Origin of the sequence: Pseudomonas sp. P42 (genome assembly GCF_017973755.1) — a bacterium.
Classification (GTDB): domain Bacteria; phylum Pseudomonadota; class Gammaproteobacteria; order Pseudomonadales; family Pseudomonadaceae; genus Aquipseudomonas; species Aquipseudomonas iridis.
On sequence record NZ_JACOPU010000005.1, the window covers coordinates 115344 to 170667 of the forward strand.

Annotated in this window: 56 protein-coding genes, 2 tRNA genes and 2 pseudogenes (2 of these 60 only partly in view); 25 read left to right on the plus strand and 35 right to left on the minus strand. The window is 58.5% G+C overall.

Annotated elements, in window-relative coordinates:
• Positions 1-1253: the 3' portion of an ATP-binding protein gene (locus tag H8B20_RS17315; RefSeq protein WP_042557135.1), read on the plus strand. It extends 61 nt beyond the left edge of the window; 1253 of the gene's 1314 nt are visible here — the last part of the coding sequence; the start codon falls outside the window, past its left edge; it ends in the stop codon at positions 1251-1253.
• Between the two features lie 89 nt (positions 1254-1342).
• Here H8B20_RS17315 and rimK read toward each other — a convergent pair whose 3' ends face one another.
• The 3 genes from rimK to rimA are packed head-to-tail and all read right to left on the minus strand — an operon-like array spanning position 1343 to position 3520.
• Positions 1343-2248: a 30S ribosomal protein S6--L-glutamate ligase gene (gene rimK, locus H8B20_RS17320; RefSeq protein WP_007952690.1), complete on the minus strand. Its 906-nt coding sequence runs from the start codon at positions 2246-2248 to the stop codon at positions 1343-1345.
• Positions 2245-2724 carry a retropepsin-like aspartic endopeptidase RimB gene (rimB, locus tag H8B20_RS17325; RefSeq protein WP_042557136.1) on the minus strand — a complete coding sequence of 160 codons (480 nt, stop codon included), beginning with the start codon at positions 2722-2724 and terminating at the stop codon, positions 2245-2247. The genes rimK and rimB overlap by 4 nt, the downstream gene beginning before the upstream one ends.
• 16 nt (positions 2725-2740) lie before the next feature.
• The gene (rimA, locus tag H8B20_RS17330) at positions 2741-3520 is read right to left on the minus strand and encodes a S6 modification regulatory phosphodiesterase RimA (RefSeq protein WP_210624001.1); all 780 of its coding nucleotides are present in this window, start codon (positions 3518-3520) and stop codon (positions 2741-2743) included.
• Between the two features lie 116 nt (positions 3521-3636).
• On the opposite strand from rimA, the gene H8B20_RS17335 reads away from it, so the two are divergent.
• Positions 3637-4044 (plus strand): RNA-binding S4 domain-containing protein, encoded by a 408-nt coding sequence (locus H8B20_RS17335; RefSeq protein ID WP_210624002.1) that lies wholly within the window; start codon positions 3637-3639, stop codon positions 4042-4044.
• Between the two features lie 135 nt (positions 4045-4179).
• Here H8B20_RS17335 and H8B20_RS17340 read toward each other — a convergent pair whose 3' ends face one another.
• Complete coding sequence (locus H8B20_RS17340) at positions 4180-4980, minus strand: phosphatase PAP2 family protein (RefSeq protein ID WP_042557139.1); 801 nt, start codon at positions 4978-4980, stop codon at positions 4180-4182.
• 103 nt (positions 4981-5083) lie between these two features.
• Between H8B20_RS17340 and hslO the strand changes: the two genes are divergently transcribed.
• Together hslO and H8B20_RS17350 are read left to right on the plus strand one after the other, a co-directional pair.
• Entirely contained in the window at positions 5084-5986 is a 903-nt protein-coding gene (gene hslO / locus H8B20_RS17345; protein ID WP_042557140.1) for an Hsp33 family molecular chaperone HslO, read from the plus strand.
• Positions 5987-6167: 181 nt separating this feature from the next.
• A complete protein-coding gene (locus H8B20_RS17350; protein WP_210624003.1) occupies positions 6168-7709 on the plus strand; it encodes a phosphoenolpyruvate carboxykinase in 1542 nt (513 codons plus the stop codon).
• Positions 7710-7960: 251 nt separating this feature from the next.
• On the opposite strand, the pseudogene H8B20_RS17355 reads toward H8B20_RS17350, so the two are convergent.
• From H8B20_RS17355 to H8B20_RS17375, 5 genes and pseudogenes are all read right to left on the minus strand, one after another.
• Positions 7961-8248, minus strand: a pseudogene (locus H8B20_RS17355) (helix-turn-helix domain-containing protein).
• A pseudogene (locus tag H8B20_RS17360) lies at positions 8245-8436 on the minus strand (type II toxin-antitoxin system RelE/ParE family toxin); the annotation flags it as partial. The pseudogenes H8B20_RS17360 and H8B20_RS17355, both read right to left, overlap by 4 nt.
• Positions 8437-8475: 39 nt before the next feature.
• A complete protein-coding gene (locus H8B20_RS27860; protein WP_210624005.1) occupies positions 8476-8775 on the minus strand; it encodes a hypothetical protein in 300 nt (99 codons plus the stop codon).
• Positions 8776-9136: 361 nt separating this feature from the next.
• Positions 9137-10279, minus strand: coding sequence for a hypothetical protein (locus H8B20_RS17370; protein ID WP_210624006.1), 1143 nt, complete (start codon positions 10277-10279; stop codon positions 9137-9139).
• A gap of 96 nt (positions 10280-10375) precedes the next feature.
• On the minus strand, positions 10376-10663 hold the full coding sequence (locus tag H8B20_RS17375; RefSeq protein ID WP_210624007.1) for a hypothetical protein: 288 nt from the start codon (positions 10661-10663) through the stop codon (positions 10376-10378).
• Positions 10664-10954: 291 nt separating this feature from the next.
• Between H8B20_RS17375 and H8B20_RS17380 the strand changes: the two genes are divergently transcribed.
• From H8B20_RS17380 to H8B20_RS17395, 4 genes are all read left to right on the plus strand, one after another.
• Positions 10955-11458, plus strand: a complete 504-nt coding sequence (locus H8B20_RS17380; RefSeq protein WP_042557146.1) for a hypothetical protein — start codon at positions 10955-10957, stop codon at positions 11456-11458.
• Between the two features lie 182 nt (positions 11459-11640).
• A complete protein-coding gene (locus H8B20_RS17385; protein WP_210624008.1) occupies positions 11641-13575 on the plus strand; it encodes a RecQ family ATP-dependent DNA helicase in 1935 nt (644 codons plus the stop codon).
• A 228-nt stretch (positions 13576-13803) separates the two neighbouring features.
• A complete protein-coding gene (locus tag H8B20_RS17390) occupies positions 13804-15030 on the plus strand; it encodes a 3-hydroxyacyl-CoA dehydrogenase (protein WP_210624009.1) in 1227 nt (408 codons plus the stop codon).
• Between the two features lie 139 nt (positions 15031-15169).
• Complete coding sequence (locus H8B20_RS17395; RefSeq protein ID WP_210624010.1) at positions 15170-15601, plus strand: acyl-CoA thioesterase; 432 nt, start codon at positions 15170-15172, stop codon at positions 15599-15601.
• 99 nt (positions 15602-15700) lie between these two features.
• Here the strand turns inward: H8B20_RS17395 and H8B20_RS17400 are convergent, their stop codons facing one another.
• The 4 genes from H8B20_RS17400 to H8B20_RS17415 form a co-directional block, all read right to left on the minus strand.
• A complete protein-coding gene (locus H8B20_RS17400) occupies positions 15701-16183 on the minus strand; it encodes a glycine zipper domain-containing protein (protein WP_200614135.1) in 483 nt (160 codons plus the stop codon).
• A 350-nt stretch (positions 16184-16533) separates the two neighbouring features.
• Positions 16534-18882: an FdhF/YdeP family oxidoreductase gene (locus tag H8B20_RS17405; protein ID WP_210624011.1), complete on the minus strand. Its 2349-nt coding sequence runs from the start codon at positions 18880-18882 to the stop codon at positions 16534-16536.
• The gene (gene fdhD, locus H8B20_RS17410) at positions 18879-19718 is read right to left on the minus strand and encodes a formate dehydrogenase accessory sulfurtransferase FdhD (protein ID WP_210624012.1); all 840 of its coding nucleotides are present in this window, start codon (positions 19716-19718) and stop codon (positions 18879-18881) included. The genes H8B20_RS17405 and fdhD overlap by 4 nt, the downstream gene beginning before the upstream one ends.
• 92 nt (positions 19719-19810) lie before the next feature.
• Positions 19811-20698, minus strand: coding sequence for a LysR family transcriptional regulator (locus tag H8B20_RS17415; protein WP_042557153.1), 888 nt, complete (start codon positions 20696-20698; stop codon positions 19811-19813).
• A gap of 139 nt (positions 20699-20837) precedes the next feature.
• Here H8B20_RS17415 and lysM point away from each other — a divergent pair, with 139 nt between their 5' ends.
• Positions 20838-21278, plus strand: a complete 441-nt coding sequence (gene lysM, locus H8B20_RS17420; protein WP_210624013.1) for a peptidoglycan-binding protein LysM — start codon at positions 20838-20840, stop codon at positions 21276-21278.
• A gap of 93 nt (positions 21279-21371) precedes the next feature.
• Here the strand turns inward: lysM and yrfG are convergent, their stop codons facing one another.
• Positions 21372-22034 (minus strand): GMP/IMP nucleotidase, encoded by a 663-nt coding sequence (yrfG, locus tag H8B20_RS17425; protein ID WP_210624014.1) that lies wholly within the window; start codon positions 22032-22034, stop codon positions 21372-21374.
• Positions 22035-22122: 88 nt separating this feature from the next.
• Between yrfG and nudE the strand changes: the two genes are divergently transcribed.
• Positions 22123-22689: an ADP compounds hydrolase NudE gene (gene nudE, locus H8B20_RS17430; protein ID WP_210624015.1), complete on the plus strand. Its 567-nt coding sequence runs from the start codon at positions 22123-22125 to the stop codon at positions 22687-22689.
• Positions 22690-22700: 11 nt separating this feature from the next.
• Positions 22701-23528, plus strand: a complete 828-nt coding sequence (cysQ, locus tag H8B20_RS17435) for a 3'(2'),5'-bisphosphate nucleotidase CysQ (RefSeq protein ID WP_210624016.1) — start codon at positions 22701-22703, stop codon at positions 23526-23528.
• Positions 23529-23600: 72 nt separating this feature from the next.
• Here the strand turns inward: cysQ and H8B20_RS17440 are convergent, their stop codons facing one another.
• The 4 genes from H8B20_RS17440 to rfbC are packed head-to-tail and all read right to left on the minus strand — an operon-like array spanning position 23601 to position 27828.
• Positions 23601-24056, minus strand: a complete 456-nt coding sequence (locus tag H8B20_RS17440) for a YiiD C-terminal domain-containing protein (RefSeq protein ID WP_210624017.1) — start codon at positions 24054-24056, stop codon at positions 23601-23603.
• A complete protein-coding gene (locus H8B20_RS17445; RefSeq protein WP_042557159.1) occupies positions 24053-25435 on the minus strand; it encodes a sigma-54-dependent transcriptional regulator in 1383 nt (460 codons plus the stop codon). Before H8B20_RS17445 ends, H8B20_RS17440 begins: the two co-directional genes overlap by 4 nt.
• Positions 25432-27240, minus strand: coding sequence for a sensor histidine kinase (locus H8B20_RS17450; RefSeq protein WP_210624018.1), 1809 nt, complete (start codon positions 27238-27240; stop codon positions 25432-25434). The genes H8B20_RS17445 and H8B20_RS17450 overlap by 4 nt, the downstream gene beginning before the upstream one ends.
• Positions 27241-27282: 42 nt before the next feature.
• Positions 27283-27828, minus strand: a complete 546-nt coding sequence (gene rfbC, locus H8B20_RS17455) for a dTDP-4-dehydrorhamnose 3,5-epimerase (RefSeq protein ID WP_210624019.1) — start codon at positions 27826-27828, stop codon at positions 27283-27285.
• A 350-nt stretch (positions 27829-28178) separates the two neighbouring features.
• Between rfbC and H8B20_RS17460 the strand changes: the two genes are divergently transcribed.
• The 4 genes from H8B20_RS17460 to H8B20_RS17475 all read left to right on the plus strand — a co-directional run bounded on the left by H8B20_RS17460 (position 28179) and on the right by H8B20_RS17475 (position 33844).
• Positions 28179-31091: an aminotransferase gene (locus tag H8B20_RS17460; protein ID WP_210624020.1), complete on the plus strand. Its 2913-nt coding sequence runs from the start codon at positions 28179-28181 to the stop codon at positions 31089-31091.
• Positions 31092-31395: 304 nt separating this feature from the next.
• Positions 31396-32274, plus strand: a complete 879-nt coding sequence (gene aguB / locus H8B20_RS17465; protein ID WP_210624021.1) for an N-carbamoylputrescine amidase — start codon at positions 31396-31398, stop codon at positions 32272-32274.
• A gap of 5 nt (positions 32275-32279) precedes the next feature.
• On the plus strand, positions 32280-33386 hold the full coding sequence (gene aguA / locus H8B20_RS17470; RefSeq protein WP_042557164.1) for an agmatine deiminase: 1107 nt from the start codon (positions 32280-32282) through the stop codon (positions 33384-33386).
• A 245-nt stretch (positions 33387-33631) separates the two neighbouring features.
• Positions 33632-33844 carry a hypothetical protein gene (locus H8B20_RS17475; RefSeq protein WP_042557165.1) on the plus strand — a complete coding sequence of 71 codons (213 nt, stop codon included), beginning with the start codon at positions 33632-33634 and terminating at the stop codon, positions 33842-33844.
• 171 nt (positions 33845-34015) lie between these two features.
• Here the strand turns inward: H8B20_RS17475 and H8B20_RS17480 are convergent, their stop codons facing one another.
• Entirely contained in the window at positions 34016-36109 is a 2094-nt protein-coding gene (locus tag H8B20_RS17480) for a TonB-dependent receptor (RefSeq protein ID WP_210624022.1), read from the minus strand.
• Positions 36110-36365: 256 nt separating this feature from the next.
• On the opposite strand from H8B20_RS17480, the gene H8B20_RS17485 reads away from it, so the two are divergent.
• The 6 genes from H8B20_RS17485 (at position 36366) to H8B20_RS17510 (ending at position 41063) form a co-directional block, all read left to right on the plus strand.
• Positions 36366-37034 (plus strand): DsbA family protein, encoded by a 669-nt coding sequence (locus H8B20_RS17485; RefSeq protein WP_210624023.1) that lies wholly within the window; start codon positions 36366-36368, stop codon positions 37032-37034.
• 297 nt (positions 37035-37331) lie between these two features.
• Positions 37332-38618 carry an OprD family porin gene (locus H8B20_RS17490; RefSeq protein WP_210624024.1) on the plus strand — a complete coding sequence of 429 codons (1287 nt, stop codon included), beginning with the start codon at positions 37332-37334 and terminating at the stop codon, positions 38616-38618.
• A gap of 232 nt (positions 38619-38850) precedes the next feature.
• Entirely contained in the window at positions 38851-39597 is a 747-nt protein-coding gene (locus tag H8B20_RS17495; protein ID WP_042557169.1) for a 2OG-Fe dioxygenase family protein, read from the plus strand.
• 79 nt (positions 39598-39676) lie between these two features.
• Positions 39677-40054 carry a GNAT family N-acetyltransferase gene (locus H8B20_RS17500; RefSeq protein ID WP_150594162.1) on the plus strand — a complete coding sequence of 126 codons (378 nt, stop codon included), beginning with the start codon at positions 39677-39679 and terminating at the stop codon, positions 40052-40054.
• Positions 40051-40767 carry an AzlC family ABC transporter permease gene (locus H8B20_RS17505; protein WP_042557171.1) on the plus strand — a complete coding sequence of 239 codons (717 nt, stop codon included), beginning with the start codon at positions 40051-40053 and terminating at the stop codon, positions 40765-40767. Before H8B20_RS17500 ends, H8B20_RS17505 begins: the two co-directional genes overlap by 4 nt.
• Positions 40746-41063: an AzlD domain-containing protein gene (locus H8B20_RS17510; RefSeq protein ID WP_047299318.1), complete on the plus strand. Its 318-nt coding sequence runs from the start codon at positions 40746-40748 to the stop codon at positions 41061-41063. The genes H8B20_RS17505 and H8B20_RS17510 overlap by 22 nt, the downstream gene beginning before the upstream one ends.
• On the opposite strand, the gene H8B20_RS17515 is transcribed toward H8B20_RS17510, so the two are convergent.
• The gene (locus tag H8B20_RS17515; RefSeq protein ID WP_210624025.1) at positions 40980-41906 is read right to left on the minus strand and encodes a LysR family transcriptional regulator; all 927 of its coding nucleotides are present in this window, start codon (positions 41904-41906) and stop codon (positions 40980-40982) included. The genes H8B20_RS17510 and H8B20_RS17515 overlap by 84 nt on opposite strands.
• A gap of 332 nt (positions 41907-42238) precedes the next feature.
• Here H8B20_RS17515 and H8B20_RS17520 point away from each other — a divergent pair, with 332 nt between their 5' ends.
• Together H8B20_RS17520 and H8B20_RS17525 are read left to right on the plus strand one after the other, a co-directional pair.
• The gene (locus H8B20_RS17520) at positions 42239-42649 is read left to right on the plus strand and encodes an MbcA/ParS/Xre antitoxin family protein (protein WP_210624026.1); all 411 of its coding nucleotides are present in this window, start codon (positions 42239-42241) and stop codon (positions 42647-42649) included.
• Entirely contained in the window at positions 42646-43326 is a 681-nt protein-coding gene (locus H8B20_RS17525; protein ID WP_150593867.1) for an RES family NAD+ phosphorylase, read from the plus strand. Before H8B20_RS17520 ends, H8B20_RS17525 begins: the two co-directional genes overlap by 4 nt.
• 49 nt (positions 43327-43375) lie before the next feature.
• On the opposite strand, the gene H8B20_RS28140 is transcribed toward H8B20_RS17525, so the two are convergent.
• From H8B20_RS28140 to H8B20_RS17560, 7 genes are all read right to left on the minus strand, one after another.
• Positions 43376-43501 (minus strand): DUF3077 domain-containing protein, encoded by a 126-nt coding sequence (locus H8B20_RS28140; RefSeq protein WP_342345711.1) that lies wholly within the window; start codon positions 43499-43501, stop codon positions 43376-43378.
• Positions 43502-43598: 97 nt separating this feature from the next.
• Positions 43599-43674: transfer RNA gene (locus tag H8B20_RS17535), tRNA-Thr, on the minus strand.
• Between the two features lie 418 nt (positions 43675-44092).
• Positions 44093-45328, minus strand: coding sequence for a methyltransferase (locus tag H8B20_RS17540; protein ID WP_210624027.1), 1236 nt, complete (start codon positions 45326-45328; stop codon positions 44093-44095).
• A complete protein-coding gene (locus tag H8B20_RS17545) occupies positions 45309-45998 on the minus strand; it encodes an ABC transporter permease (protein ID WP_047299330.1) in 690 nt (229 codons plus the stop codon). The genes H8B20_RS17540 and H8B20_RS17545 overlap by 20 nt, the downstream gene beginning before the upstream one ends.
• Positions 45995-46690, minus strand: a complete 696-nt coding sequence (locus H8B20_RS17550) for an ABC transporter permease (RefSeq protein WP_210624028.1) — start codon at positions 46688-46690, stop codon at positions 45995-45997. Before H8B20_RS17550 ends, H8B20_RS17545 begins: the two co-directional genes overlap by 4 nt.
• 78 nt (positions 46691-46768) lie before the next feature.
• Positions 46769-47518, minus strand: a complete 750-nt coding sequence (locus H8B20_RS17555) for an ABC transporter substrate-binding protein (RefSeq protein ID WP_210624029.1) — start codon at positions 47516-47518, stop codon at positions 46769-46771.
• Positions 47519-47531: 13 nt separating this feature from the next.
• Positions 47532-48305 (minus strand): ABC transporter ATP-binding protein, encoded by a 774-nt coding sequence (locus H8B20_RS17560; protein WP_042557182.1) that lies wholly within the window; start codon positions 48303-48305, stop codon positions 47532-47534.
• 553 nt (positions 48306-48858) lie between these two features.
• Here H8B20_RS17560 and gabP point away from each other — a divergent pair.
• Entirely contained in the window at positions 48859-50250 is a 1392-nt protein-coding gene (gene gabP / locus H8B20_RS17565; protein WP_042557183.1) for a GABA permease, read from the plus strand.
• Positions 50251-50320: 70 nt separating this feature from the next.
• Here the strand turns inward: gabP and H8B20_RS17570 are convergent, their stop codons facing one another.
• The 4 genes from H8B20_RS17570 to H8B20_RS17585 all read right to left on the minus strand — a co-directional run bounded on the left by H8B20_RS17570 (position 50321) and on the right by H8B20_RS17585 (position 53323).
• The gene (locus H8B20_RS17570) at positions 50321-50773 is read right to left on the minus strand and encodes a hypothetical protein (protein WP_042557186.1); all 453 of its coding nucleotides are present in this window, start codon (positions 50771-50773) and stop codon (positions 50321-50323) included.
• 6 nt (positions 50774-50779) lie between these two features.
• Positions 50780-51193, minus strand: a complete 414-nt coding sequence (locus H8B20_RS17575; protein WP_042557187.1) for a hypothetical protein — start codon at positions 51191-51193, stop codon at positions 50780-50782.
• Between the two features lie 29 nt (positions 51194-51222).
• Entirely contained in the window at positions 51223-52197 is a 975-nt protein-coding gene (locus tag H8B20_RS17580) for an alpha/beta hydrolase family protein (RefSeq protein WP_210624030.1), read from the minus strand.
• A gap of 67 nt (positions 52198-52264) precedes the next feature.
• Complete coding sequence (locus H8B20_RS17585) at positions 52265-53323, minus strand: PDDEXK nuclease domain-containing protein (RefSeq protein ID WP_042557189.1); 1059 nt, start codon at positions 53321-53323, stop codon at positions 52265-52267.
• Between the two features lie 375 nt (positions 53324-53698).
• Here H8B20_RS17585 and H8B20_RS17590 point away from each other — a divergent pair, with 375 nt between their 5' ends.
• A complete protein-coding gene (locus H8B20_RS17590) occupies positions 53699-53980 on the plus strand; it encodes a YceK/YidQ family lipoprotein (protein ID WP_042557190.1) in 282 nt (93 codons plus the stop codon).
• 13 nt (positions 53981-53993) lie between these two features.
• Here the strand turns inward: H8B20_RS17590 and H8B20_RS17595 are convergent, their stop codons facing one another.
• The 4 genes from H8B20_RS17595 to mutY form a co-directional block, all read right to left on the minus strand.
• Entirely contained in the window at positions 53994-54341 is a 348-nt protein-coding gene (locus tag H8B20_RS17595; RefSeq protein ID WP_042557191.1) for a hypothetical protein, read from the minus strand.
• 125 nt (positions 54342-54466) lie between these two features.
• Positions 54467-54542, minus strand: a tRNA-Phe gene (locus tag H8B20_RS17600).
• A 103-nt stretch (positions 54543-54645) separates the two neighbouring features.
• The gene (locus H8B20_RS17605) at positions 54646-54918 is read right to left on the minus strand and encodes an oxidative damage protection protein (protein WP_008024947.1); all 273 of its coding nucleotides are present in this window, start codon (positions 54916-54918) and stop codon (positions 54646-54648) included.
• Positions 54915-55324: the 3' end of an A/G-specific adenine glycosylase gene (gene mutY, locus H8B20_RS17610; RefSeq protein ID WP_210624031.1), read on the minus strand. Its footprint extends 658 nt past the window's final position; 410 of the gene's 1068 nt are visible here — the last part of the coding sequence; its start codon lies beyond the right edge, outside the window; the stop codon is at positions 54915-54917. Before mutY ends, H8B20_RS17605 begins: the two co-directional genes overlap by 4 nt.

Here is a 55324-nt window from a genome sequence, read left to right on the forward strand (position 1 = left end):
TCGTCGTGCTGTTTTCCAAGGCGCTGACCCTGGTTTATCTGTTGATGAACGAGGACGTGCTGGTGGATCGTCAATACAGCCACGGCGTCGCCCTGACGCTGCGCGCCTATTGGGCCGCTGACGAAGAAAATCGCGCGAAGATCGCCGATGCCGCGACCCTGATCAGGGTGGTGGGTGCCGGTGTACCGGAAGGCGAACAGCACTGGCCGTACAGCGAGATCTATCAACGACAGATGCAGGCAGAACTCGGCGCCGACACCGAAGTGCGATTACGCATGCATTCGCCGCCGGCCCTGTGGGTTCGCGCCCCGAGCCTGGGCGATGGCTGGCTGAAAGTGCCGTTGTATCCGCATCCGTTGCGTGGCCAGAAAATCTGGAACGTGCTGGGCTGGTTCCTCGCGATCGGTTTGCTGTCGACGGCCTCGGCGTGGATTTTTGTCAGCCAGCTCAACCAACCCTTGAAGCGTTTGGTATACGCCGCCCGACAACTCGGCCAGGGTCGAAGCGTGCGTCTGCCGATCAGCGACACGCCGAGCGAGATGACCGAGGTCTATCGCGCCTTCAATCAGATGGCCGAAGACGTCGAACAGGCCGGACGTGAGCGTGAGCTGATGCTGGCCGGCGTCTCCCATGACTTGCGTACGCCGTTGACGCGCTTGCGTCTGTCGCTGGAGTTGATGGGCGACCACAACGACCTGACCGACGACATGGTGCGCGACATCGAAGACATGGACGCGATTCTCGACCAGTTCCTCGCGTTCATTCGCGATGGTCGTGACGAGTCGGTGGAGGAGGTCGACCTCAGCGATCTGGTGCGTGAAGTAGCGGCGCCGTACAACCAGACTGAAGAGAAAGTTCGTCTGCGTCTGGAGCCGATCCAGCCGTTCCCGTTGCGTCGGGTATCGATGAAACGTCTGCTCAACAACCTGATCGGCAACGCTTTGAACCATGCCGGCAGCGGCGTTGAAGTGGCGGCTTATGTGTCCGGCGACACCAGTGCGCCGTATGTGGTGCTGAGTGTGATGGACCGTGGTGCGGGGATTGATCCGTCGGAGCTTGAGGCGATTTTCAACCCGTTCACCCGTGGCGACCGTGCGCGCGGCGGCAAGGGTACGGGGTTGGGGTTGGCGATCGTGAAGCGGATTGCTTCGATGCATGGCGGCAATGTTGAACTGCGTAACCGGTCCGGGGGTGGACTGGAGGCGCGGGTTCGGTTGCCGTTGGGGTTGATGCTGCCACGGGATGCGGTATAGAAGCAGCTGCAAGCTGCAAGCTGCAAGCGGCAAGCGGCAAGCAAGAGCGACTTTACTTGTCGCTTGGGGCTTGCCGCTTGAAGCTGGCTTTAGCCTTTGCCTTTGGTCCGGGTCATATTCGGCCCGCCATTCTTCTCAAGATGCTCAATGATGATCCCCGCCACGTTCTTTCCGGTGGTGGTCTCGATCCCTTCCAGTCCCGGCGACGAATTCACTTCCATCACCAGCGGCCCGTGATTGGAGCGCAGAATATCCACGCCCGCCACCGACAGGCCCATGACCTTGGCTGCACGCAACGCTGTCATGCGTTCTTCCGGGGTGATCTTGATCAGGCTGGCGCTGCCGCCGCGATGCAGGTTGGAACGGAATTCACCCGGTTTTGCCTGACGCTTCATTGCCGCGATTACCTTGTCGCCGACCACGAAGCAGCGGATGTCTGCACCGCCAGCCTCCTTGATGTATTCCTGAACCATGATGTTCTGCTTCAGGCCCATGAACGCCTCGATCACCGACTCGGCGGCGGTGGCGGTTTCGCACAACACCACGCCGATGCCCTGGGTGCCTTCCAGCACTTTGATCACCAGTGGCGCACCGTTGACCATGTCGATCAGGTCGGGAATATCGTCCGGCGAGTGAGCAAACCCGGTCACCGGCAAACCAATGCCACGGCGCGACAGCAGTTGCAGCGAGCGCAGCTTGTCCCGCGAACGGGCAATGGCCACCGACTCATTGAGGGGGAACACGCCCATCATTTCGAACTGGCGCAACACCGCGCAGCCATAGAACGTCACCGACGCGCCGATCCGCGGGATCACCGCGTCGAAGCCTTCCAGCGGTTTGCCGCGATAGTGGATCTGCGGCTTGTGGCTGGCGATGTTCATGTAGGCGCGCAAGGTGTCGATCACTACCATTTCATGCCCGCGTTCAGTGCCGGCCTCAACCAGACGACGGGTGGAATACAGACGCGGGTTCCGCGACAGCACAGCGATCTTCATGCAACACCTGTGGAGGAGGTAGATACCGGGAACACCGGCTTGTCTTGTACATATTTGATGCCCGGATTGACCACCAGCTGGCCATCAATCAGGGCTTTGGAGCCAAGCAACAGGCGATAGCGCATGGACTTGCGGCAGGCCAGAGTGAACTCGATTGGCCAGACCCGATCACCCAGAGCGAGGGTGGTGCTGATCACGTAGCGCTCCTGGGCATGTCCGTTGGAGCTCTTGATGGTTTTGCGTGTCACCAGTGGTGCTTCGCAACGCCGGTGACGCAACTGCACCACCGTGCCCAGGTGCGCGGTAAAACGCACCCATTTCTCGCCGTCACGTTCGAACGGTTCGATGTCGGTGGCATGCAGGCTGGAGGTACTGGCACCGGTGTCGATTTTTGCGCGCAGGCCCGCAACTCCCAAATCCGGGAGCGCCACCCACTCGCGCAGACCGACAACGGTCAAATGGTCAAATGTCTTCAATATAAAAAACCAACGATTAACGCGCCCAGGCGTCAGGTGATATCTGAGCCAAGGCTTTGAACGCAGGTTTGGCGAACCAGTATCCCTGCATCAGAAATATTCCACAGTCCGCCAGGAAATCCCGTTCTCCGGCGCTCTCGATGCCTTCGGCAATGACTGTAACGTGCAACTCCGCACAGATTGTGACAATCCCCCGCACGATTGCCTGACGGACACGGTCTTGATCGACATCGCGGATCAACGCCATGTCGAGTTTGATCAGGTCCGGTTGGAAATCAGCCAGCAGATTGAGCCCCGAATAACCGGCACCGAAATCGTCGATGGCGGTCTTGAAGCCGAATTCGCGGTATTCACGCAGAATATTGGTCAAATGGCGATAGTTATCTACGTGCTGGCTTTCCAGTGTTTCAAAAATCAGCCGGTCGACCGGGAAATTGTGTTTTTTTGCCGCCTCCAGGGTGCTGCGAATACATAACTCTGGACGATAGACAGCGTTGGGCATGAAGTTGATCGACAAGTGTGTCTGCATATTAAGATTGGCCGCGCCTTCGATGGCGCGCATCCGGCAGAGCTGGTCGAAACGGTAGCGGTTTTCTTCTGTAACCTGATCTAACACCGTCAATGCCCCTTCGCCGGTTACACCGCGGACCAGCGCTTCATGAGCGAAAACCGACTGGTCGCGCAGATCGACGATAGGTTGGTAGGCGAAGGCAAAATCGAAGTCCAGCGGTTCGCTTTGCTGGCATCCCTGGCAACCCGTCTTGGGCGAAGTCAATGAAGGCGGAAATTTAGTCACTCGATCACTCCTTGCCGCTGAAACGGTCAAGATCACAGTCTATCTGGAGGGCCGAGTTCTTGCGCCCGACAGAAACGGTAGTACAGTTCCGACTACTGGCTGAGCGAGGAATTCATATGGCACAAAAACAGGAAGAGGACGACAAGGTCCGTCTCGATAAATGGTTGTGGGCGGCGCGCTTTTATAAAACCCGTGCCTTGGCCAAAGCCGCCATCGAGAGTGGCAAGGTGCATTGTCGAGGTGAGCGCTGCAAGCCCGGCAAAGAGCCACGCGTCGGCGACGAGTTTGAGATACGTACCGGTTTCGAAGTGCGCATCGTGAGGGTCGAAGCCTTGTCGGTCGTGCGTCGTGGGGCCCCCGAGGCGCAGGCTTTGTACGCGGAAACCGACGCGAGTATTGCCAAGCGCGAAGCGGCCGCAGCAATGCGCAAGGCTGGCGCGTTGGGCATGAGCACCGACGGCAAGCCGAGCAAGAAGCAGCGGCGGGATCTGTTTAAATTCCGTGGGAACAGTAACGACGATTAAGGCTGATGTTTCAGTGTTGTCTGTGCCGACCTCATCGCCCGCAGGCTGGCTCCCACGGTTTGAAATGCAATCCGACTGTGAGAGCCAGGCTACTGGCGATTCGAGTGCGCAGCACTCGCCGGGGGTGACGCGGTATCAGGCGCTACGCACAACGCTCATCCGCGAAACCAGCGGCAGCTTGCCCAGCAGATTGAAAATCGGCGCCGTCACCTTCAGCCAGAAATTCGCCGCGTGATAGGCAAACGGCGTGTAGTAACCCCAGCCCAATGCCCACACCGCCAGCAACATCCCGCCGATGTAATCGTCCTGACCCCAATGCGCGCCAGCCACCAGTCGCGGCAGCATGAACAGCAGCGTCAGGCTCCAGATCGTCACGAACTGCCCGACCGTACGGCTGAAAACACCCATGAACAGGGCCCATATCAGCAACACCGACGCATGGTCACCGGGGAAGCTCTGGCCCGAGCGATCCTTCAGCTCCCAGGCCTTTTCCAGATGCGGGAAGTAGTCGCTGAGGTGTACCGCGCCTTCCAGCACCATCGACGGACTGCTGTGCTGCCAGCCCATGTGGTCGGCGAACTTGGAAAACAGTGCGCGAATCACCACCATCAACAGCAGGATCGAGAAAAAACCGAAAAACGCGCGACGCACGTCAATCGCCTTGAACACCCAGTCGCCCTTGATCAACAGCATCAGCAGAATCAGTCCGACGACGATGTCGAACGGGCGCAGACTTGCAATTGCCCAGATGTGGAGCCATATCGGGTTGCTGGCCAGTGGTGCATTGAGCGAGCGAAACAGCCACTCGTCGAAAATCACACACAGCATGTTGCCCGTAGGCCATAACCAGAAAGCCAGCAGCGCCAATGGCACGACGTTGCACAGAACCAGCCGGCCGAGGTTCCACCTTGATTGGAACAAACCCGGATTGTTCATAAAATGCCTCCCGTGGCTGAACGATCGCACCAAACAGGTGCAGAGAAGCGCGGCATTTTCATATTTTGTAACCAATTTGTCATCAATTCAGATACCCAAACCTATGACCGATCTCCCGGATACCGATTACACCCAACGCTTCATTTTCGATGACAGCGATACTCGCGGCGAACTGGTAGCGCTCGAGCGCAGCTACGCCGAAGTCCTCGCCAAGCACCCGTACCCGGAACCGGTTGCGCAACTGCTGGGCGAATTGATGGCGGCGGCCTCGTTGCTGGTGGGCACCCTGAAGTTCGACGGTTTGCTGATTCTGCAGGCGCGTTCCGAAGGCCCGATCCCGATGTTGATGATCGAGTGCTCCAGCGACCGTGAGATTCGTGGTCTGGCGCGTTATCACGCCGATCAGGTCTCGGCGGATGCGACCCTCAGCGACTTGATGCCCAACGGCGTCCTGGCCCTGACCGTCGACCCGACCGTTGGCCAGCGCTATCAGGGCATCGTCGACCTCGATGGCGAAACCCTGTCCGATTGCTTCACCAACTATTTCGTCATGTCGCAGCAGGTGGGCACCCGCTTCAAGCTGTTCGCCGACGGTCGTCGTGCCCGTGGCATGTTGTTGCAACAACTGCCGGCCGATCGCCTGAAAGACGAAGAAGATCGCGCCGCCAGCTGGCAGCACATCACCGCGTTGGCCAGCACCCTGAGCGCCGATGAGCTGTTGAGCCTGGACAACGAAACCGTGCTGCATCGCCTTTATCATGAAGAGCAAGTGCGCCTGTTCGATGTGCAACATTTGCGATTCCACTGCAGCTGCTCGCGTGAACGCTCGGGCAATGCGCTGGTCAGTCTGGGTCTGGAAGATGCGCAGGCACTGGTGGCCGAGCAGGGCGGTACCGTCGAGATCGATTGCCAGTTCTGCAACGAGCGCTACCTGTTTGATGCGGCCGATATCGCTCAATTGTTCGCAGGTGCGGGCGTCGACACGCCGTCAGATACCCGGCACTAAAACGGTTCAGCGCAGGTAAATTCACTGCTCAACGACGGAATTACGCCGTTACGACGGGAGGGCCCTACTCTTTTTGGGCTTTTCTGGCATAATCCGGCCCACTTTTTTCGCGGTAGTAGTGCACGACTTTCTACTACAAAACGTTTGGAGCACACTCGGCCACTGGCCGACGGGGAACCTCATGACGCAAGCCAATAACGCCGTGTACACCGATCTGAGTGTTGATGATCTGGTAAAAGAAGCCCTGAACCGCGGTGAAGGCGAGCTTGCCGATACCGGCGCTCTGGTTGTTCGCACCGGTCATCGCACCGGCCGTTCGCCAGTCGACCGTTTCATCGTTGAAGAGCCTTCCACTCAGGCCGCTATCGCCTGGGGCCCGATCAACCGCAAGTTCCCGGCCGATAAGTTCGATGCCTTGTGGGCTCGCGTAGAAGCCTTCAACAACGCGCAAGAGCACTTCGTTTCCCACGTGCATGTAGGCGCGGCTGAAGATCACTACCTTGCCGTGAAAATGACCACCCAGACTGCTTGGCAGAATCTGTTCGGTCGTTGCCTGTTCATCAACCCGGCCCAGTACAATCCGGCTGGCCGTGATGAGTGGCAAGTGCTCAACGTCGCCAATTTCGAGTGCGTGCCTGAGCGTGACGGCACCAACTCCGACGGTTGCGTGATCATCAACTTCGCACAGAAAAAAGTGCTGATCGCTGGCATGCGTTACGCCGGCGAGATGAAGAAAGCCATGTTCTCCGTGCAGAACTTCCTGCTGCCGGCCGCTGACGTGCTGCCAATGCACTGCGCTGCCAACATCGGCGAAGAAGGCGACGTGACCCTGTTCTTCGGTCTGTCCGGCACCGGCAAGACCACCCTGTCCGCCGACGAAAGCCGTTACCTGATCGGTGACGACGAACACGGCTGGGGCGAAGGCGTTGTCTTCAACATCGAAGGCGGCTGCTACGCCAAGTGCATCGACTTGTCCGAGAAGAACGAGCCGGTCATCTGGAAAGCCATCAAGCACGGCGCTGTGCTGGAAAACGTCGTCATCGACGATGCCAAGCACGCTGACTATGCCGATGTCAGCCTGACCCAGAACAGCCGCGCTGCGTACCCGCTGGAACACGTTGCCAAGCGTTCCGAGCACAACCTCGGTGGCGAGCCGAACGCTGTGATCTTCCTGACCTGCGACCTGACCGGCGTCCTGCCACCAGTGTCGATCCTCAACGAAGAACAAGCGGCCTACCACTTCCTGTCTGGTTACACCGCACTGGTGGGCTCGACTGAAATGGGTTCGGGCAGCGGCATCAAGTCGACCTTCTCCACTTGCTTCGGCGCACCGTTCTTCCCGCGCCCGGCCGGCGAATACGCAGAGCTGCTGATCAAGCGCATCCGCGGCTTCGGCTCCAAGGTCTACCTGGTCAACACCGGCTGGAGCGGCGGTGGCTACGGCGTGGGCAAACGCTTCAACATCCCGACCACCCGCGCGGTGATCGCAGCGATCCAGAGCGGCGCCCTGATCGGCACCGAAACCGAACACCTGGACACCATCAACCTCGACGTGCCACTGGCCGTACCGGGCGTTGAAACCGGCCTGTTGAACCCACGCAACACCTGGGCTGACAAGGCTGCATACGACGAAGCCGCAAAAGCACTGGCCGGTCTGTTCATCGAGAACTTCAAGAAGTTCGAAGTGAGCGACGCGATCAAGGCTGCCGGGCCGAAGTTGTAAGGATCGGTTTGTAGTGAATGAAAAAGCCGCCCTTTAGGGGCGGCTTTTTTGTGGGCGATTGGAAAGCATTCCACAAACTTAACTGCCATTATTCCCGCAGAAAAGAGCTTTAACTAGCAGAATACTGCCACTTATCAGCTTCGCTTCCCCCGCCTCAGCGCAGCTGTGACGCTGATTGAGAGTTTTGCGTCCGTCTGCAAACGTTGCAGAGCAACCTTTCATGGCACTAGTACTTCGTTTTGCGCAATTGCTCAATGAGCCAAAGCATTCAGTACATGAACAGGGTCGTTGTGCATAGCTTTGAGTAGCGCTTTAGCCGGCCCAGTTGGTACCCGACGACCTTGCTCCCAATTACGCAGCGTTCCAAACTGGACATCGATCTACGCCGCAAATTTTGCTTGCGTCATGCCGGTGGCTTTACGAATTTCTTTGACCTGTAATGCATCAACATAAAATTCGCGGGAGGGTTTCCGTTCACCCCGCAGAATTTCATCCATCTCCTGCACGCTTTCCATCAGCTCATCAAAAAACCTGCTCATGGTTGTCTCCAGTTTCCGATCATGGCTTTCAATGCTTTCCGTTCATCATGGATCAGGTCGTGTTGTTCATTTTTTGGATAAATCATCAACAAAGCGATTTGTGACGCCGAAACGAAGTGGTAGTAGATCACTCGGGCACCACTGCGTTTACCGTGGCCCTTAGAGTCAACTCGAGCTTTACGAACCCCCGCTCCCACGAAAAGTGAGAGCGATCTGCCCACTCAGCCTTAGGCTGGAGCCTTCCAATTGAGCATCTGCTGCTGCGCGACTTGCAGCAGGTCACAGCCATCCTGCGTCAGCAGGTAGAGGGCGTGGGTGATGTGGGGGATGTCTTCAACGTCGGCTTGTTTGAAGCTGAGGCAGTAGAGGGTTTTTAGCAGGTCGGCGGAGGCGCGCAGGCGCTGGACGGCGCATTCGAGAGTGTCTTGCGGGTTGGCCTCTGTGTCGATGATCAGGGGCTTGGTGTCGGTGAGGTTGGATTCGAGTGGGCGGTAGCGATCGGGGGTGAATTGATTCCAAGTTGTCATTTTTTAATCCTCAATTGCTTCGAAAGAAGCCACCGCATCGTGACCAAGCGACAGGAGGCGACTGTGTTCGGGTTGGTCAACCGGTGAGGATCGTGCACATACCCGGCACACCCGAGGGTGTCCCAAACACAGTCACCATAACTGCAGGCAAGTGAGTGCCGGCAGCATACAGCGCGTGCGTATACACGATCCAATCGGGTGACCAAGCCCGAGCCGCTGATTTGGCAGCGACAGTCACGACTATAGATTTGACTTATCAAGCCGCGATAGGCGGCAAGGGAGTCTGGGTTTGTAGGAATGGGACGAATACCGGATAGGGCATTGCTGTAGGTTCTTTCGCTCGTTCACGCGCCCACTGTCTTCAACCAATAACGCGATACGCCGCCACATCCAGCACACTCGTCGTCAGCCCCGTCGCAGGCTTGTAGATCGGGCCTTTCACCGCCGAGAACGGCGCGCCTTTGCTGCCCAGAGACACGTAGCGTTCGCCTTTATCCAGTTCGGTGAAGTAGGTGTAGGAGATGTTGTGCATCCGTTTGTACCGAGCTTCATCGCGAACAATGCCATTGGTGAGGTTCTGCAGGTCGGTCTGGGTCAGGTTGAGGGTTTTGTTCAGTTGTACGCCCCAGCGCTTGAGGCAGGTTTCGGCGTAGTGACGGACGACGCGGCCAGGTTCCACCAGGGTTTTCAGGTCGCTTGCGCTGGCAGACACGCCACCGTCGGCGGTGGCGTTGCCCACCATGGTCGCGTGGCGGCCGGCCATGGGGTAGACGCTGGTTTTGGCGCCGGTGGCGGTTTGCGGGATTACGCAACTGAAGCCTTTGGAGCGTTCATCGCGGGCGTAGAAGGCGACGTACTCTTTGACGTTGCTGCCAAGTTTGACCCGCTCTTCCTGGAAGTTACCGATGCCCGGTACGGGGTCCAGCGCAAAGATATTCACTGGAATATTTTTCAGTTGGCTGTCCTTTAACATCGCATTGGCTAACATGTGGCAACTTATACCGCCTCGGCTCCAACCCACCAGATTGACGCGGGTGGGAATAATTCCATCTTTGCGGAAAGTCTTGATAATCCCTTCCTGTAACTTCTGTTGCGTAATGCTACGGTCTCCGTAGTTGTACTTTCGCCACATCCACGAGCCTTCGACTTTGACATCGTCAATGGGAATGCCAGCGGCTTTGAGGCGGTTGTATTCGACTTCGGTCAGTTGCTCGCGTTGCCAGTCACATTTGCCCTTGATGATATTCATTGCGTGCTGCACGTTTTCTTCCCAACCCTTGCCGAACAACGTGCCGCTTAGGCCGTATTCCTTGGTTTTGGTGAACAGGTCATCGGCTTGCAGGTTACCGCTGCCGGGGCCGTCGACGACGATCCATTCGGCAAACTCGCGACCGGAATGGTTTGCAGCCAGTGTAGAAATCAGTTCGCCGTTCCAGAAGTTTTCATGGGTGACATCAAACTTGTTGGAGCCGGTGCCGCAAAAGAAAACAGTTAATACAGTCATGCTTGTTGCTCTTGTTTAGTGGAAGAGCAATTAACGTAGTGCGAATTTTTTGAATGGTATATGTGTTGGTTGTTTCCAGATTTTTTGTTTTTGGTTTTAATTGTTGTGTGTGGCTTTAAATTTTGCAACTTCCAGCAGTTCACAGCCGTCTTGGGTCAATAAATAAAGCGCGTTGATGATGTTTGGAATGTCTTTGACGTCTGCTTGTTGAAAGCACATGCAGTAAAGAGTTTCCAGCAGATTATTGGCGGCGCATAGACGTTGTTGAGCGGCATCCAGCAAGTCTTCATGGCAGGCGTCTGTATCGATGACCAGCACCGGATTGTCGCTGTAGCTGGATTTTAAACGGCGGTAGCGGGTGCTGGGCGGGGGCGGTGAATTCATGGTTGAAACCTGTCTTGTGAGAAATCGCTACGGCGGGTTTAGTCGCGCTAGCCACTATAGGAGGGCGTCGCTCGGTGAAACAAGACAGCCAGTATGGACAGCGTTTGTAGGGGGTTTACCGGGGTTCGGGTATTTGCCCTACATGTTTTCCAGGGCTTTTCAGGGCAAAACCCTTAGATAGGATTTTTCCTACAGGTTTGTCAGGCGTTTCGCGGTAAACCGCTGTATCGTGCGCGCCAGAATCTGTGGGACGTTTCCAAACGTCCGATACGCGCTTAAAGGGAATTAGGTATGCAGTGGCTACGAATGGCCTCGATCGTATTGCTGTGGACCAGTGGTTGTCGTTTGGCAATGTCCGCCGACGTTGGCAATCCGCTGGTACTCGATCATTTGAATCGCACCGGATGGCCGGATGCGCTCACCAGCCAAGCGAATGTCGACACGGCGTCGCGCGCCGAGGTGTTGATGTTCGGCAAAGCCTTGCTCGCCAGCGAGGCGTTGGACGAGTCGGGTTTGAAGCAGAAGCTGGGTGTGCCGAAAGTGCAGTTGAAGTCGATCAGACAACTGCGTGATGGTTTGTGGGATCACTTGCTGAGCACTTATCGCAACGCCAGTCAGGACTGTGCTGAACAACCGTTTTGTCCACAGGTACGCAGTGTTGCCGATCTGCGTCAATTGGCGGCAGCGTTCACCGGCGACATCAGCCCGGCCCATGCGTTGTGGGCGAGCAAAAGCCTGGGTGTGCACGAGCAGATGTTGAATGAGCAACTGCGGGTGGCAGTGTTGCGGCCATGAACGTTTAGATTTTGTGTAGTCAGTGCCGGCCTCTTCGCGGGCAAGCCCGCTCCCACAGGGACCGTGGCGTTCAGGTGAATCGCTGTATCATTCCGTATCGATTTGGCCCCCGACCTTTTCTCGACTCGCTGCGATCGCCCGCTAGGCTGTTGGCATGGCAGCAGTCAAAGGAGTGACAGCGAATGCACAACACCCTGGAACAGGTTTTTGGTTATCCACAGTTCCGACCCGGACAAGAGGCCGCGATCAGCGCGGTGTTGGCCGGACGCTCGGCAGCGGCGATTTTTCCCACAGGTTCCGGCAAGTCCCTTTGCTATCAATTGTCGGCACTGATGCTGCCGAATCTGACGCTGGTGGTCTCGCCGCTGCTGGCGTTGATGCAGGATCAATTGGCGTTCCTGCAACGCCATGGCATTGCGGCGGGCAGTATCGATTCGGCGCAAAGCCGCGATGATGCCAATGACGTGATGGCCCGCGCCCGATCAGGTGAATTGAAGATCCTGATGATCTCCGTGGAGCGGCTGAAAAACGAACGCTTCCGCAACTTTTTGCAGCAGGTGCCGATCTCGCTGCTGGTCGTGGATGAGGCGCATTGCATCTCCGAGTGGGGACACAATTTCCGCCCGGACTACCTCAAGCTGCCGGACTACCAACGGCAGTTCAACATCCCGCAAACCTTACTGCTGACTGCCACGGCAACGCCCAAAGTCATCACCGACATGCAGGCTAAATTTGCCATCGCCGCCGAAGACGTTGTGACCACCGGTTTCTATCGGCCCAACCTCAATCTGCTGGTGGAACCGGTGCGCGGCCAGGACAAGCGTCGGCGCTTGGTGGAGTGGATGGCTGAGCGTCCGGGTCAGCCGAGCATTGTCTACGTCACCTTGCAGAAAACCGCCGAACACATTGCCGAGCACCTGGAGCGTAACGGCATCCAGGCTGAGGCTTACCACGCCGGTTTACCCCACGATAAGCGCGAGGCGATTCAGAAACGCTTCATGGCCGGGCAGTCCAATTGCATCGTCGCGACCATCGCTTTCGGCATGGGCATCGACAAGAGCGACATCCGTAATGTGGTGCACTTCGACCTGCCCAAATCCATCGAAAACTACAGCCAGGAAATAGGCCGCGCGGGGCGTGACGGGCAGCCGTCGGATTGTCTGGTGCTGGCCAATCGCGACAGCCTCAACGTGCTGGAAAACTTCGTCTACGGCGACACACCGGAGCGCGAGGGCATTCGCTATGTGCTCGACGAGTTGAAAGCCTCGGTGCCGGAAGGTCAGTGGGAGTTTCTGCTCGGTCCGCTCGCCGATCAAAGCAATATCCGCGCGTTGCCGCTCAAGACATTGCTGGTGCAATTGGAGTTGCGCGGCCTTATCGCACCGCGCTACGCGTACTACGCCGAATACCGTTTCAAGTACTTGCTGGAGCCGGACGCGCTGCTCGAACGTTTCGAGGGCGAACGCAGGGAGTTCGTCGCGGCGATCATCCAGACGTCGAGCCGTGCGCGAACCTGGGCAACCGTGAATTTCGAGGCGATGTACACGCAATATTCGGCAGAGCGAAATCGGGTGGTGAAGGCGCTGGATTATTTCCAGGAGAAGGGCTGGGTCGAGCTTGAGAGCAAGCAGATGACCGAGGTCTACAGCGTGCTGCAGAGCGACTTTGACAGCGGCGTGTTGAGCGCTGAACTGCATGAATACTTCACCCGCCACGAGCAGGCCGAAGTCGCGCGGATTCACGCCATGCTCGATGTGTTCGCCACTGAGCGCTGCCTGGGTTATCGCCTGGCCGAGTATTTCGGCGACCGCAATGCGCCAGAGCGCTGTGGGCATTGTTCGGTGTGTCATGGGCATGTCGCGCGGTTGCCGGAACCCCCGCAATTGCCGCCGCTTGTGGATAAAAACTTTGCAGCGCTGTGCGGCGATTTTATCCACAAGCACGAGCAGCACACCGGCAACGTACCCACGGCGGAACGACTGACGCGGTTTCTGTGCGGGATCAGCGTGCCGCTGTTTACCAAGCTCAAGGCGCGGACGATTTCCGGGTATGCGGCGTTGGAAGACTATCCCTACGCCGAGGTGCGCCATTGGGCTGACAACCATTTGCTCGACTGAACCGGGAATCCTGTGGGAGCGAACCTGCTCGCGAAGGCGTCAGGTCATTCGGTATCGCGTTGCATGGCACACCGCTTTCGCGAGCGGGCTCGCTCCCACAGGGATTGCGGTGATCTATGAGAGCTGCATCCATCCGCTGAATGTCGATCATCACGGTAATAAACTTCAAAAAGCGTCGTTGGCTGACTATGGTGAGACCAGTCTTTGGATCGCCAACAAGAGAACAACATGAGCCAGACATCTTTCGATATTCAGCAGGCAGCGGTGATTGGTGCGGGCACGATGGGGCGTGGCATTGTCATGTGTCTGGCCAATGCCGGTGTGTCGGTGCAATGGGTGGACACCAATCCACAGATGCTCGAACAGGCGCTCGCAACCGTGGCCGAGACTTATGCACATAACGTGCGTCAGGGCCGGATTGATCAGGCCGAGGCTGATGCGCGTTTGGCCCGGGTCAGCGCTGCGGCGGATTACGCAGAGATCCGCAATGCCGATCTGGTGATCGAGGCGGTGTACGAAAACCTCGAACTCAAGCAGAAGATCTTTCGTGAACTGGATGGCTTGCTCAAGCCGCAAGCGCTGTTGGCGAGTAACACGTCGGCACTGGATATCGATGCAATAGCTGCGGCGACCAAGCGGCCTGAGCAAGTGTTGGGTCTGCATTTCTTCAGCCCCGCGCACATCATGAAACTGCTGGAAATCGTTCGCGGTGCACAGACCTCGCAGGCAGCACTGGATGCTGCGCTGATACTGGGCAAGCGCATGGGCAAGGTCAGTGTGGTATCGGGCAACTGCCACGGTTTCATCGGTAACCGCATGCTGCATCCGTATGTCCTGGAGGCCCGCAAGATACTGCTTGAAGGCGCTTATCCACAGCAGGTCGATGCGGCGCTACAGGCATTCGGTTTCGCCATGGGGCCGTTCCGTATGTACGACGTGGTCGGCATCGATCTGGAATGGCGCGCTCGTGAGCTGGCCGGCAAGGGCCAGGATGCCCCGGAGATTCAGGTTGATAACCGCCTGTGCGAAATGGGCCGGTTCGGTCAGAAGTCTGGTAATGGTTATTACCACTACGAGCCGGGCAGTCGTCAGGCAGAGCATGACCCGGAGGTCGATGCGCTGGTGTTGCGTGTCAGTGAGGGTTTAGGTTTCCAGCGCCGTGAAATTGGCCCGGAGGAGATTCTGGAGCGCTGCCTGCTGGCACTGGTCAACGAAGGCGCGAAGATTCTGCAGGAAGGCATTGCCGAGTCGGCGCATGACATCGATCTGGTGTACCTGAACGGTTATGGCTTTGCGGCGGACAAGGGCGGGCCGATGGCCTGGGCGGATCAGCAGGGGCTTGCAGATATTCATCAGCGGCTGCTGGCGCTGGAGACGCGGCAGGGTGATCAGTGGAAACCGGCAAGGCTGATTGGTGAGTTGGCGGCGCAAGGGAAGGGGTTTGCTGACCGTTGAATGACGTGGCGCCTTCGCGAGCAGGCTCGCTCCCACAGGGGAATTGAGTGGTTCGCAGGTCCCGACCTCACTGAAGAACCTTGTGGGAGCGATATGCTTTTAAATCAGACTGGCCACTTACCTTCAGGAATCGAAATTGATGTCCAACCCGACCCCTCAACACACCGACTACCCGCATTTCCAGCCAATCACCACGCGCTGGCATGACAACGACGCCTACGGTCACGTCAATAACGTCACCTATTACAGCTACTTCGACACGGCCGTGAATACCTACCTGATCCAGGTCGGTGGTCTGGATATCCATGACGGTGAGGTGGTGGGGTTCGTGGTCAGTTCGGCGTGTGACTACTTCGCCTCGATTGCTTTCCCGGACTTGATCGAGATTGGCTTGCGGGTTGGCAAGTTGGGCAACAGTTCGGTGCAGTACGAATTGGCGGTGTTCAAGGTCGGCGAGAGCGAAGCGTGTGCAGCGGGTCGCTTCGTTCATGTGTTTGTCGATCGTACGACCAACCAGCCCACACCAATTCCCGCCGGATTGCGCCAGGCGCTGGAACGAATAGCAGTTTAAAAAAACGCAAAAAAAATCGCAGACTGCGGCAACTCCTGTAAATCCATGCAGGAGCTGCCCAGGCTGCGATCTTTCGATCTTCCTGCCGCCAATCAGCGATTAACGATGGCGAGAGTACTTGTGGTGCTTGCGATGGCCATAGGCATGGCCGCGACCACGGTGGTCGTCGCGATAGTAGCGACGGTCGTCGTGACGGCGATCATAGCGACGATCATCGTCATCGCTCTTGTTGCCCATGTAGTTACCCAGCGCGCCGCCGGCGCCGCCACCTGCTGCCGAACCGATCAGGCTGCCGGTAGTCCCGCCCATGCTGCGGCCAACCACGTTACCGCCGGCTGCGCCCAATGCACCGCCAATGGCGGCTTCGCCACGGCTGCGTTTGTCTGCGCCGACCGCGCTACCACCCGCGCCGCCCAAGGCTGCGCCGATGGTGGAACCTGTATTGCCGCCTAAAGACTGACCGACGACCGAGCCAAGAACCCCGCCCAATGCGCCGCCCACACCTGCTTCGGTGGTGCCGCCTGCGGACGCAAAACCACTGACCAGGCCAAGGGACAACAAGAGAATCGAGGAGAACTTCATAGAGGAGCCTCAAAGGGATGACGGCGCCGATCCTGAGGCTGTGTAACACGCGTGACAATCGAAATCCGACGAATAACACGACTTGTATACAATTACGCAAGTTACTGTTTTGACTACGGAACTTAAGCGATTTTCGCCGGTCTTTAACTACTTCGGACAGGCCGCTTTTGTGAAAAAGCGGCCTTTTTTGTGGGCGATCGGAAAGTGCAGGGGCGTCGAAATGCGATAAGTGTCCGACCGCTTTCGCGAGCAGCTTACTCCCACATTTGAGCGCATTCCTGCATAAGAAACGCGACCCAATGTGGGAGCGAACCTGCCCGCGAAGGGAGCAGTCCAGTCACTCTTTAGGCTTAAGCAGACTTGGCCATGATCAACCCGGTCTCGCTCGCCGCTTCCAAGCGGATCGCGATGAACTTCGAGGTCGGCGTATGGCTGCCGTCGCCAGTGCTTTCCAGCGGCACCAGTGGATTCACTTCCGGGTAATACGCAGCGGCCTGGCCGGCAGGGATATCAAACGCCAGCAGTGTGAAGCCCTTCACCCGACGCTCGCGCCCATCGTCCCAGATCGAAACGATGTCAGCCTTCTGCCCCGGACGGAAGCCCAGGCGAATAATGTCGGCCTCGTTGGCGAACAGCACATCGCGCTGGCCTTTCACCCCGCGATAACGGTCGTCGAGGCCATAAATCGTGGTGTTGTACTGATCGTGCGAGCGCATCGATTGCATTATCAGATCCGGCAACTGACCGGTGGCGCGGGTACGTTCGTGGACCAGGTCTTTGGGCAGCAGGTTCGCGCGGAAATTGGCGCGGCCCGACGGCGTGTTCCACTTGCGTGCACCGGCGCTGTTGCCGAGGTAGAAACCACCCGGATTCTTGATCTTTTCGTTGAATTCCTTGAAACCCGGGATGGTGTCGGCGATCAGCTCGCGGATACGCCCGTAATCGGCCACCAGCCAGTTCCAGTCCACCGGTTTGCTGCCCAGGGTCGCGGCAGCGATGCCAGCGATGATCGACGGCTCTGAACGCATCTGGTTCGAAAGCGGCTGCAACTGACCGTTGGAGGCGTGAACCATGCTGAACGAGTCTTCCACGGTGACCGCTTGCGGGCCTTCAGTCTGGATGTCGATGTCGGTGCGACCGAAGCACGGCAGGATCAAGGCGTCTTTACCGTGAGCCAGGTGGCTACGGTTGAGTTTGGTGCTGATCTGCACGGTCAGGTCACAATTGCTCAGAGCCTCGAACGTGCGCGGGCTGTCCGGTGTGGCTTGGGCAAAGTTGCCGCCCAGACCGATAAACACCTTGGCGCGGCCCTCGGCCATGGCGTGGATCGCCTCGACCACGTTGTGCCCGTTGTGACGTGGCACCTTGAATTGGAAGCGACGCTCCAGCGAATCAAGGAACGCCACGGGTGGACGCTCGTTGATACCCATCGTGCGGTCGCCCTGCACGTTACTGTGACCGCGCACCGGGCACAGACCGGCGCCGGGTTTGCCGATGTTGCCGCGCAGCAGCATCAGGTTGGCGATTTCCTGGATGGTCGGCACCGAATGGCGATGCTGGGTGATGCCCATCGCCCAACACATGATCACGTTTTTGCCTTTGGCGTACATGCGCGCCGCTTGTTCGATCTCGATCAGGGTCAGGCCGGATTGCTCGACGATCTGCTCCCACGGCGTGTCGTCGACGACACCGAGATACTCCAGCACATTGGCACTGTGTGCATTGAGGAAGTCGTGATCGAACACCGCTGGCTCACCAGCCTTCTGCGCGTCGCGTTCCCATTGCAGAAGGAACTTGGCCATGCCGCGCAGCAGCGACATGTCGCCACCCAATGCCGGGCGGAAGTACGCGGTGTTGGTCGGTTTGTCGCCGTTGGTGAGCATTTCGATCGGGTGCTGCGGGTGCTGGAAACGTTCCAGACCACGCTCTTTGAGCGGGTTGACGCACACCACCTGAGCGCCACGCTTCACGGCTTCACGCAGGGGTTCGAGCATCCGTGGATGGTTGGTGCCGGGGTTCTGGCCCCAGACGAAAATCGCGTCGGCGTGTTCGAAGTCATCGAACGTGACGGTGCCTTTGCCGACACCGACACTCTGCGCCAACGCCACGCCGCTGGCCTCGTGGCACATGTTCGAGCAATCGGGAAAGTTGTTGGTACCGAAGGCGCGCACGAACAACTGATAAAGATACGCCGCTTCGTTGCTGGCGCGACCTGAGGTGTAGAACTCGGCTTGATCCGGGCTCGACAAGCCTTGCAGGTGTTTGGCGATCAGCGCGTAGGCATCGTCCCAGGCAATCGGTTTGTAGCGGTCGGTCTCGGCGTCGTAGGCCATTGGCTCGGTCAGACGACCCTGATATTCAAGCCAGTAGTCGCTCTGCTCCAGCAACGCGGTAACACTGTGTTTGGCGAAGAATTTTGCATCCACCCGACGCTTGGTCGCTTCCCAATTCACCGCTTTGGCGCCGTTCTCGCAGAACTTGACCATGCCGCTTTCCGGGGAATCGCCCCACGCGCAACCCGGGCAGTCGAAGCCGCCGTTCTGGTTGGTCTTGAGCATCATGCGCAGGTTTTTCAGCGCGTTGTCGCTGGTCAACCAGGCCTGGGCCACGCTGATCAGGGCACCCCAACCGCCGGCTGCGCCTTTGTAGGGCTTGTAGCGCGGGACAGGTTTCTGGTCGGCTTGATGATGTTGGCTCACGCTTGATTCTCCATCGCGGGGCTATACACCCGCGGCGCATTTTTCTGCGGCAGGTGGATGAGATTGAGGTTGTGCCTACGGGCCCATTGCACGGCAAGGCCCGTAGGCGCGGACAGGCTGACCAGGGTCTGGATGCCGGCGCGCAAAACTTTCTGGATCAATTCGAGACTGCAACGGCTGGTGACAATCGCCAGGCCGCCATCCGTGGATATTTTCTGGCGGATCAGCCCGCCGATCAGTTTGTCGAGAGCGTTGTGGCGGCCTATGTCTTCGCGCCCGAGCAGCAATTCGCCGCTGGCATTCATGAAAACCGCGGCGTGTACCGCACCGCAATGCTGGCCCAGTGGCTGGAAGGCGCCGATGCGTTGGCGCAGACCGTCGAGCCATACACTGGGTGGCAACGGCGCACCGGGCAACACCTTGAGATCGGGTAGCGCCTGTTCCACCGCTTCAACGCCGCACAGCCCGCACCCGCTAGTGCCGGCCAGTTGCCGACGCTGGGTCTTGAGATTCCAGAACGCACGATTGGCGATGGTCACTTGCGCGTATTGCGCCGAACCTGCGCCAGTCAGCTGCAGGTCATAGATATCATTGGCGTCTTCGATGATGCCGCTGCCGAGGCTGAAACCGACGATGAAGTCTTCGAGGTCGGTCGGGGTCACCAGCATGACGGCCTGGCTGATGCCGTTGTAGGCGATCGCCAACGCAACTTCCTCGGCCAGCGCGGTGCTGGCCGACTCCTCAAGAGGCAGATCGCTGTAACTGTATGTCTGGCTGGCAGCAGGCGCGGGCGTTTCGCGTGCAGGCGTCGCGCAGGCTGGGCGCTTGGCGTCCATGGCATCACCAACGGTTTGATCAACGTTAAGACTAGGCGCGGCAAGATGTCGCGTCTAATCGCTAATGTTGATCTACCGATAGATGCTGTCGATCAAGACTCGCCTGGCGATTTTTGATACAGCGCAAAACAGGCCTCGGCCAGCGCTGAACGCGGGGCGCCCCGGCGCATGATGAACCCCAATCGGGCGAGGGTCTGGGCGCTTTCAATCGGTTGCAGACGCAGATCATCGGTGAGATTTTCCAGTCCGCCGTCCAACGGCATCACCGCGCAACAGAACCCGCCATGCACAGCTTGTAATAATTGATGCACGGCATCGGTTTGCAGCAGTGTTTGGGGCGTCAGGCCACGGCTGTGGAAATTGTGGTCGATCGACTGGCGAAAGTGCATGCCGCTGGTGAGCATGCCCAGTGGCAGTTCGATCAGCGATTCCCAGGTCAACGGTGCTTCGCCGAAGGAGAAGAAACGCTGGTCATACAGCAATCCCATGCGGGTTTCGCTGAACGCCAGGGATTCGAAGCGCTCACTGTCCAGCCGATCAAGATAGGACACACCGATATCGATGCGGTTGTTCGCCAGTTGTTCGAGAATCTGTTCGGAACTCAGCGCCGACAATTCAAAGCGCAGGTTCGGGTGCTGCCCGTGCAGACGCTGCATCAGCGGCAACGCATCGAAACTTGACAGCGGCACCACGCCCAGGCGCAACGTACCGACCAGATTGCCGCGGCACGCTGCCGCTTCTGCCTGCAAGCCGTCATACGCCGCCAACACTGTGCGTGCCCACGCCAGCACCCGTTCGCCCGGGGCGGTGAACCCTTCGAACCGCTGACCGCGGTTGACCAGCGGCAGGTCGAGTTCTTCTTCGAGGCTTCGCAGGCGCATCGACAGTGTCGGTTGCGTAATGTGACAACGCGCAGCGGCCTGGCCGAAGTGACGGGTTTCGTCGAGGGCGATGAGGAATTTCAGCTGCTTGATGTCCATCTTCGCTCCGAAGGGTGTTGGCGGGGGTGGGCGATTCTAACGCTTGTGGGGTGACAGGGTCATTGGTCGGCTTGGAACCGGGGTTGTCATTGGTGGTCTAGGCTTTGACGTCTGGAACCCAAATCAAGGAGTGTGCGCTATGAGTCTTTTTAGCTTTGTGAAAGAAGCCGGTGAGAAACTGATCGATCTGCTGACCCCGGGCAATGCCAATGCCGGTGAGCAATTGAAGGAACACATCAGCAAGATCGGGCTGGGCAATCCGAATGTTCAAGCGACGGTCGACGGTGACAAGGTCACGGTTACCGGCGAAGTGGCGAGTCAGGAAGAGAAAGAGAAAATTCTGCTGGCCGTGGGCAATATCGAAGGCGTGGGCAGTGTTGATGACCAGATCACTGTGACCGGCCCGGTAGTAACTGCTGCGCAGTTTGTGGTGGTCAAGTCGGGTGACACGCTGAGTGCAATTTCCCTGCGTGTTTACGGCGATGCCAACAAGTATCAAAAAATCTTCGAAGCCAACAAACCGATGCTCAAGGATGTGAACAAGATCTATCCGGGGCAGACGCTGCGTATTCCTGAGTAATTGCGGATAACGCTTTCGCGAGCAGGCTCGCTCCCACATTGGATTGCGTTTCAATGTGGGAGCGAGCCTGCTCGCGGATAGGGCAACTGGGTATCAGAGGCCTGTGATCAGGTCGCGGTAGTCTTCAACTGCGGCAAACTCGGCGGTGTCCTTCGGGCCTTTGCGGCTGTCCGGTTCCTTGATGGCCAACAGGTGCGCCACGCCAAAATCCCGCGCACTGCGCAGAATGGGCAAGGTGTCGTCAATAAACAGACTGCGCGCCGGATCAAAATCTATATCGGCCTGCAACGCATCCCAGAATTGCGGATTTTCCTTCGGAAAACCGTAGTCATGCGAGCTGATCAATCGCTCGAAATAGGGCGCCAGTTCAATCCGCTCCAGCTTCAACGACAGCGACTCACGGTGCGCATTGGTGATCATGATCACCCGTTTGCCGGCGCGTTTTATCGCTTCAAGAAAGGTGTCGGCGTCGGTGCGCAAGGCGATCAGGTGCGCGGTCTCTTGCTTCAATTCACGCACTGACAATTTCAGTTCGCTGCTCCAGAAATCCAGGCAGTACCACTGCAATTGACCGGCATGGCGCTCGAACAACGGCTGCAACTCCATCTCGGCCATGGCGCGGCTGACCCCGTGCAGTTCGGCGTAGCGCTGGGGCAGGTGTTCCATCCAGAAATGGTTGTCGAAGTGCAAATCCAGCAGCGTGCCGTCCATGTCCAGAAGAACGGTATCAATGTCGGACCAGGGTAATGAAGGCATGGCAACGTCTCGAGCGGTAGAAAGATATCCGACGTAAACAATCGGGAAAGCCGCGTTATAGTAGCGCGTTCACGCCAAGGAGCTTTGCATGCGCCAGAAACCCACCGTACTTGCCCGCGAGATCGTCGCCACCAGTCGCCTGTTTTGCGTCGAAGAGCTCAAGCTGCGTTTTTCCAACGGTGTGGAACGCACCTACGAGCGTCTGGTGGGCAAGGGTGCCGGATATGGCGCTGTGATGATCGTGGCAATGCTCGATGCCGAGCACGCTGTGTTGGTCGAAGAATATTGCGGCGGTACTGACGAGTACGAATTGTCCCTGCCCAAAGGCCTTATCGAACCCGGTGAAGACGTGCTGGCGGCGGCCGAGCGTGAGCTTAAGGAAGAGGCCGGTTTTGGCGCGCGGCAACTGGAGCATCTGACTGAACTGTCGCTGTCTCCCGGTTACATGAGCCAGAAGATTCAGGTGGTGCTGGCCACCGAGCTGTACGCAGAAAGTCTGGAGGGCGACGAGCCTGAGCCGATGCGGGTCGACAAGGTCAACCTGCATGAACTGTCGGCGCTGGCGTTGAATCCGCAATTCACCGAAGGGCGTGCCTTGGCGGCGTTGTACCTGGCGCGTGATTTGCTGAGCCAGCGCGGTGCCTTTCAACTATGAGTGAGCAATTGATGAACTTTCCCCATCCGTTGATGGCGCCAGTAATTGCGCTGGCATTGAAGGCTGGCGAGGTAATTTTGCCGTTCTGGCGGTCAGGCGTTGAAGTCACCGCCAAGTCAGATGAATCACCTGTGACCGCTGCAGATCTGGCCGCGCACCATGTGATCGTGGATGGATTGATCGCGCTGGATCCGAGTATTCCGGTGCTGTCCGAAGAGGACGCGAGTATCGCGCAAAGCATACGTGCTGGCTGGCAGCGTTGGTGGCTGGTAGATCCGCTGGATGGCACCAAGGAGTTCATCAGCGGCAGTGAGGAATTCACCGTCAATATTGCGTTGATCGAAAACGGTCACGTGGTATTCGGTGTCGTGTCGATGCCGACCAACGGTCGTTACTACGTTGGGGGGGCCGGGCTCGGTACCTGGCGCTGTGACGAGGGCGGTACTCCGGTTGCGATTCAGGTGCGTGACGTGCCGGGGCCGGGCGAAGCGTTCACCGTAGTAGCCAGTCGTCGGCATTCCAGTCCCGAGCAGGAGCGCCTGCTGGCCGGGTTGAGCGCGAGCCTGGGTGAGCTTCAATTGGCCAATATTGGCAGTTCGTTGAAGTTTTGCCTGTTGGCCGAAGGGGCGGCGGATTGCTATCCGCGACTGGCGCCGACTTCGCAGTGGGACACGGCGGCCGCCCAAGGCGTGCTGGAAGGGGCGGGCGGTGAGGTGCTGGATTTGCAGGGCGAAGCGTTCTGTTATCCGGCGCGGGAATCGTTGCTGAATGAGTTCTTTCTGGCGCTGCCAGCGAAGGCGGCGTGGCGGACGAGGTTGTTGGAGTTGGCCCGAGGTTAGAGCCAGCCCCGGAAAAGCCCTCCCCCAGCCCTCTCCCCCCGGAAGAGGGTTAGGGTGAGGGGCTCTTGACCTTCAGCGGTGCAAAACATACTGCCCGCTAAACGTCACCGCATCCTCATCACTCCCGGCATTGACGATCCGCGTACTGAGGGTCAACCGCGCCCGCCCGTAACGCTGATACATCGCCAGAAATTTCTTCCACACTGCCGCATCCGGCGCCGGGCAAATGGCTGTTGCATCTCCCGTCACTGGCAGCGGATAACTGATCTGCCCTTCCTGAATCACGATGTGGCCGTCGATGATCCCTTCTTCCTTCAAGCGCAAATGCAACCAGCCCCAACCCGCCAGCACCGCGCCGCAATAGAGGCTGCCGCCGAACATGGTGCTTTTGTGATTGACGTTGGGCTCCAAAGGCAAATGCAGACTCAACTGCTGTGCCTGCCAGTCGAGTACCTTGATGCCCATGTCCCGGGTCAGGGGAATATCGCGATGCAGCACCGACTCCAGATAGTGAGTGTCCGGGTTCATTCGTTCTCCTCCCCATGGCTGTTGTCGCCGAAGTTGAGGCCGTGTTTGCGCAGTTTGTCGTGCAGGGTCTTGCGCGGTATGCCCAGTGCTTCGGCAAGACTGCGTACCGAGCCGTGGGTGCGCGCCAGTTCGGCGGCGATCAACGATTTCTCGAAGTTTTCCACCTGCTCGCTGAGCCCGCCGCCAGTGATTTGGACTGTGGCGCCGCCGCCCTCGACGCCGCTGTTATCCAGCGCCAGTTCAAGACCCAGCGCAAAGCGTTCGGCCGCGTTTTGCAACTCTCGCACGTTACCCGGCCAGGTATGGCGCAGTAGCAGGGCGCGCTGTGCCGGTTGCAGTTCGTGGGGGGGCAAGCCGTGGCGGGCGCTGGCTTCATCGGCGTAATACTGGAACAGCATCAACGCATCTTCGCCACGCTCGCGTAGCGGTGGAATGCGCAGCGGCGCGACGTTGAGGCGGTAATACAAATCGGCACGGAAACGGCCCTGATCGGCAGCCTGGCGCAGGTCTTCCTTGGTGGCGGCGATGACGCGGATATCCAGCGGGATCAGTTGATTACCGCCCAGGCGTTCGACGACTCGTTCCTGCAGCATGCGCAGCAGTTTCACTTGCACATCCAGGCTCATGCTTTCGATTTCATCGAGGAACAAGGTGCCGCCGTTGGCGAATTCGAACTTGCCGATACGGCGTTTTTGCGCGCCGGTGAACGCGCCCGGCTCATGGCCGAACAGCTCGCTTTCCACCACCGATTCGGCCAGCGCGCCGGCATTGATCGCCACAAACGGCCCGTTGCGACGGCTCGACAGGTCATGCAGCGCACGGGCCACAACCTCTTTGCCAGCACCGGTTTCGCCGAGGATCAGCACGTCAGCCCTGGTAGCCGCCAGCGCGCCGATCTGCTCGCGCAGGCGCAGCATCGGCTGCGAATGGCCGACCAGTCGCGTGCTCAATTCGTTGCGATCGCTGAGAGCCAGACGCAGGCTGCGGTTGTCCAGCACCAGGCGGCGCAGGGCCAGCGCGCGGCGCACGCTGTCGAGCAGGGCGTCGCTGGCGAAGGGTTTCTCAAGGAAGTCATACGCTCCGGCGCGCATCGCCTGCACGGCAAGCGGCACATCGCCGTGGCCGGTGATCAGCAGCACCGGCAGCTCGGGGTCCTGAGCGTGCAGTTCGCTCAATAATTCCAGACCATCCATGCCCGGCATGCGGATGTCACTGACCACCACACCCGGCCAGTCGCGTTCCAGTTGTCCGGCCAGGCCCTTGGCTTCGGACAGCGGCAGGATTTTCAGCCCGGCCAGATCCAGTGTCTGGCCCAAGGCCTGACGCAGGTGCGGATCGTCGTCGATCAACACCACCTGAATGCGATTGTCGATGGTCATGCACTTCGATCCTCGGACGGTTGCAGGCTGACCCCGGGCGCACCGGCACGCAGCCGCAGGGTTATCAAGGCGCCACCTTGCTTGTGGTTGGCGAACGACAGTTCACCACCGAAGGCGCGCATCAGGGTTTCACAAATCGCCAGGCCCAGGCCCAGACCCTGGGTGCGCGTCTTGGTCGTGTAGAAAGGCTCGCTGGCGCGGCCGAGGGCTTCCATGCAGAAACCCGGACCGTTGTCGCGAATGTACAGGTTGACGCCATCGGCCGTGGATTCGGCACTCAGCCACAGTTTGCGCGGCGGGCCTTTTTCGGTGAGGGCGTCGAGGGCGTTGGCCAGCAGATTGCCGAGCACTTGGCGCAGGCGGGTTTCCCCGGCCTCGACCCACAAGGTGGCGGCGGGCAGGTCGCGGATCAACTCGACTTCCATGCTCCGTCGACGTTTGGCCAGCAAGGCCAGCGCATCATCCAGCGCCGGTTGCAGGGCAACGCTTTCCGGGGCGTGCCGATCGCGGCGGGCGAAGGCACGCAGATGCGCGATGATCGAGGCCATGCGCCCGGTCAATTCGCTGATCAGCTTGAGGTTGCCGCGCGCCTCTTCGGTGCGTTGATGATCAAGCAACACTTCGGCGTTTTCCGCGTAGCTGCGGATCGCCGCGAGAGGCTGATTGAGTTCATGGCTGATGCTCGCCGACATCGTGCCCAGCGCCGACAATTTGCCGGCTTGTACCAGATCGTCCTGAGCGCGCACCAATTCCTGCTGCGCCTGTTCACGCTCCAGCACTTCCTGCTTCAGACGACGGTTGAGGCCTTCGAGGTCGCTGGTGCGTTCGGCGACCCGGCCTTCCAGTTCCCGCCGCGCCTTGGCTTCGAAGGCGATGCGTTCCAGATAGTGGCGGCGGCGCTGCATCATCAGACCCACCAGCAACATCACCACCAACAGCGTGGCGCCGCCGATGGCGACCACCGTGCGCACCGGCCGATCGATCAGCGTGCGCGGCGCGAGGATGCTGACGCTCCAGCCGGTTTCGGCGATGTCGTGGGTTTGTGTCAGCCAGGCGTCGGTGTTGAGGTTCAGCGGCCGGGGGTCGCGGGTCGGGTAGGGCTGAATCGCCGTGATCGCCAAGCGCTCGGCATCGCTCAAGACGCGGGTCGAGCGAAAGCGCCATTCCGGGCGTGACGTGAGGATGACCACGCCATTGTTGTCGGTCACCAGCAGTTGTTCCGGCGTTTTGCCCCACAGGCTTTCGGTGTGATCAAGATCGACCTTGATCACCAGAACGCCGATGATTTTTTCACCGTTGCGCACGGCAGCGGCGAAGAAGTAACCGCGCTTGGCCGACGTGGTGCCGAGACCGAAGAACCGTCCAAGACGCCCGGCCATGGCTTCGCTGAAATACGGGCGGAAGGAGAAATTACGGCCGACGAAGCTGTCGTGTTTGTCCCAATTCGACGCCGCCAGTGTTTGCCCGGAGGTGTCCATCAGGTACATCACTTCGGCACCGGTTTGGGCCGAGATGTTTTTCAACAGACGATTGGCATTGCCTTGGGTGACGCCATCGTCCGGCGCTCCGAGCACGGCGCGCAGGGCTGGCAGGTCGCCGAGGATCTGCGGCAATACTTCATAGCGGTGCAGGGTGCCCAGCAGGTTGGCGACGTACAGGTCGAGGGTCTGGCGGTTCTGTCCGGCCAGTTCGCTGCGGTAATAGCGCTCGGCCAGATGTTCCAGCGGCCACAGCAGCGGCGCCAGACACAATGCCAGCAGGGCGAGGCTGCGCCAGCGGGGTCTGCGGGGGAGAGGTGGTTTCATATGCCGGATGCGCCTGTAGTGACAGGCGCATTATGCCCGGCCTCAGGAAAAGACGTCAGCGTCCTTGAACAACACTGCCGCCTGATCTTTCGCTGACAACTTTGGTGCTGCGTCCAATTGCCAGTCGATGCCAAGATCAGGATCGTCCCAACGAATGCTGCGCTCCGCCGAAGGGGTGTAGTAGTCAGTGGTTTTGTAGAGGAACTCGGCAAACTCGCTCAGCACCACAAAACCGTGGGCGAAACCTTCCGGTATCCAGAGTTGACGATGGTTTGCGGCCGACAGGCGCATGGCCACCCATTTACCGAAGTGCGGCGAGCTGCGACGGATGTCCACGGCCACATCGAGTACTTCACCGGCCGTCACGCGGACCAGTTTGCCTTGGGTGTTTTGCAGCTGGTAATGCAGGCCGCGCAGCACGCCTTTTTGCGAGCGCGAATGGTTGTCTTGCACGAATTGGGTATCAAGGCCGGTTGCGTCCTTGAAAGCCTTGGCGTTGAAACTCTCATAGAAGAAACCTCGCTCGTCACCGAACACCTTGGGTTCGATGATCAGAACACCGGGTAAGTTGGTGGTGATTACATTCATGCGGATTTCCAGAAATGTTGAGTGGATGGCTGACATTCTTGCGCAAAGTGCTGTTTGGTGCGAGTGCTGCCAGCGTAGTCCATACAACGTAAGGCACGCGCAATGTTGCGCAGCTTTCGTTGGAGGGTGCGATGCGGCGCAGAGACATTTTACTGAGGTTTATCCTGAGGGGGTACAGGTTGAAGAGGCATGCAGCGAAACGCAATCTGAAAACACTGTAGGAAAATTCAATAATGGCGCTCTCGGTAATGCGCTGTCCTCTTTGTCGGATCGGGAATCGGTATAAGGGGTTGCGTCTTGCCAGAAGCAATGGCGATATAAGCGCCTAATAAAATTTCAGGGGTCGTTTCATGTCGCTCGACACGTTGATTCATCGCGCCAGTCTGCCCAGCCCGCAAGTCAGCGAGGCGCAGGCCCTGCAATGGCTGGCCGAGCATTACGGGCTCAGCGGCACGTTGCAGGCCCTTGGCAGCCAGCAGGATCTCAACTACCGCGTTGACAGTGCTCGCGGTCGGTTTGTGCTGAAAATCTGTCGGGGCGACTACGCCCTTTTAGAGCTGCAGGCCCAACACGCCGGCCTCAAGTATCTGGCCGAGCATTCTGATGTGCGTGTGCCGCGGGTGATTGCGGCCAATAGCGGTGAGGATTTGCTGTCGCTTGAGGTCGACGGTGAGGCCGTCCATGTGCGGCTACTGGATTACATCGAAGGCCAGCCGCTGACGCACCTCGATCACCTGGGCCACGCAGTGGTCGCCGGATTTGGTCGGCTTTGCGGTGAGATGGACCTGGCCTTGGCCGGGTTCGATCATGCAGGTCTGGAGCGTACGTTGCAGTGGGATGCGCGCCACGCCAGCGCATTGATCGCCCACTTGCTACCGGTGATCAAGGACGAGCAGCAACGCATGTTGATCGCCGACGTCGCCAGGCAGGCCGAGCGCCGTTTGCAGCCGTTGCTGGAAAAACTGCCGGTGCAGGCGATCCACATGGACATCACCGATGACAACGTGGTCTGGCAGCGTGACGCGCAGCGCCACTGGCAACTGCAGGGTGTCATCGACTTCGGCGATCTGGTGCGCACCTGGCGTATCACCGATCTGTCAGTGACCTGCGCGGCGTTGCTGCACCATGCCGGTGGCGATCCGTTTGTGATTCTGCCGGCGGTTCAGGCCTATCACGCGGTCAATCCGCTGCAACATGAAGAGCTGCAAGCGTTATGGCCGCTGATCGTCGCCCGTGCAGCGGTGCTGGTGCTCAGCGGCGAACAACAAGTCAGTATCGATCCGGATAACACCTACAGCCGCGACAACCTCAGTCACGAGTGGGAGATTTTCCGCGTCGCCACATCAGTGCCGTTGGCGTTGATGGAGGCGGCGATTCTCAGTGCGGTGGGTCAGACATTGCCGGCAATCAACAGCGAAGGTTTCGCGCCGTTGTTGCCAGAGCTGGTCGGGCGCGAATTTGCGCTGATCGATCTCGGTGTACTCAGCCCGCATTTCGAGGCCGGCAACTGGGAGCAGGAGGGCATTGACCGACGCCTGCTGAACGAAGCCGCCGCCGCTCATGGTCTGGCGGCGAGTCGTTATGGTCAGTATCGTTTGTCACGCACCCGTCCGGACAGTGCTGATGAACCGGATACCTTCCCGCTGCACGTCGAGTTGCGCGTGCCGAATGGCACTGCGGTGGAAGCGCCGTTTGCCGGCGTGTTGCATCAAAAGGCAGACGGGGCATTGCAACTGGACGGCCCGCAGCTCAGCGTTCGTCTGTGGGGGGTGGCGCCAACGCTGCACAGTGGCGCGGCGCTGGTCAAAGGTCAGGTGCTGGGTGCGGTCAGCGGACCGTTGAGCGTGCAACTGATTCGCGGCGCGGATCTGGATGCGCCGCTGTTCTGTACGCCGTCCCATGCACCCGCGTGGCAGTCGTTGTGCCCGTCACCGGCTGCTTTGCTGGGACTGGCCTGCGATGCCGAACCGGAGCTGGATTGGCAAACGTTGCTCGAACGCCGCGATGCCAGTTTCGCCCGCACGCAAAAACATTATTACGTCGATCCTCCACGCATCGAACGCGGCTGGCGCAATCACCTGATCGACATGCAGGGCCGTTCGTACCTCGACATGCTCAACAACGTGGCTGTGCTCGGTCACGGCCATCCGCGCATGGCGGCGGTCGCGGCCCGTCAGTGGTCGCTGCTCAATACCAACTCGCGGTTCAACTATGCAGCGGTGGCCGAGTTTTCCGAACGCTTGCTGAAGCTGGCGCCGGAAGGAATGGATCGGGTGTTTCTGGTCAACAGCGGCAGCGAAGCCAATGACCTGGCGATTCGTCTGGCGTGGGCCTACAGCGGCGGTCGCGACATGATCAGCGTGCTTGAGGCTTATCACGGCTGGACAATCGGCGCCGATGCGGTGTCGACCTCGATCGCCGACAACCCGAAAGCCCTCGAAAGCCGTCCGGAGTGGGTGCATCCGGTGCCGGCACCGAACACGTATCGTGGCGAATTCCGCGGCCTCGATTCGGCGCCGGACTACGTGCGCAGCGTCGAACATCATCTGGAAAAAATCGCCGAACAGAAACGCCAATTGGCCGGGTTCATCTGCGAGCCGGTGTACGGCAATGCCGGGGGTATATCGCTGCCGCCGGGTTACTTGAAGCAGGTGTATGCGCTGGTCCGCTCGCAGGGCGGTGTGTGTATTGCCGACGAAGTGCAGGTTGGATACGGGCGCATGGGCCATTTCTTCTGGGGTTTCGAGGAGCAGGGCGTGGTGCCGGACATCATCACCATGGCCAAAGGCATGGGCAACGGTCAGCCACTGGGCGCGGTAATCACGCGCCGGGAAATCGCCGAGGCCCTGGAAGCCGAGGGTTACTTCTTCTCGTCGGCCGGCGGCAGTCCGGTGAGCTGCCAGATCGGCATGGCCGTGCTGGATGTGATGGAAGAAGAAAAGCTCTGGGAGAACGCCCAGGTAGTCGGTGGCCATTTCAAGGCACGGCTCGAAGCGTTGATCGATAAACATCCGCTGGTCGGTGCGGTGCATGGGTCCGGTTTCTATCTGGGCGTGGAACTGATCCGTCATCGCGAGACGCTGGAGCCGGCGACTGAAGAGACCACGTTGCTGTGTGATCGCCTGCGCGAGCTGGGGATTTTCATGCAGCCGACCGGCGATGACCTGAACATTCTCAAGATCAAACCGCCGATGGTGACCTCGCGTCAGAGTGTGGATTTCTTCGTCGACATGCTCGATCAGGTGCTTACCGAAGGTTTGTAAACCCTGCAAATCCGCTGTGGGAGGGAGCCTGCTCGCGAACGCGGTGTGTCAGTCGACCTTTTCAGTGACTGACACATCGCGTTCGCGAGCAGGCTCGCTCCCACATTTTTTTGGGTTTTAAGTTCGATTTGTATCGGTATTAATCTGGTTAATTCAGACGAAATAAAATTTTATAGCTTTTATAGCCGATATTTATCGGCTATAAAGTCGCCATTGCTCCGGCATGGCGATGGCTGTCCGGTGCGTGCGTTTTTTCTCTTCGGTCGGATCCTCGACCTTCCAAGCAATTGCCCGGAGATGATTCATGAGCCGTACCGTTACCGTCGCCGCCACTCAGATGGCCTGTTCCTGGGACCTGGAAGCCAACCTCGAAACTGCCGAAAGACTGGTGCGTGAAGCCGCAGCCAAAGGTGCGCAGGTCATCCTGATCCAGGAATTGTTCGAAGCGCCGTACTTCTGCCAGAAGCCCAACCCGGACTATCTGCAACTGGCCACGACGGTTGAAGAAAACGTCGCCATCAAGCATTTCCAGAAAATCGCCAAAGAACTGCAAGTGGTGTTGCCGATCAGCTTCTACGAGCTGGCCGGACGTGCGCGGTTCAACAGCATCGCGATCATCGATGCCGATGGCAGCAATCTCGGGATTTATCGTAAAAGCCACATTCCGGACGGCCCGGGTTACCACGAGAAGTACTACTTCAACCCGGGCGATACCGGCTTCAAGGTGTGGAACACCCGTTACGCGAAAATCGGCGTGGGCATCTGCTGGGATCAGTGGTTCCCGGAAGCTGCACGCAGCATGGCCCTGCAAGGCGCGGAAATCCTGTTCTATCCAACCGCGATCGGCAGCGAGCCGCACGACAACAGCATTTCGTCGCGCGATCACTGGCAGCGCGTGCAGCAGGGGCATGCCGGCGCAAACTTGATGCCCTTGATCGCCAGCAACCGTATCGGCAACGAAGAACAGGACGGCTACGACATCACCTTTTACGGCTCATCGTTCATCGCCAACCAGTTTGGCGAAAAAGTGCAGGAGCTGAATAAAACCGAAGAAGGTATTCTTGTGCACACTTTCAACCTCGACGAGCTGGAACATATTCGCAGCGCGTGGGGTTCATTCCGCGACCGCCGGCCGAATCTGTACGGCGCGTTGAAAACCCTCGACGGTTCCCTGGAGTCCTGATCCCGATGACCACATTGAAAAGTACCCCACGCGCCGACGGCTTCCACATGCCGGCCGAGTGGGCGCCACAAACCCAGACCTGGATGATCTGGCCCGAGCGCCCGGACAACTGGCGTCTGGGCGGCAAACCGGCGCAGGCTGCACACGCGGCGGTGGCCAAAGCCATCGCCCGTTTCGAGCCGGTGACCGTTGCCGTGTCCGCTGGCCAGTACGAAAACGCCCGCGCGCGCCTCGACGTGCCGAATATCCGCGTGGTCGAGATGTCCAGCGATGACGCCTGGGTACGCGACAGCGGCCCGACATTCGTCATCAATAACAACGGCGAAGTGCGCGGTGTGAACTGGGACTTCAACGCCTGGGGCGGCTTCGACGGTGGTCTGTACGCGCCGTGGAATCGCGATTCGCAGGTTGGCGGCAAGATCCTCGAGATCGAGCGCAGCCCGCGCTATCGCACTGAAGGTTTTGTGCTTGAAGGCGGCTCGATTCACGTCGATGGCGAAGGCACGTTGATCACCACCGAAGAGTGCCTGCTCAATCGCAATCGCAACCCGCATCTGGGACGCGAAGAGATCGAAGCGGTGCTGAGCGACAATCTGGCTGTGGATAAAATCATCTGGCTGCCGGACGGTTTGTTCAACGACGAAACCGACGGCCATGTGGATAACTTCTGCTGCTACGTGCGTCCGGGTGAAGTGTTGCTGGCGTGGACCGATGATCCACAAGACCCGAACTACCCGCGCTGCCAGGCGGCAATGAACGTGCTGCAAAACAGCACCGATGCCAAGGGTCGCCCGTTCACGGTGCACAAGATGCCGATTCCGGGGCCGCTGTATGCGACCGAAGAAGAGTGCGCTGGCGTCGATCCGGTGGATGGCTCGCAGGAGCGTAATCCGAGCGTGCGCCTGGCCGGTTCCTACGTGAACTTCCTGATCGTCAACGGCGGCATCATCGCTCCGAGCTTCGACGATCCAATGGATGCCCCGGCCCGGGAAATTCTGCAGAACCTGTTTCCGCAGCACGAAGTGGTGATGGTGCCGGGCCGCGAACTGTTACTGGGTGGCGGCAATATTCACTGCCTTACCCAACAGCAACCAGCGCCGCACAAAGAGTGAGTTGAGTCGTAACAGCTTGAGCTGATTAACAAATCAGCCGAGCAATGATTAGTTCGCTATGTGCGCATAGAGGCCCGCAGCCCGACAGGACTGCGGGCCTCTTTGTATCCGCTTGTCGACAAATCGCAAACCTTGGCACAGCTCTTGTATTTGTCCTGGTGCACTAGGGAGGGAGGGGAACTTCAACAGTTCTGTCATAAACCTTGGATAACGTAGCCGCTCACGAACGGGGAGAGAGCGCTGAAATGAACGCCGAAGTGAACGTAGTCAGCGAGCGGACGTTGCATCCCATGGCCGTAAACGGCGAATCGCTCCAGATGGTCGCGCACTTTTTGAGGTCCAATGGAACGCGTCAGATCAGGGTGCCTGATCCGCGCCGGATGATGATTGAGCGCTATCCCGCTGACCTTTTCAGCGAGGACGAACTGGAAGCGTTGTGGGCTGTGATGGAAGGATAAGAAAAACAACAGGGATTGGTGAAAGCGCTGCCGGGATGGCGGCGCTTTTTTTTGCACGGTTATTTTGTACATACCCATTCCATGTGGGAGCGAGCCTGCTCGCGAAGGCGTCAGACCAGCCAGTATCTTCGCTGGCTGATCCACCGCTTCCGCGAGCAGGGTTCAAGGTGATTAGAAGGAATAGGTCCCCGTCATCACCACGCTACGCGGCGCCCCCGGCATGATCTGCGCGGCGCTGGTCGCCGAAGCGTAATACTCGCGATCGGTGATGTTGTTCAGCGCCGTACGCAAATCCCAGTCCTTGAAGCGATAACCGACCAGCGCATCCCAACGGCCATAGCCCGGCAGCTCGGTGGTGTTGGCGTTATCGGCATAACGCTGGCCGACCAGGGTCAGGCCGGTTTCGCCGTACCAGCCCATCTCCGGTTTCCAGGTCAGGAACAGACTGCCGTTGTGCTTGGCGACGTTGTTGATGCGTTTGCCTTCCAGGCCGTTATTGTCCTTCTCGATCTTCGCATCCTGCATACCGACGCCACCGCGCACGTACCAGTTGCCGACGATGTTGCCGGTAGCGGTCAGTTCGATCCCGCGCGAGCGTTGCAGACCGGACATCACCGTCAGGGTCGGATCATTGGGATCGGTGGTGCGACGGTTGTAGAGCTCCAGGTCATAGATCGCCAGCGTTGTGCTGAGGCGATCATCAAGCCAGTCGCTCTTCACGCCGATCTCTTTCTGCTTGGTCAGCTCGGGGCTCAGGTCATTGGTATTGCCGGCCGCCCCCGGCGTGATGCCGATCAGGCCGCCGCCCACTGGCGAGAAGGTCTTCGACCACGACGCGTAGAAGGAGTGATTCTGCAGCGGCGTCCAGACCAGGCCCACGCGCGGGCTGGTGCTGTGGCTGTCGCGATCTTCGGTCATGTTGCGCAGCTTGTTGGTCGACTCGATATCAAACGTGTCGTAGCGCAATCCGCCGAGCAATTGCCATTGATCGTTCAGACGCAGTTGATCCTGCACGAAGACCGCACGGCTTTCGACTTCGGTGTGGCTGCTGCTGGAGACCTGCATGGCGCCGGTGTGACGCAGATCGCGGTTCGGGTTGAACAGGTCGAGCGATGGCACCGGTTGCGCGCCTGGCGTTCTGCCGGTGGCGGCGTTGTACAACGTCGGATCGCGGCGCTGGCTGCCGATTTCGATACCGGTCAGCAAACGATGCTCAAGGCCAAACGTATCGAAACCACCCTCCAGTTCGACGGTGTTGTAGACGTTGCGGGTGGTCAGATCCTGCTGCCAGTGCTGGCGCGTGACCTTGTTGGTCGCGGGCGTGTAACCGGTGAGGTAGGTGTTGTCGAAATCGCTGTCGAGCTTGAATACGCCGAGGGTCTGGCGCAGTTGCCAGTTGTCGTTGATTTCGTAAGTGAGTCTGGAGCGCAACGATTGCGACTTGTCGTCGATGAAGTCGTGATCGTTGCCGTAGGTCGTGTCGCGACCGACATCGGCCGGCCGGCCATTCGCGCCCGGAATACCGCGATCGGGTGTGCGGTTGTAGCGGCTGTATTCGTACTGCACCAGCCAGTTCAGGTCGGGCGTCAGTTGCCAGCTCATCGACGGTGCGAACAGTTGGCGGTTACCGCTGACGCCATCGCGAAAGCTGTTTTCATCCATGTTGCCCATGTTCAAACGCAGGCTGATGTTCTCACTCGGGTCGGTGCTGAGGTCGGCGTACAGGCTGCGCAGATCTTCGCTGCCGCCCTGGGCTTCGATGGTCGAGCGGCGGCCGGCCTCAGGCGCCTTGCTCACGCGGTTGACGATCCCGCCCTGACTGCCGCGGCCGTACAACACGGCCGCCGGGCCTTTGAGCACTTCGACGCGTTCGATATTGTGCAAGTCGCGCTTGTATTGGCTGTCGTCGCGAATGCCGTCCAGGTAGAAGTCGTTGCTGGCGTCGAAGCCGCGGATACGCAAACTGTCGAAGCGGGTGTCGGCGCTGCTGCTGACGTTGGGCATGCCACTCAGGGCATCGCCGATGTTGTTGGTGCCGTAATTGGCGACGTTCGACGTTTTGATCGAATCAATGGCCTGGGGCACATAACGCACCGGGGTCGAGGTACGGGTCGCGGTGTTGCTGATCTTTACCCGCGGATCATCGGCTTGCGTTTCAGCGCTGATGGCGGTGGCGGGTAATTCGGTCGCGGAGTAAGCAAAACCGCTGGACAGAAAAGCAGAAAGCCCAAGGGTGACGGGCGTGAGACGGAACGGGGCAGGCATTGAAAAGCGCATCCGGAAGGTTGGGAAGAATCAAACGCGTGAATGGTAATGCTTTGCATTTGCTTCCGTTAATTATTCCTGAAAAGTTCCCTTGCGTGATTGTTTCAATTTGTGTCGGTCTCGATATAACCTGACCGTTCGGACAATTCGCCCGATTCACGAAACAGTCTGAAAGCCATTCCGGCGTTTTTCCGCATTGGCTTGAGTACTAGTCTGCCGGCATGAACCTTTCCCACATTTATGCCGGAGTTTTCTGATGATCCTTCACTACATTTACGACCCATTGTGCGGTTGGTGCTATGGCGCCAAACCGCTGGTCGAAGCGGCGCAACTCGTGCTGCCGGTGAGCTCTCATGCGGGCGGGATGATGAGCGGCGCCAACCGCCAAAGCGTTTCACCGCAGTTGCGCAATTACGTCATGCCCCACGATCGGCGCATTGCCGAATACACCGGGCAGCCTTTTGGCGAAGCGTATTTCGACGGCTTGCTGCGCGATCACACGGCCGTCTTTGACTCGACACCACCGATCGCTGCCGTTTTGGCGGCAGAGGCAATCGACGGCCGTGGTCTGGAGGTGCTCGGGCGCTTGCAGGCTGCGCACTACTTGGAAGGGCGGCGGATTGCCGATGAATCTGTCCTTCTGGAGCTCGCAAGCGACTTGGGCTACGCCGAGGAAATCTTTCAGCCCGCGTTTAAATCCGTTGATACAGAGCAACATATAAAAGCCAGTCGCGCACTGCTGGCTCAGTTGGGCGGGCAGGGATTCCCGACGCTCGCGTTGGAACATGACGGCCACTACACGCTTATCGATATCAGCCCTTGGCTGGGCAAGCCGCAGGCCTTTGCCGATTGGTTAAGTCAGGCGATTCGCAGCGATGATGCCGGCGAGTCTTCCGCGTTTTGTGGTCTTGACGGTTGTGCTTGATACGCGCGGGATTCACTGGCTTAACGCATTTCCGTGCAAGGAGTGAGCGGGAAATTTACGTTTCTTAGACGATTTTCGCCTATTTAAAGACGATTCTTGAAATTGACACAATGTTAAGGGCGCGGCTACGATTCGGCCCAACGCCTGTGGCCAACCGCCATGACTCAAAAATAATAAGAAGGCCCGCCACGACTTTGTCGTGGGCGGGCCTTTTTGTTTCGGGGTGAAAAAAGAGCGCAATAGCGCCGTTTCAGCCGTTCGACACAGCGCGTTTCAACCCGAAATAAGGAAAATAAAATGTTGAACAAGCGAATCAGCCTGATCGCTCTGGGGATGTTGAGCGCTACACAGGCCATGGCTAACGACCAGGCCGAGTCCAAGGGGTTTCAAGAAGACAGCAGCCTCAAAGTACTGCTGCGCAATGCCTACATCAATCGTGATTACAAAGACGGTAACGACGACAAAGCCGAATGGGGCCAAGCGGCCATCGGTACGTTCTCGTCCGGTTTCACTCAAGGCACCATTGGTGTCGGCGTGGACGCTTTCGGTCTGTACGCGCTGCGTCTGGATGGCGGCAAAGGCCGTAGCGGCGCCGGTGGTATCGACTTCTTCAAGCAAGAAAATGACGGTCGCGCGAACCATGACATAGCGAAGGGCGGTGCAGCGGTCAAGTTTCGCTTCTCCAACACCGTACTGACCTACGGCGACCAGATGCCGGCCCTGCCGGTGCTGAACTACGACAACTCCCGCCTGCTGCCGGAAAGCTACACCGGTACCTTGATCACTTCCAGAGAGATCAAAGGCCTGGAACTGAACGCCGGTCGTTTCACCGCCGAATCGCGCAAGAGCGATGAAGGCCGTGACAGCGGTGGTCTGAAGTCGATCAACGTTTTAGGCGGTAGCTACCAGTTCACAGAGCACTTCAAGGGTGCGCTGTACGCTTCCGACGTTGAAGACGTATTGAAGAAACAATACGTGAACGCCAACTACGTGTTGCCGTTCAACAAGGATCAGTCGCTGACCCTGGACTTCAACGGCTATCGCACCAAACTGGACAACTCCTATGTCCGCGAAAACGGTGTAACTGGCGACGACAACAAGATCTGGAGCCTGGCAGCGACTTTCGCCACTGGCCCGCACTCGTTCACCGTGGCGCACCAGCGCTCCACCGGCGACAGCAACCTGGGCTACGCCTACGGCGGCTATCAGAAAGATCAGAATCGTGTCGGCGACGGTGGCAACACCATCTACCTGGCCAACTCCTACTGGTCCGACTTCAACGCTGAAGACGAGCGCAGCTGGCAGCTGGGTTACGGTCTGGACTTCGGCGCATTCGGCGTACCGGGTCTGAGCTACAACTTCGCTTACGTGCGTGGCGACAACATCACCACGTCCACCAGCGAAGGCGGCACCGAGCGCGAAATCTTCAACCAGTTCAAGTACGTCGTGCAAAGTGGCCCGGCCAAAGACCTGAGCGTGAAACTGCGCAGCTCGATCCTGCGTGTTTCGCAGAAATCCAGCGAGTACAACGTCAGCGGCAACGAGCTGCGTGTATTCGTGGACTACCCGATCAACATCTTCTGATGACCGATCAGGTGTAAAAAGTTTGAAAAAAACCCCGACTGTTTCGGGGTTTTTTTTCGACGGTTTTTTAGTAAAAACCGGAAAAAACCCGTGTTTTTGTCATGTAAAAGTTGTTTTTCAGTCGCTTCAAACCCCGTTTCAAACAACGCTTTAAATGCCTGAAATTCTTTCTCATGGACGCAAATTCTGCACCTAATAGATTAGGCCGCTCAATGCAGCGGAGAATTTGGTAATGATCGTTTTGAACAGAGAAGTGGGCGAATCGCTACGGCGCGACAAATACGTCAACGTCCAGGGTGGTGACTTCAATCTCTACGGTCATTTCGCCGACTTCGTCAGACTGACCAAAAGTTGGGAAAACATGGAACCTGACAGTTACTACGGTCAGGCCGAAGCCGGCATGCGTTTCCGTCGTTACAGCGATTTTGAGTACAACCCCAAGACTCGCGAACTGAAGCAGCTCGAACATCGCGCGTACGTGCAGTCCAAGGAAAATAACGCCTATGTCGGCGGTCTGGTCCGGCACTTCCAGGACTTTTCCGATGAGGTGATTTCGTCGCCGGTGATGCGCAGCCTGATCGACACCGACTTTGAGGTGTACAAAAGCGTGTTGCCGGAAGAGCTGCACGATGAAATCTGGCAGTGCCAGATCCATCAAATTCGCATCGAGATCAAACCCGGCAAACAGCTGGAAATCACCCCCGAAGGGATTCATTGCGACGGTTATCCGTTCAGCGGCGTGCACTTCTGGGGCCGCAACAATGTCGAGGGTGCAGAGAGTCGTTTGTACGACATCCACGAGCATCAACTGGCGTCGACCACTTACCAGGAAATTCTTGATACCACCTACTTCCTCGACCGCGACATGCGCCACTACGTGACCCCGGCGCGCAACTCGCACACCCATGCCATGGCGTACCGGCAGATTCTGGCGATTTCCTTCTCGCGGCCCGGGACCGCTTTCGACATTGTTCGCTAATCAGATCACCCCAATCGACGGCGTCGAGTGCTCGACGCCGGTGCTGCTGCGGCGCGCCACGGCCAAGGATGCGCAGCGCATGGAGCGCTTCTTCCGCCAGTTCGACGAAGTGTCCTTCTGCGAATGGCAGGACGCCAAGTGCCTGCGCGGCGTATTAATCCAGAAAACCACCACGGCTTTTCTGGCCTTCGACGTGGCCGGCGAGATCGTAGGAGCGGTGCTGGGCGGGATGCTCGGCAGTCGCGGCACGATCAATCATCTGGCGGTCAGTCCGCTCTATCGCAGCCAGGGCGTCGGTCAACGCTTGGTTGAAGCGGCGTCGTCCGACATGAAACGTGTCGGCGTGTTGCGGATGTTTCTGTTCGTCGACGATGCTAACCTCGCGGGCAAGCGTTTTTGGGCTGCCCAGGGTTTTTGCGAGCCTCACGGCGAACGGACATTTGAGAGGGATCTATGAATGAAACGTCCGGCAGTGCGCCGCTGATGGTCAACCATCAGCCGTCGCGTACATTTGCCGAAGCCAGCCCGGTGGTCGCCGGGTATTTCACGGTGGCGTTCGTATTCGGCTTGATGGCTGTCAATGCGGGCCTGCCAATTTGGCTGCCCGTGGCGATGTGCTTGTTCGTGTATGCCGGCGCTTCGCAATTTGCTGCGTTGGCGCTGATCTCCAGCGGTGCTTCGCTGACCACCATTGTGCTGACCACATTCCTGATCAATGCGCGGCACATGTTGATGTCGGTGTACATGGCAAAAGCCCTGCGTGCGTTAGGGCTCAGTCGCATGGAGCGATGGTGCTACGCCGGTGGCCTGACCGACGAATCCTTTGCTTTCCACAGCGTAAAACTCGGCACCGGCGCGCCGGTCAACGTGCGTTATCTGATTGGCTTCAACCTGTTCTGCCACACCTCGTGGGTGCTCGGTGGCCTGCTCGGCGCGGTCTGTGCCCAGTACGCGGCGCACTTGATCAAATATCAGCTCGACTACGCACTGACGGCGATGATGCTCTACGTGCTGGTTTCGCTGTGCAACACCCGCAACAAACTCATCGCCGCCGCGGCGGCTGTGGTTTGCATGGGCGCACTGAGCCTGGTCGGCAGCTCGCCGTTTAATGTGTTTATCGCCACGTTTGTGGGCTGCGGAGTGGGTGTATGCCTGACCAAACGTTCCTGATTCTGGTGGTCGCGCTGATGATGGCCGTGACCTTCCTGCCACGGGCATTGCCCTTGCAGATCAACACCGATCACTGGCCGCCGTTTATCGCGCGCGCGCTGGAATACCTGCCAGTGGCGATCGTGGCTGCGATCAGCCTGACTCCCTTGTTGATCAAGGATCAGCACATACAGCTCGACCGCCCGGAGTTCTATGCTGCGATTCCGACGTTGTTATGTGCGTATTTCAGCAAAAACCTCTTTCTCAGTGTGGCGGTTGGGACGGCTGCGTACATTGCGCTCGGCTCGTTCATGTAACGGCAGATCGACCACGTCGCTCAACGCCTGGTTCGACAGGTCCGGGTTGTTGATCGCCAGCCGCACCTCAAGGAAATCCTCGAAACCGGGGAAGATCGTCAGGCCGTTCTTCTGCGCGGCCTCGCGCGAGACCATGCCAACTGCATCCATCTGCGTGATCAGCGATAGCGTAAGGGTCTCGCTGCAGGAATAGACCATGCGTTGACTGTTCTCATGATTGCCCAGCCCAGCGTCGAGAAAACGCAGGAAGCTGTGGGAATACGGACAATCCTCCGCAGGACGCACCTGAAACTTGTTGCCCAGCAACGTCAGTGGATCGTTCTCCTGCCCACAATGCGCGCCGACCACCTGCACCTGCACATCCGGCAGGACAATGCTTGGCAAACCCGGACGCTGCGGGCCGATCAGCACCGCGAGGTCAAAGTCTTCATTTTTCAGCTTGCTGAGGTTTTCCATCGACTCGGCGTAGCTGAATTCCATCTGATAATCGGGAAACACCTCAATCAGGCGTCCGATCATTCGCCGATTGAAGTCAGGCGACAACGTGTTGTTCAACGCAACCTTCAACGTGCGTTGCCCCGGCACTTTGAGCGCCTCGACTTTTTCTTCCATCTGTCGCGTGGCAATCAGCACTCTGTCCATATAAGGCGTCAGCTCGGTGCCTTGCGGCGTCAGCGTCAGCCCTTTGTTGGAGCGACGAAACAAGCGGAAACCGAACTGTTCTTCGACCTTGTTCAACTGCGCGGCCAATGCCTGCACGGTCAGGCACGAATGCTCGGCTGCGGCCGACAACGAGCCGGTCTGCACGATGCGCATGAGGTTGCGTAAGGTTCTGCTATCCATGGGTAATGCCCTCTGAAGTGGGCTGGGTATTGTTGTTTACGAGACGACCGGTCCGGCGTCATATGCCGGCTATATTCCTGCACCTGAGCATAGTTGTCGCGGGTTTAGTAGCGAATTGATGTCCCCGCCGATGGCTGGAGGCTGACACAGGATCGGGGTTTTTGATGACTCGGGGGTGATTGGGGTCAAAAAATACTCACTGGAAATAAAAATTCGCGGCGTTTTTAACATTCTTGATAGAGGAGTGAAAAAATACGTGTACGGATTAAATGAGAGCAAAAATCCGTATCTGTACTAGTCTTGAAGTCATGTCAGCTATCAATGGAGGGGTCATGCCCACCTCAACCCCAGCCCTCAACCCGCGCGAACAACTCGACGCCCCCGAAGCAGGCCGCGTCGCGCTGAAGTTTTTCTTCAACCTCATGGAGCGCTGGGGCTGCAACGCCGAGCAGCAACGCACATTGCTCGGCGGTGTCGGCAACACCACGTTCTACAAGTACAAACACCTGCCGCCAAACGTTCGCCTACCCCACGACACCCTTGAGCGCATCTCCTACCTGATGGGCATTCACAAGGCGTTGAGCATCATCTTCAGCAACAGCCGCGAGCGCGCTTATACGTGGGTCAGCAGCCCGAACACTGCCGCGCCGTTTAATGGGAAAACCGCTCTGGACTATATGTTGGCCGGACGCGTGGTCGATATCGCCGATGTACGACGCTATCTCGACGGAGTGCGCGGTTGAGCGCGCCAGCGCTGGCTGATCCGCATTGGCCGCGTGCCTACCGGATCGTTAACAGCAGCTTCCCGCCAATTGCGCTGTTCGAAGACGTGCTCGACCCCGAAGACCTGGAAATTGCCTACGCCCTCGAAGCGCTAACCAATGATCGTCTGATCGCTCAGGCGGGAGTCCTTGATCGGGTGCGCCCGGAAGACCGGCTCTCAGGCCCCGGATCGACCCCGGTGATGGCTGCGTTCACGCACATCGGCAAAAGCAGCCGCTTTACCGACGGCACCTTCGGCGTTTACTACGCCGCCAGCAGCCAGGCCGCGGCTATCGCCGAAACCTGTTATCACCAGGAACGCTTTCTCGCAGCCACCAACGAAGCAGACCTCGAATTGACCATGCGCACCTACGTCAACCGAGTCGTCAAACCGCTGCACGACATTCGCCACGACTATCCGAACCTGCACAATCCTGATCCCGATGCCTACGGTCCTTCTCAGGCATTTGCCCGGCAGCTACGTGAGGCCCAATCCTGGGGTTTGCTTTACAACAGCGTTCGTTTGGCCGGGCACGAATGCGTCGCCGCGTTCCGGCCGCCGGCAGTTTCGATTCCCAAGCAGGGCAAACATCTGAGATATGTTTGGAGTGCGAGCCAGCGCAGGATTTCGTTTGTGTTTGAGATCAGTCAGGTCTGAAACGCAAAAAGCCCTCGTATCAACGAGGGCTTCACGAGGTTGATTTACATCAACGGCTTACCTGGCGGTGCGTCCATACTTTCAACACATCATCGATTAGCGCCTTGCTCAATTCTTGCGAATATTGCGAGGCATAAGCGTGAGGGTTTGGATCGCGAGAGACTGAAGAGTCCACAGGTGAGGATCTATTTTTACTGAAGACGGTGCGCCAAAAATATAAACACGCCAGAAACAACAAAGCCCCTGCATTTCTGCAGGGGCTTCGTTTTGTATGGTGCCGGCACCAGGAGTCGAACCCGGGACCTACTGATTACAAGTCAGTTGCTCTACCAACTGAGCTATACCGGCGTGTGGGCGACGATTATAGCGATTGGGTTAAATCTGTAAACCCCTGAATTCAGACTATTTTTACGCCGGTGCAGGATCTAGCTCAACGAAGGCGAAATCTCTGGGGTTTCACCCTTGAAAACAGGCACTTTCAAGGTTTGTATTGCTCGCCTGAGGCGGCGACTTTTTCTGTCAGATCTGCCTCGTATTAGGTGATTTATGCCGTTTTGAATGGAAGCTTATGCACAACTGATCGGCGTGCCCGCGCTCAAGTAAGAGTATTTGTGGACGCGTTCTCATTTTGTTCGCAAATACCTGTTTTACTGGTTTTTTATTCATGTGAACAAAAAATGACCAGTAGTGTTAAAGCTTCGAAACAGCCGTGTATATTGGATCCACAAGAATTTCATCAACAGAGTTATCCACAGGCTGGAGTGTTTTAAGCACGCTCGGCGAGCAGGAGGAAATTGCGCGGTGTGAGTGGCGCATCGCAGAAGGTGCCAAGGCGCACGACGTATCCCTGTTCGGCGAGGAAAAGTGCTCGATCCAGATTTAGCCAAAGTTCGAGTGGTCGCCGGAATAATCCGCGAAGTAATTCCAGGTTGCGAACTTCGGCTAACCGCTGCCAACCGGCCGCCTCCAGCGCTGGCCAATCCTGCGAGCCGATTGTGGATAACTCTTTGAGCGCTGCCAGATCGCGGCAGTAATTCGCTAAGGTTTTTTCCAGCCAGGCGCTGGGTAGCGAAGGGGTTGGCAGGTACTGGTCGATGCCGCTCAGTTGCCGTTGCAGCAAGTCAAAGGCAAGGCGTCTTGCCATGGAGGTGTCGCGTTGGCGTCGTACTCTGGCTCCGGCGGTGACGGTTTCGCTCATCGGCAGCGCCAGATCTTCTAGCGAGAGCCGTAGGAGCGATCCCGAGGCGGCCAGGGATAACGCCTGATATTCCGTGCGATTGATCCGGTTGTAGCAGCACGGGGCGATTGCCATTTGTCGGCAACCGGCGGCGCTGGCCAATTGCATCAGGCGCACATGCAGATCGCCGCAGGCGTGGAGGGCAACCGGCGTGTGACGTGCGTTCAATACGGCTGAAGCATCTGCCGCCAGAACATCCTGTTCAACATGCCGCGCGTTTAATTGATGGCGCTGGCTCAGCGCCTGACCACTGGCAACCAGCGCCGGATCGTACTCAACGCACGTCAGTTGTTGCCCGGTGCTCAGCAGACGCCGCCCCAAGTGTCCCTTCCCGGAGCACCAGTCCAGCCAATGCGTCGGTTGCGATGCGAAGGATAGTCGACTGCCGAACGCCTCGATCTGCTGCCATTTACGCCCCGGTACATCCACATTCAAGCGCTGGCTTGCAGCTTCCAGCGCATGCCCGGGCAACTCTCCGACCGCACTCAGTTCAGCCGACAACGCCGCCAATGAAGCGAACGGCTCCGGCGCATCGGCAAGATTGGCAGGGTTGTTGTGCGCATTTTCCGCATCTTGCAGCGACCGCCCTCGTAGCCATGAGGCCAGCTCCGGGTAGGACGCTTCCCAGGGAAGCTGCAGATGAGTGAACGGTCGAGGTTTCCACAACGCCTGATGCGCTGTCAGAAAAGTATCCAGTGCCGTGAAGCGGGCGAGTAAGTCCTCGCCCGTCAGCACGTGGGAAGTTTCAGCGCCCTTGGCAGGCATCGACGCGCAGCCAGCGCTCCAGCAGCTTGAAGCCGCGCACCAGCACGTAAGCCATCACCAGATAGAACACGCCAGCGGCGAAGAAGATTTCCACCGGCAGATAGGTGCGGGCAATGATCGTGCGGGCCATGCCGGTCAGTTCCAGCAGGGTGACGGTGCTGGCCAGGGCGCTGGCCTTGAGCATCAATATCACTTCGTTGCTGTAGGCCGGCAGGCCGATGCGCGCTGCACGCGGCAGGATGATGTAGAACATCGCTTTGGGCTTGGACATGCCCAGTGCACGCGCCGCTTCGATCTCGCCCGGTGGGATCGCCTGAATCGCGCCGCGCAGAATCTCGGCGATGTACGCCGCAGTGTGCAGGGTCATGGTTACCGTTGCGCACCAGAACGGATCGCGCAGGTACGGCCACATCGGGCTGTTACGCACAGCGTCGAACTGCGCCAGGCCGTAATAGACGAGGAACAACTGAACCAGCAACGGTGTGCCGCGGAAAAAGAAGATGTAGGCGTAGGGCAAAGCACGCACGTACCAGAGCTTCGAAGAGCGGGCGATGCCCAGCGGGATCGCCAGCAACAGGCCGGCAATCACGGCGATTGCCACCAGTTCCAGGGTCAGGGTCGCGCCCTGCGCCAGTTTCGGCAGCCACTTGATGATGACTTCCCAGTTCATTGAGCGCTCCTCGCAAAGCCGCGGGCGGCGCGTTTTTCCAGGAAGTACATGCCGGTCATCGCCACCACCGTCAGGCCGAGATACATCAGCGCAGCAACCATATAGAACGTGAACGGCTGTTTAGACATGGTCACGCCGATCTGTGCATGACGCATGATTTCTTCCAGGCCGATCACCGACACCAGCGCGGTGTCTTTCATCAGGATCATGAACAGGTTGCCCAGGCCCGGGAGGGCGATGCGCCACATCTGCGGCATGATCAGCTTGGTGAAGATCCGCCATTTCGACAGGCCCAGGGCCACGCCGGCCTCACGGTGACCTTTGGGAATGGCGAGGATTGCGCCACGAAACACTTCCGTGGCGTAGGCGCCGAAGCACAAACCGAGCGCGATGACGCCGGCGGCGAAGGCGCTAAGTGCGAGATCGGGATTGCCGAAAAACTCGCCGAGCGCGCGCATCAGGTTGACCGTACCGAAGTAGATCAACAGTACCCAGAGCAATTCCGGGACGCCGCGCACCAGGGTTGAATAAAAGCCGCCAAGCCATTGCAGCGGCTTGTACGGGGAAGTCTTGGCCAAGGCGCCGAGCAGACCGAGCACCAAACCCAGGCACAGGGCCGAGAGAGCCAGTTTGACGGTCATCAGCGCGCCAGCGGCGAGCGCCGGGCCGAATCCGTAAAGGTCGATAATCATGGATTTCTTTTCAAATCGCGGCAGGCAAGGTCGGGAGCCGGCGCCGTTGAATCACGACGTCAGCTCCGCAGGTCAGGATCAGTAGATGCTGAACGGGAAGTACTTGTCGTTGATCTTCTTGTAGGTACCGTCAGCGACGATTTCCTTCAGTGCAGCGTTCAGCTTCTCGCGCAGTGGATCGCCCTTGCGCACAGCAATGCCGATCTTGTCGCTTTCCACGACCGGGTCGCCTTTGAACTCGTAGTTCTTGCCGGCGTCGCTTTTCAGCCAGTCATAGTTGGCGTACTTGTCGGCGAGGATGGCGTCGACGCGACCGGAGGTCAGGTCAAGGTAGGCGTTTTCCTGGGTGTCATAGAGGCTGACCTTGATGTCATCAGCGTAGGTATCTTCCAGCCAGGTGCCGGCCAGCGTGGCACGCTGCGTACCGATGGTCTTGCCTTTGAGCGAGTCCTTGTCGGTTTTGAAGTCGACGTTTTTCGGTGCGATGAACTGCAGCTTGTTCGAGTAGTACGGGTCGGTGAAGTCCACCGCGCCTTTGCGCTCTTCGGTGATCGACAAAGACGAGATCAGGAAGTCGAATTTCTTCGCGTTCAGCGACGGGATGATGCCGTCCCAATCGGAAGTGACTACGGAGCACTCGACTTTCATCTTGGCGCACAGGGCGTCGCCGATGTCTTTGTCGAAGCCGACCACGTTGCCACTGGCGTCTTTATTGTTGAACGGCGGGTAAGCCGCTTCGATGCCCATCTTCAGGGTTTCGGCCATGGCACCGGCGCTGAACGCCAGCGAGACGGCCGCAGCCAGGAAGACCTTTTTATAGTTCTGCATGCATGTTGCTCCGTTAGCGGTTGCTGGACATGAATTGTTTGCAGCGCGCCGAAAGCGGGTTTTCGAACACCTGCTGTGGCGATCCTTGCTCTTCTATCAAGCCTTGGTGAAGGAACACCACTTCGCTGGAGACCTGACGGGCGAAGCCCATTTCGTGGGTCACGAGCAGCATGGTGCGGCCTTCTTCGGCCAATGCGCGGATGACACTAAGTACTTCCTGAACCATTTCCGGGTCAAGGGCGGAGGTGGGCTCGTCGAACAGGATCACCTTCGGTTGCATCGCCAGCGTGCGCGCGATGGCCGCGCGTTGTTGCTGACCACCGGACAGTTGCGCCGGGTAGGCGTGGCGCTTGTCGGCGATGCCGACCTTGGCCAGCAGTGCTTCGGCGACTTCGATGGCTTCGGCCTTGCTCTGGCCGAGCACGCGGCGCGGGGCTTCGATGATGTTGTCGAGCACGCTCATGTGCGGCCACAGATTAAAGTTTTGAAACACAAAACCAATCTCGGAGCGCAGGCGGTTGATCTGTTTGCCGTCGGCGGCAACCAGTTCGCCATTCTTGGCAGCCTTGAGCTTGAGTTCTTCACCGGCCACCAGGATCTGGCCCTGGTGCGGGTTTTCCAACAGATTGATGCAACGCAGGAACGTGGACTTGCCGGAACCGGAGGAACCCAGGATCGAGATCACATCGCCGTCGCGGGCGGTCAGCGAGATGCCTTTGAGCACCTCAAGCTGTCCGTAGCGTTTGTGCAAGTTGCGGATTTCAAGCGCGGGCGTGGCCTCAGCCATGTGCGTTCCTCATATATGTTGCGCTCCTGCTGTTGGATGGCCTTCCTGGCGAGGCGGCCAAGCTAGCATAGCGTTTCAATGGCAGCCAACAGCGCTACGAGCGGTAAACGGGTGGCATGTGGCGGGTTGTCGCATCAGCACAGCAGACTGTCGCCCCATCAACAACCGAACGGGTGTTTGAACGTGCAATCGCGTGGGTGTCGCGTAAAAAAAGGCGCGATGTTGCCAGCTTTGGCGGGGTGTTGGAAGCGCTATCCGGCCGAACGTTCCCGATTCGCCCTTTTATTGTGCATCCCACAATTTTTCAGTGTGTTTCTGGTGCGCGGATTCGTCTTCAAAGTGAGTCGCAGGGTAACGCTCTGGCAGATTGCCATTAAATCCAAGGACTTGCGATGACTGTCCGGTCGCGCGCAAAGCCCCGGCCCGAAAGAGTTTGAAATATTTTGGCGCAATTATTGCGTGCAGAATAAGGAACGCCCCGTTGGTTTCTTTTTACGAGAAGGAAATTCCGGACGGGCCGGACGCAATCGCTTTCCTTGCAAAGGTAGTTTCGATGAGCAGTACCCCAAGCTCCAATGGCCTCGAACAGGGGCTCAAACCGCGTCATGTGACCATGTTGTCGATCGCCGGTGTTATCGGCGCCGGTCTGTTCGTTGGCTCCGGCCATGCCATCGCCGCCGCAGGTCCTGCAGTGCTGCTGGCCTATGCAGCCGCCGGTACCCTGGTGGTGCTGGTGATGCGGATGCTCGGCGAAATGGCGGTTGCTTCGCCCGACACCGGCTCTTTCTCGACGTATGCCGACCGCGCCATCGGGCACTGGGCCGGCTTCACCATCGGCTGGTTGTACTGGTGGTTCTGGGTGTTGGTGATTCCGCTGGAAGCCAACGCCGCCGCGACCATCCTGCACGCGTGGTTCCCCGATGTAGGCATCTGGGCGTTTGCGCTGGTCATCACCCTGCTGCTGACCGTGACCAACCTTTTCAGCGTGAAGAACTACGGCGAGTTTGAATTCTGGTTTGCGCTGGTTAAGGTGCTGGCGATCATCGGGTTCATCGGGCTCGGTCTTGCGGCAATTTTCGGCTACCTGCCGAACAGCCAGGTCAGCGGCGTTTCGCACTTGTTCGACAGCGGCGGCTTCCTGCCAAACGGTATGGGTGCGGTGTTGGGCGCGATTCTGACCACCATGTTCTCGTTCATGGGGACCGAGATCGTGACCATCGCGGCCGCGGAATCGAAGGACCCGGGCAAGCAGATTTCCAAGGCCACCAACTCGGTGATCTGGCGGATCGGCCTGTTCTACCTCGTGTCGATCTTCATCGTCGTGGCGCTTGTGCCATGGAACGATCCTATGCTGGCCAACCTCGGCTCCTACCAGACTGTGCTGGAGCGCATGGGCATCCCGAACGCGAAAATGATCGTCGACATCGTGGTTCTGGTCGCTGTAACCAGCTGCCTGAACTCGGCGCTCTATACCTCATCGCGCATGCTGTTCTCCCTCGGCAAGCGCGGTGACGCACCGGCCATGTCGACTCGCACCAACAAAAGCGGTACGCCTTACTGGGCGGTGATGTTGTCCACTGGCGCCGCGTTCCTCTGCACATTCGCCAACTACGTGGCCCCGGCAGCCGTGTTCGAATTCCTGCTGGCCAGCTCCGGTGCGATCGCACTGCTGGTGTACCTGGTGATCGCGTTCTCGCAACTGCGGATGCGCAAACAGCGCATGGCCCGTGGCGAGAAAATCGACTTCAGCATGTGGCTGTTCCCGGGCCTGACCTACGCGGTGATCATCTTCATCGTCGCGGCCCTGACCATCATGTTGTTCCAGGAAGCGCACCGCGTGGAAATCCTTGCCACCGGCCTGCTGAGCCTGATGGTAGTGGCGACCGGTCTGCTGGTGTCTCGCCGTCGCAAGCAGGAAAAACGTGGTGCGGTGGTGTTGAACTGATCCGTAGCGCGTAATACAAAACGGCCGCTGTCAGTGATGACTAGCGGCCGTTTTTGTTTGTGAGCGCGGATTACTCGCTCTTTTCTTCCTGCGATTCCACTGACTTGGCATACGTATCCAGCGCAATCCCGAAGTCGGTGATGAACTGCGGCTCGCTCAGCCAGGCCTGGGCGGCTTCGATCGTCATGCCGTCGGCCCACATGCGGTAGTCGATCAACATGTCGGCGGCCAGGTGGGTGGCGGCCATGCCTTCGTTGTCGGCGTTTTCCATGTCCAGCAGATCAGGGTGATCGATGATGATGAACGCCAGTTCGCGCAGCAGTGTCAGCAGCATGTCGTTGCGGCTGACGGCTTCGGCGTCGCGCATTTTGCTGAACATTGCCAGAGTGTATTCAGGGATCGGCTCGGCGAGGTGGCCGAGGTCTTCGTCCTGATCCAGCGGCTTGCGGCCAACCATACGGATTTGCTTGGCTTTGGCCTTGGCGCGTTTGGCGCGTTTTTGTTGCTTGTTCAGGGATGCCATGGGAACTCAGTTCTTCTGTTGGGTTTGTGCAGCGATAGCGTCGGACGCCGCCACATAGTCGGCCTGGAACGCGGGGGATTCGATCCACGCCAGCGCGCCGGCCTCGTCGGTTTCCTGCGACCACTGGCGATACTCGATCAGCGCTGCGAGGATGAAATCCATGGAGCCTTCTTCGCCCTCCTGCTCGTAGACCAGTTCCAGCAGCGGGTCTTCGAGGAATGCGGTGCACATCGCTTGCTGACTGATCTTCTCGGCGTCGATCATTTTCTTGAACAGCTCGGTCAGGTCCACCGATTCGAAGTCGATGCGGTCATCGTTCGGGTCCAGCTCGACCGGCGCCTCGGCGCGTTTGGTGCGGTTCTGCTTGGCCTTGGTTTTGGCCCGGGCGGCGCGTTTTTGCTGCTTGTTGGCGGAGGCCATGGTGTGTTCCGTCGTGCGTTGAATGAGGCTCAGCTGCGCGGTACTTCCCGCCCCGGTGTGTCGGGGGCCAGTTTGCCGGTTTGCAGCCAGTTCAGAGCGATGGGCCATAGTGTGGCTTGGTATGCGCTGCGAAAAAAGGCGAAATGTCCGACTTGTTGCTCACCGATGTCCTGTGGGGCGATGCGCAGGTGGGTTTTTGGCGCATGGCTGAAGTAGCTGAGCAGGCGCTCGATGGCTGCAATCGTGCCGTAAGGGTCGTCGCTGATACTGATCGCCAAGGTCTGTGCGCGGACGTTGGCAAAGGGCAGTTGGCCTGTTCTCGCCAACATCGCTCTGCCGCTTGGACGACGTTCGTAACGCGCAGTGGGCGTGCTCCAGTCGCGCACTACGCCTGCCGGCGTGTCTTCCAGCCAGCCGAGACGTTTGCCGGGGAAGTAGCCGCAGAACAGCGTTAACAGCGGCATCAGCAGATGCCATTTGCCGAACATCCGCCAGCGCTGTTCAGGCGCGTAATCGCGCCAGTAGGCGAACTGCGCGCCGACGCTGACCAGCCGTCGGATGACCTGTCCGGACTCACCGAGCCCAGCCGCGCAGCCACCAAAACTGTGGCCGACAACATCGATTGGCTGCCCCGGGAATTCCCGTTGTGCGCGCCGGAGCATCGCCTCGAAATCCAGCGCGCCCCAGTCTGTCCATGAGGCGTTCAGGCCTTTGATCGAGCCGCGTCGAGATTCACCGATGCCACGGTAGTCGTAGGTGATGACGTCGAAGCCATTGGCGAACAGATAGGCAGCGAAACGCGAGTAATGACGGCAGTGCACCGAAGTGGCGGCGTTGAGGATTACGACCGGGCGCTGGATGTCGGGCAGGGCATGACGCCAGGTAAAACCGCCAAGGACAAAACCGTCGGCGGCTGTTTCCTTGAACGGATCACCTTGAAGCTCGGCAGCCAATGGCGGCTTGCGCTGCGCAGCTTGCAATGGGGGCGTGTCCTGACAGCTCATGGTGCTCGACCTTTGCGGGATGCTGCCCACGATAGTCTCGACACGCCCAAGGGACAATCCGCGGCGTTTATTCGGTGGATTCAGAGAGCATGCGTTCCTCGATCAATGCTTGTTCTCTTTGCAGCTCCGCTCGCAACTCTTCCACGCTGGGCAGTACTGTTTTGTAACTGCTGGCAAACAGTTGCTCATTGCCTTTGAGGATCGAGTAACGCGCGACCGCCTCGTTATCTTGCGCGCACAAAATGATCCCGACGGTCGGTTTGTCACCCTCACTGCGCTTGAGCTCGTCGTACATGCGCACATACATATCCATCTGCCCGACATCGCGTGCGCTGAGTTGGCCACGTTTGAGGTCAATGATCACGAAGCATTTGAGCAGGTAGTTGTAAAACACCAGATCGATGTACAGATCCGAACCGCCGGCGCTGATGCGTTGTTGTCGAGCCACAAAAGAGAAGCCCTTGCCCAGTTCCAGCAGGAAGCTCTGCAGATGATCGATGAGCGCTTGCTCAAGCCCCGTTTCATTCACCTTGCCCGGAGATGGCAGGCCGAGAAATTCGAGGATGACGGGGTCGCGGATGAATTCACGTGGATTGCAGTTCAGGGCAGCGATGTTGGTGGTGGCTTCCTCGATAACACCGGCCTTGTCCCGGCTCATTAGCAGGCGCTCGTAGTAGAGCGTATTGATCTGGCGATCCAGGGCGCGGCTCGACCAGTTGAGGGTGGCGCATTCGTCCATGTACCACTGGCGAGCCTTTTCACTTTCGACCCTGAGCAGCCTGCGATAGTGGGTCCAGCTCAATTCGTGACGCAGTGCGTCACGAATTGGAAATGCTTGATAAAACAGGCGCATGTAACGAAGGTTCGAGGCATCAAAGCCCTTCCCGAACTGCGCCGTCAGCTCCTTCGCCAGTGTTGCCAGCAACTGCTGGCCATACCCGGCCCGCCGGGCACCTTCCTGTTCAAACTCGACAATATGCCGGCCAATCTGCCAGCAGGTCTGAACCTGAATCGTATCGACCACACGCAGCACTTTTTGCCGAGCCTGGCGAATCAGTTCGCCAAGATCGCCCAGCAATGAATCGATTTTCGGGTCTTGCGTGTCGGCAGGTTCAAGCTTGCTCATCGGGTCTTCCACGTCATTGGAAAAAGGAGCGCAAGCATGCCGGCAGTCGCTGGCCAGGGATGTCGGGCGAGGCTGTGAAGTCAGCAGGAAGACGGGATCGTTGTTGCAGGAAGTTGCTGGTGAAAGCGTTTCAGGTGGCTTCGGTCTGTAGTCCATTTCGTACGAGCGCCAAGTTCAAATCTTTCTAGAACGCGGCCCTCGCGCTTTTGATCAAGCAAAAGGTAACTGTTGTGCTCTGCAACAGCCCGGGAGTCGTCATAACGGCGCAATCTGGTGTTCCACTGGAATGAGCCGGGATAGCGATCAGTGTGATTGCAAAGTTGAGACGCGGGTACAATCCCGCGCCTCATGTTTGGTGATTAAGGACGCGCTGGTTTGAAAAGGATTTTGCGTATTGGCTCAGTGGTGGGCCTGATGTTGATGCTGGCCGGTTGTGGAACGATGATCGGGCGATTGAACGGTGACTCTGCAGAGCCTTACTACAAAGGTGTTGATGGCAACTTGCACTTGCTTGGCGTGAGAGGGGGAGACGGCATGCCCCATGCCGTCATCTGTTACATCATGATCGTCTGCCCGCTGATCACGGTGGTGTCCCTGCCGGTAGATGCTGCAGTGGACACGGTCTTGCTGCCAGTCGATTACGTCAACGCCCTCTGAAAGCAGCCCTGGTTTATCGCTTTGTGCGCTTGCCCTTGGGTTTCTCCACAGACTCCTGCGCTTTGCGATATGCCCATAACCCGAACACCCCGATCACCAGCAAAAAAACAGTGCCTATGCTCTGCCACACAAACTCAATCCAGAACCGCCGAGGTTGCAGGGCCAGGGTGTAGGTGCTGCGCGGGCCGCGATTGTTGGTGGTGATGGAGCCAGTGACCCAGCTGTCGATCAGCATCCAGATCGATGCACTGATGGCGAAGGCCATCAGCACGGCAACGAGAACGGTCAGCCAGTAAGTCACCCGGCTTGGGCGATAGGGCGGCGGATGGGGCAGGGGGATGCGGGTTCGTTTCTGGTTCATCGCGGGGGTGACCCTCTTCCGTAAGGGGCGGCCAAGGTATCGCGAATCCCTGGGGCGGCAACAGCCCTCGTCAAATCGCAGGCATAAAAAAACCCTGAATCTTGCGATTCAGGGTTTTCGGTATTTGGTGCCCAGAGACGGAATCGAACCGCCGACACGGGGATTTTCAATCCCCTGCTCTACCGACTGAGCTATCTGGGCAACGGGGCGCATTAAAAGGGTTTTTCGGATTCTCGTCAACGACTTTTTTAAAATTTCTTAAATTAATTCCGTCGCTTACGATCCGACCCCCGATTTTGCGGGGTTACTCCGCAGGCGGAACGTAGCCTTCGGCCTTGGCGTATTCCTCGCCGGAGAAGTACTTGTCCATTTCGCCCTGAAGATATTTGCGATCTTCGGCGTTCATCATGTTCAGGCGTTTTTCGTTGATCAGCAGGGTCTGGTGTTTCTGCCAGTCGGCCCAGGCCTTGGCCGAGACGTGGTCAAAAATATCCTGACCTTTTGCGCCCGGGAAAGGGGCGCGTTCCAGAGCGGGCAGTTCTTCTTTGTACTTACGGCACATGATGGTGCGGGTCATGCTGACTCTCCTGCATTCAATACGGCGGCCGCGCGTTCGAGCAAGGTCTTGACCGGGGCGGCGAGGCCCAGGCGCGGCGGGGTGGCGAGGTTATACCAGAGCCAGTCGGCATCGGCCACGTGATGGCTGGCCTCCTGTACCTGAACCAGCCAGGGTTCGATGGACAATTGGAAGTGGCTGAAGGTGTGGACGAGGCTCGGCAACGCCTGCTGCTCGCCCAGTGCCAGCGAGTGCTGATCGGCGAGATGTTGCAGGTCGTCGAGGTCATCGAGTTCCGGCAGGCTCCACAAGCCGCCCCACAAACCCGTCGAGGGGCGGCGATAAAGCAGAATCGCGCCTTTGCCATTGGCGAGCATCGGCATCAGCGTGCGCTTCTGCGGGATGGCTTTGCGCGGCTTGGGAATCG

Bases quoted from the DNA above. Each gene is read 5' to 3' on its own strand.
- H8B20_RS17605 (WP_008024947.1), bottom strand. From the start codon at position 54,918: ATGACCCGCACCATCATGTGCCGTAAGTACAAAGAAGAACTGCCCGCT.
- cysQ (WP_210624016.1), top strand. From the start codon at position 22,701: ATGAACTTTCCCCATCCGTTGATGGCGCCAGTAATTGCGCTGGCATTG.
- H8B20_RS17505 (WP_042557171.1), top strand. From the start codon at position 40,051: ATGAATGAAACGTCCGGCAGTGCGCCGCTGATGGTCAACCATCAGCCG.
- H8B20_RS17555 (WP_210624029.1), bottom strand. From the start codon at position 47,518: ATGCAGAACTATAAAAAGGTCTTCCTGGCTGCGGCCGTCTCGCTGGCG.
- H8B20_RS17350 (WP_210624003.1), top strand. From the start codon at position 6,168: ATGACGCAAGCCAATAACGCCGTGTACACCGATCTGAGTGTTGATGAT.
- H8B20_RS17380 (WP_042557146.1), top strand. From the start codon at position 10,955: ATGCAGTGGCTACGAATGGCCTCGATCGTATTGCTGTGGACCAGTGGT.
- H8B20_RS17560 (WP_042557182.1), bottom strand. From the start codon at position 48,305: ATGGCTGAGGCCACGCCCGCGCTTGAAATCCGCAACTTGCACAAACGC.
- H8B20_RS17370 (WP_210624006.1), bottom strand. From the start codon at position 10,279: ATGACTGTATTAACTGTTTTCTTTTGCGGCACCGGCTCCAACAAGTTT.
- H8B20_RS17575 (WP_042557187.1), bottom strand. From the start codon at position 51,193: ATGGCCTCCGCCAACAAGCAGCAAAAACGCGCCGCCCGGGCCAAAACC.
- H8B20_RS17475 (WP_042557165.1), top strand. From the start codon at position 33,632: ATGAACGCCGAAGTGAACGTAGTCAGCGAGCGGACGTTGCATCCCATG.
- lysM (WP_210624013.1), top strand. From the start codon at position 20,838: ATGAGTCTTTTTAGCTTTGTGAAAGAAGCCGGTGAGAAACTGATCGAT.
- rimK (WP_007952690.1), bottom strand. From the start codon at position 2,248: ATGAAGATCGCTGTGCTGTCGCGGAACCCGCGTCTGTATTCCACCCGT.
- yrfG (WP_210624014.1), bottom strand. From the start codon at position 22,034: ATGCCTTCATTACCCTGGTCCGACATTGATACCGTTCTTCTGGACATG.
- H8B20_RS17540 (WP_210624027.1), bottom strand. From the start codon at position 45,328: ATGCCTGCCAAGGGCGCTGAAACTTCCCACGTGCTGACGGGCGAGGAC.
- H8B20_RS17450 (WP_210624018.1), bottom strand. From the start codon at position 27,240: ATGAAACCACCTCTCCCCCGCAGACCCCGCTGGCGCAGCCTCGCCCTG.
- H8B20_RS17385 (WP_210624008.1), top strand. From the start codon at position 11,641: ATGCACAACACCCTGGAACAGGTTTTTGGTTATCCACAGTTCCGACCC.
- H8B20_RS17570 (WP_042557186.1), bottom strand. From the start codon at position 50,773: ATGGCATCCCTGAACAAGCAACAAAAACGCGCCAAACGCGCCAAGGCC.
- H8B20_RS17490 (WP_210624024.1), top strand. From the start codon at position 37,332: ATGTTGAACAAGCGAATCAGCCTGATCGCTCTGGGGATGTTGAGCGCT.
- aguA (WP_042557164.1), top strand. From the start codon at position 32,280: ATGACCACATTGAAAAGTACCCCACGCGCCGACGGCTTCCACATGCCG.
- H8B20_RS17480 (WP_210624022.1), bottom strand. From the start codon at position 36,109: ATGCCTGCCCCGTTCCGTCTCACGCCCGTCACCCTTGGGCTTTCTGCT.
- hslO (WP_042557140.1), top strand. From the start codon at position 5,084: ATGACCGATCTCCCGGATACCGATTACACCCAACGCTTCATTTTCGAT.
- nudE (WP_210624015.1), top strand. From the start codon at position 22,123: ATGCGCCAGAAACCCACCGTACTTGCCCGCGAGATCGTCGCCACCAGT.
- H8B20_RS17335 (WP_210624002.1), top strand. From the start codon at position 3,637: ATGGCACAAAAACAGGAAGAGGACGACAAGGTCCGTCTCGATAAATGG.
- H8B20_RS17520 (WP_210624026.1), top strand. From the start codon at position 42,239: ATGCCCACCTCAACCCCAGCCCTCAACCCGCGCGAACAACTCGACGCC.
- H8B20_RS17515 (WP_210624025.1), bottom strand. From the start codon at position 41,906: ATGGATAGCAGAACCTTACGCAACCTCATGCGCATCGTGCAGACCGGC.
- H8B20_RS17340 (WP_042557139.1), bottom strand. From the start codon at position 4,980: ATGAACAATCCGGGTTTGTTCCAATCAAGGTGGAACCTCGGCCGGCTG.
- H8B20_RS27860 (WP_210624005.1), bottom strand. From the start codon at position 8,775: ATGACAACTTGGAATCAATTCACCCCCGATCGCTACCGCCCACTCGAA.
- H8B20_RS17510 (WP_047299318.1), top strand. From the start codon at position 40,746: ATGCCTGACCAAACGTTCCTGATTCTGGTGGTCGCGCTGATGATGGCC.
- fdhD (WP_210624012.1), bottom strand. From the start codon at position 19,718: ATGGACGCCAAGCGCCCAGCCTGCGCGACGCCTGCACGCGAAACGCCC.
- H8B20_RS17580 (WP_210624030.1), bottom strand. From the start codon at position 52,197: ATGAGCTGTCAGGACACGCCCCCATTGCAAGCTGCGCAGCGCAAGCCG.
- aguB (WP_210624021.1), top strand. From the start codon at position 31,396: ATGAGCCGTACCGTTACCGTCGCCGCCACTCAGATGGCCTGTTCCTGG.
- H8B20_RS17400 (WP_200614135.1), bottom strand. From the start codon at position 16,183: ATGAAGTTCTCCTCGATTCTCTTGTTGTCCCTTGGCCTGGTCAGTGGT.
- H8B20_RS17550 (WP_210624028.1), bottom strand. From the start codon at position 46,690: ATGATTATCGACCTTTACGGATTCGGCCCGGCGCTCGCCGCTGGCGCG.
- H8B20_RS17485 (WP_210624023.1), top strand. From the start codon at position 36,366: ATGATCCTTCACTACATTTACGACCCATTGTGCGGTTGGTGCTATGGC.
- H8B20_RS17445 (WP_042557159.1), bottom strand. From the start codon at position 25,435: ATGACCATCGACAATCGCATTCAGGTGGTGTTGATCGACGACGATCCG.
- H8B20_RS17585 (WP_042557189.1), bottom strand. From the start codon at position 53,323: ATGAGCAAGCTTGAACCTGCCGACACGCAAGACCCGAAAATCGATTCA.
- H8B20_RS17500 (WP_150594162.1), top strand. From the start codon at position 39,677: ATGGAGCGCTTCTTCCGCCAGTTCGACGAAGTGTCCTTCTGCGAATGG.
- H8B20_RS17375 (WP_210624007.1), bottom strand. From the start codon at position 10,663: ATGAATTCACCGCCCCCGCCCAGCACCCGCTACCGCCGTTTAAAATCC.
- H8B20_RS17395 (WP_210624010.1), top strand. From the start codon at position 15,170: ATGTCCAACCCGACCCCTCAACACACCGACTACCCGCATTTCCAGCCA.
- H8B20_RS17390 (WP_210624009.1), top strand. From the start codon at position 13,804: ATGAGCCAGACATCTTTCGATATTCAGCAGGCAGCGGTGATTGGTGCG.
- H8B20_RS17460 (WP_210624020.1), top strand. From the start codon at position 28,179: ATGTCGCTCGACACGTTGATTCATCGCGCCAGTCTGCCCAGCCCGCAA.
- H8B20_RS17440 (WP_210624017.1), bottom strand. From the start codon at position 24,056: ATGAACCCGGACACTCACTATCTGGAGTCGGTGCTGCATCGCGATATT.
- gabP (WP_042557183.1), top strand. From the start codon at position 48,859: ATGAGCAGTACCCCAAGCTCCAATGGCCTCGAACAGGGGCTCAAACCG.
- H8B20_RS17545 (WP_047299330.1), bottom strand. From the start codon at position 45,998: ATGAACTGGGAAGTCATCATCAAGTGGCTGCCGAAACTGGCGCAGGGC.
- rfbC (WP_210624019.1), bottom strand. From the start codon at position 27,828: ATGAATGTAATCACCACCAACTTACCCGGTGTTCTGATCATCGAACCC.
- H8B20_RS17415 (WP_042557153.1), bottom strand. From the start codon at position 20,698: ATGGACATCAAGCAGCTGAAATTCCTCATCGCCCTCGACGAAACCCGT.
- H8B20_RS17595 (WP_042557191.1), bottom strand. From the start codon at position 54,341: ATGAACCAGAAACGAACCCGCATCCCCCTGCCCCATCCGCCGCCCTAT.
- H8B20_RS17495 (WP_042557169.1), top strand. From the start codon at position 38,851: ATGATCGTTTTGAACAGAGAAGTGGGCGAATCGCTACGGCGCGACAAA.